We start from the raw sequence: 57,671 nt of genomic DNA on the forward strand, positions 1-57,671 counted from the left end.
ACGCTGCGCTGTGTGGCCACCGACGGCCACCGTCTGGCGCTGTGTGAAACCGCGCTGGAAAACAGCAATGGCGCCAAGCGCCAGATCATCGTGCCGCGCAAAGGCGTGACCGAACTGCAGCGCCTGCTGGAAGGCGGCGAACGCGAAGTGGAGCTGGAAGTCGGCCGCAGCCACGTACGCGTGAAGCGTGACGATGTCACTTTCACTTCCAAGCTGATCGACGGCCGCTTCCCTGATTACGAAGCGGTGATTCCGATCGGCGCCGATCGCGAAGTGAAGGTGGAACGTGAAAGCCTGCGTGCCTCGTTGCAGCGGGCGGCGATCCTGTCCAACGAGAAATACCGTGGCGTGCGCGTGGAAGTGAGTCCGGGGCAGCTGAAAATCAGCGCGCACAATCCGGAGCAGGAAGAGGCGCAGGAAGAAATCGAGGCCGATACCCAGGTCAGCGATCTGGCCATCGGCTTCAACGTCAACTACCTGCTGGATGCCCTGTCTGCATTGCGCGAAGAGCATGTGGTCATCCAGCTGCGCGACTCCAACTCCTCTGCACTGGTGCGCGAAGCCGGCAGCGAGAAATCGCGTCATGTGGTGATGCCGCTGCGCCTGTAACCCACGTTCCACGTGGAACACACCGAGCCCGGCCGTTGCCGGGCTTTTTGTTTTCCGGGTTCTGGGGTTCCACGTGAAACCTGAAACAGGATCCGTTCGGCGCACCCGCATCCTGACCTGCGGATCTCCGGGAGCGTTTGCGGCATCAACAGAATTCCGGAGGGGTCCCGGCCAACGCTACAACAGCTGAAGCTGCAAACGAGCCTGAGTGGAGACCTGCTTTGCAGGATGCAGGCTCACATTCGTACCGGAGCATGAGGCTGTTTACTTCATCGCGGTGCACAGACCTGAAGCAGGCGTCCCCGGTTGAATCATAACGCCCCCACTGTGTCGCAGACCTCCGCAGCCAGGATGTATTCAACGGCGCCGAGAACCCGAGTGATACGGCAGCTGAACTGCTGCTTTTGAAATTCCGGATTTCCGGTCACCACGCTGAAAAAGTTCACGCAATCTCCCTTGCCTGATTTTCTAGTCTCGGTTTCCTTCGCTCTATGCTTTAAATCTGAGAATAAATCTAAAGCTAGGTGGTGATGGTAGAGGCAGATTTCATGTAGAACTCCACTATGTTATTGAATTTAAATGGATTTTATATTGCGAAAGGCGGGGTAAAAGTAGTCCTGGAGGCTGTGGATAAGAGTGGATAAGTAAATTCCGGCTTTGATCTGCGTTTTTATCCACAGACTGCGTTACTTATACACAGGGCTTGTCCCCCACTTTGTTCCTTCCGGTTCCGGGGCGGATTTCTTGAAATCTGTCGGAGTTTCGTGAGGGATGTTCCCCGGATCTGGAGAAATGCCACCGCCTGCTGTCGTAGGAAAACGGGAGCACGGGCTGGCCGTCGGCATCACGGGGATGCTTTAAGCTGCTCGCCTGTCAGCCGCGAAACGCGCAGCTGCTCCGTGTCTTCCTCCGAGCGTCAATGCATATCGTCCGTGTAGCCCTGAACCGTGTCCGCCGGTTTGATTCGGTGGAGTTCTCCCCTCGCCCGGGTATCAATCTGATCACCGGTGACAACGGTGCAGGCAAGACCAGCATCCTTGAGGCACTGCACCTGATGGCCTACGCGCGCAGCTTTCGGGGCCGTGTGCGTGATGGGCTGGTACAGAAAGGGGCCGATGGGCTGGATGTCTTTGTGGAGTGGGAGGAGCAGGCGGCACCCGGCGGTGGCGCGGGCGTGCGGCGACGCGCGGGATTGGCCCATAACGGGCAGAGCTGGCGCGGGCGGCTGGATGGCGAGGATGTTTCCCAGCTGGGGGTGCTGTGTGCGGCCCTGGCGGTTGTTACCTTTGAGCCGGGCAGCCATGCACTGGTCAGTGGGAGCAGTGAATCGCGGCGACGCTTCCTCGATTGGGGGTTGTTCCACGTGGAACCGGATTTTCTTTCCCTGTGGCGGCGCTACAGCCGGGCGTTGAAGCAGCGCAATGCCCTGCTCAAGAGTGGTGCCGGCGGTGGATTGCTGGATCCGTGGGACCATGAGCTCGCCGAAACCGGCACGGCGCTGACATCCCATCGCCAGCACTACCTGGACCGCCTGCAGGAGCGGGCCGGACAGATCGCCTGCGAGATCGCGCCGTCACTGGAATTGCAGGCGTTGGAGCTGCAACCGGGTTGGCGACGTCAGGAAATGGGCCTGGCCGATGCGCTGCTGCTGGCGCGCGAGCGGGATCGCCTCGCAGGCCACACCTCCGTAGGCCCCCATCGGGCCGACTGGAACGTGCAATTTGCACAGATTCCCGGGCGCGAGGGGCTTTCCAGGGGACAGGCCAAGCTGACGGCGCTGGCGTGTCTGTTGGCGCAGGCGGGCGATCATGCGGCCGAACGTGGTGATTGGCCGGTGATCGCGCTGGATGATCTGGCCTCGGAGCTGGACCGTCCCCATCAGCAGCGTGTGCTGGAGCATCTGCAGCGGACGCCGGCCCAGGTGTTCATTACCGCGACCGAACCGCCGGCGCTGCTGGAGGAATGGGGCAGCACCTACACCAGGTTCCACGTGGAACATGCGGCGATCCAGCTGCTGGAGTGAGCGATTCCGGCGGCTCAAGGCCCGGCTGGTATAATTTCGCCGCAATCCCCTATTTCCCGTGCCCGGCGCCCACTGCCGGCACGACCTGCGGAGCCTATGGCAAGCGCAATGAGCGAAGAACAGAACACCCCGGCCAGCAATGGCAACTACGACGCCAACAGCATCACCGCCCTGGAAGGTCTGGAGGCGGTCCGCAAGCGTCCCGGCATGTACATCGGTGACGTCAATGACGGCACCGGTCTGCACCACATGGTGTTCGAGGTCGTTGACAACTCCATTGACGAAGCCCTCGCCGGCCACGCCGACAATGTCTCGGTGACGATCCACGCCGATGGCTCGGTGTCGGTCTCGGACAACGGTCGCGGCATCCCGGTTGGCAAGCACGAACAGATGAGCCAGAAGCTCGGCCGCGAGGTATCGGCGGCCGAGGTGGTGATGACGGTGCTGCACGCTGGCGGCAAGTTCGACGACAACAGCTACAAGGTTTCCGGCGGCCTGCACGGCGTCGGTGTCAGCGTGGTCAATGCCCTGTCGGAAAAGCTGCTGCTGGACATCTACCAGGGCGGCATCCACTACCAGCAGGAGTTCGGCGATGGCGCGGCCAAGGGCCCGCTGCAGAAGCTGGAGCCCACCACGCGGCGCGGCACTTCCCTGCGCTTCTGGCCGTCGGCGAAGGCCTTCAACGACAACATCGAGTTCCACTACGAGATCCTGGCCCGCCGCCTGCGTGAGCTCTCCTTCCTCAACTCGGGCGTCAAGATTTCCCTGAATGATGAGCGTGGTGAGGGCCGCCGCGACGATTACCACTACGAAGGCGGCATCAAGAGCTTCGTCGAGCATCTGGCGCAGTTGAAGACCCCGCTGCATCCGAACGTGATCTCGGTGGTTGGCGAACACAACGGCATCGTGGTCGACGTGGCGCTGCAGTGGACCGATTCCTACCAGGAAACGATGTACTGCTTCACCAACAACATCCCGCAGAAGGATGGCGGCACCCACCTGGCCGGTTTCCGCGGCGCGCTGACCCGTGTGCTGAGCAATTACATCGAGCAGAACGGCATCGCCAAGCAGGCCAAGATCAGCCTGACCGGCGATGACATGCGCGAAGGCATGATCGCGGTGCTGTCGGTGAAGGTGCCCGACCCGAGCTTCTCCAGCCAGACCAAGGAAAAGCTGGTCAGCTCGGACGTGCGCCCGGCAGTGGAAAACGCCTTCGGCCAGCGTCTGGAAGCCTTCCTGCAGGAGAACCCGAACGAGGCCAAGGCCATCGCCGGCAAGATCGTCGATGCCGCCCGCGCCCGCGAGGCCGCGCGCAAGGCCCGCGACCTGACCCGCCGCAAGGGCGCGCTGGATATCGCCGGCCTGCCGGGCAAGCTGGCCGACTGCCAGGAAAAAGACCCGGCGCTGTCGGAACTGTTCATCGTCGAGGGTGACTCGGCCGGTGGCTCGGCCAAGCAGGGCCGCAATCGCAAGAACCAGGCGGTGCTGCCGTTGCGTGGCAAAATCCTCAACGTGGAACGTGCGCGCTTCGACCGCATGCTGGCCTCCGATCAGGTCGGTACGCTGATCACCGCGCTGGGTACCGGCATCGGCCGCGACGAATACAACCCGGACAAGCTGCGTTACCACAAGATCATCATCATGACCGACGCCGACGTCGACGGCGCACACATCCGCACGCTGCTGCTGACGTTCTTCTACCGGCAGATGCCGGAACTGATCGAGCGTGGTTACGTCTACATCGGCCTGCCGCCGCTGTACAAGATCAAGCAGGGCAAGTCCGAGCTGTACCTGAAGGACGATCCGGCCCTGGACGCCTATCTGGCCAACAACGCGGTGGAAAACGCCGCACTGATCCCGGCCAACGGCGAGCCGCCGATCGAAGGCGTGGCGCTGGAAAGCCTGTTGATGGCCTACGCCGCCGCGCAGGACGCGATCGAGCGCAATGCTCACCGTTACGACCGCAGCCTGCTGGAGGCACTGGTCGATTTCACCCCGATGGATCTGGAACACCTGCGCAATCCGGCCGACGGCGAAGGGCTGGATGCGCTGGCCGCCCGCCTGAACCAGGGCAGCATCGGTACCCCGCGCTACACACTGGAGTTGCAGGAGCCGACCGAACAGCGTCCGGCCGCGGTGCTGGTCACCCGCCGCCACATGGGCGAAGAGCTGATCCAGGTGCTGCCGCTGGCCGCATTTGAATCCGGCGAGCTGCGGGCACTGCACAAGGCCTCGCAACTGCTGCACGGGCTGGTGCGCGAAGGTGCCACCATCAACCGGGGCAACCGCAGCAGCCAGATCACCGGTTTCGCCCAGGCCCAGGCCTGGTTGATGGAAGAAGCCAGGAAGGGCCGCCAGATCCAGCGCTTCAAGGGCCTGGGTGAAATGAATCCTGAACAGCTGTGGGATACCACGGTGAACCCGGATACACGCCGGCTGTTGCAGGTGCGCATCGAGGATGCGGTGGAAGCCGACCAGATCTTCAGCACCCTGATGGGGGACGTGGTCGAGCCGCGCCGCGATTTCATCGAGGACAACGCGCTGAAGGCGATGAACCTGGATATCTGATCCAGCGCATGTGACTGCGGGCGCGCATGGTTGCGTCGCCCGCCTTCCTGCCCGGCAAAGGAACGAGATGTCCGCCCTGCCCCCGCTTCCCTCCTCTCCCGATGCGTCTTCCACCGGTCCACAGAGGGGATCGCCGGTCGGGGGTTTCTTCCTTGACCTGCTGATCGGCGCGGCCACCCTGCTGGGACTGAGCCTGCTGTGCAGCCTGGCGTGGGGCCTGTGGCGCGCATTCCATATGGGCCTTGACGCCGCCCGTACGGGTGCCGCGCCACCGGCGGCGGCCGACATGGCGCACTTGCTGGGACAACCCGGCGCCTTGACCCAGCTGCTGATCGCGCTGGTTTCCACCGGCGGTGCCGCCCTGCTGCTGTACTTCTGGCGGCGCCCGGCCAACGCGCTGGAAAGAACGAGTTCGCTGCAGGCACTGCGGCGCGCAAGCACCTGGGGATGGACGTTGCTGGTAGCGGCCTGCGTCTTTGCCGGAACCAGCCTGATCGGCTGGGCGGCCCGGCAGCTCGGGATCGAACCGCTGCCGACCAACCTGCCGTTGATGGAACAGGCGCTGGCGAATTTCCCGGTGTTCCTGGTGGTATTCGCGGTGGTGCTGGCGCCGGCCTATGAGGAGCTGCTGTTCCGCCGGGTGCTGTTCGGACGCCTCAGCGCCGCCGGCCGGCCCGTGCTGGGCCTTGTTCTGAGCAGCGCCGCCTTCGCGTTGATGCATGAGATTCCCGGTAGCAGCGCCAACGGCCCGGCGGAAATCCTCCAGCTATGGTTGATCTATGGCGGTATGGGGGCCGCATTCGCGTGGCTCTACCGCCGCACCGGCACGTTGTGGGCCGCCATTGCCGCGCACGGCATCAACAACGCCATCGCGCTGACAGCCCTGGTGCTGTCCGGCACGCCGTAGTCCAGCGACGGATTGACGGAAAATTAAGTCTTATGGCCGCACACTGCGCCCATGAACCAAGGGGGACTGCCGTGAAGCCGCTCATCGCCACCATTGTTATTGCCGCATTGCTCAGCGCCTGTGCGACCACCACGTCGCCGACCGGGCGGCGCCAGGTCGTCGGCGGTGTCTCCCAGCAGCAGCTGGACCAGCTCGGTGCGCAGGCGTTTGCAGAAATCAAGGGCAAGCAGCCACTCAGCCGTGACAGTGTCCAGAACAGCTACGTGCAATGTGTGGTCAATGCGCTGGTCGCCCAGCTTCCCCAACAGTACCGTGGCGTACGTTGGGAGGCGGCGTTGTTTGTGGACAAGGAGCCCAATGCGTTCGCGTTGCCGGGCGGCAAGGTCGGCGTCAACACCGGCATCTTCAGCGTGGCGAAAAACCAGGACCAGTTGGCGGCGGTAATCGGCCATGAGATCGGCCATGTGATCTCGCGCCACCACGAAGAGCGCCTGACCCGCCAGCAGAACACCCAGCTCGGCCTCGGCATTCTCGGCGCGCTTGCCGGTGCCGCCTACGGCGAAGGCGCGGCCAGCACGGTCAACCAGATCGGCGGCATGGGCGCGCAGGGGCTGATCCTGCTGCCGGGTTCGCGCACCCAGGAAAGTGAAGCGGACGTGGTGGGCCAGCGGCTGATGGCCGAGGCCGGCTTCGATCCGGCGCAGGCGGCGAACCTGTGGCAGAACATGATGGCTGCCAGTGGCAACCGTTCACCGGAGTGGCTGTCCACCCACCCCGACCCGGCCAACCGCATCAGCGAACTGCAGCGCGATGTGCCCGCACTGCAGCCTGTTTTCCAGCAGGCCCGGCAAGCCGGACGGACCCCGCGTTGCGGCTGAGCGATGGCATCCCGGCGACTGCGGGCCACCGGATTGATGCGCTACAGCATCGGAAGTGATTTCTCCGCCAATTCTTTTCTGGTACGTTTGCCGGCTCTGCATTTTTTCAACGCGTCTGTTTCCAGTACCGCCGCGGCGGTTTCATCGAGGTAAACCATGATTTCCCACAACCCCAAGAAAGCGCTGCTTTCCGTTCTGGTTGCCACCGTGCTCGGTGGCGTGGTGGTTGCCGATGCTTTCGCCCAGGCGCGTTCTTCCGATCGCAACGAGCGTCGCGGCAAGAGCAGTGCGAAGGCCGAGGTGCTGTTCCCGGAGGCCACCCGTACCGAACCCGGCGGCAAGCCGTCCTCGAAGATGGGCAGCAAGCTGCAGAAGCTGTTCGCCGCCTACAACAAGGACGACTACGAGCAGACCCGTGCGCTGGCCGATGAGATCATCGCCGCCGACAACGCCAACGATTACGACAAGGCCGTGGCCAACCAGCTGGCCTCGCAGGCGGCCTACAACCTGGATGACAACGCCGCCGCCAAGCAGTACCTGCAGCAGGCGGTCGCGCTGAACCAGCTGGACAACAACGGCCACTACCAGGCGTTGCTGATGCTGGCCCAGCTGCAGCTGCAGGACGACCAGTACGCCGAAGGCCTGTCCAACATCGACAAGTACTTCGCCGAGTCCAAGTCGAACAAGCCCGAGGAACTGATCATCAAGGGCCAGGCCCTGTACCAGTCCGAGAAGTACGCCGAGGCGATCCCGGTGCTGAAGGCGGCCATCGCCGCCTCGCCCGAGCCGAAGGACAACTGGAATCAGTTGCTGATGGCCGCTTACGCCGAGGCCGGCCAGACCGGCGAGGCGGTGAAGGAAGCCGAGGCGCTGGCTGCCCGCAATCCGGATGACAAGAAGACCCAACTGAATCTGGCCAGCATGTACATGCAGGCCGACGACATGGACAAGGCTGCCGCGGTGATGGACAAACTGCGTGCGGCTGGATTGCTCACCGAAGAGCGCGAGTACAAGCAGCTGTACTCGATCTATGCCAACACCGATAACAAGGAACAGGACGTCATTGCGGTGATCAACGAGGGCCTGTCCAAGGGCATCCTCAAGCCGGACTATCAGGTTTACCTGGCACTGGCGCAGTCCTACTACTACACCGAGCAGGTGTCGCAGGCGATCGACGCATGGAAGAAGGCCGCCCCGCTGTCACCCAACGGTGAGACGTATCTGAATCTGGCACGTGTGCTGCATGGCGAGGGGCGTATCCCCGAAGCGAAACAGGCCGCCCGTGACGCCTTGGCCAAGGGGGTGAAAAACCCCGCCGATGCAAACAGAATCATCAATCTGAAGTAAGTAGGAATAACGCCTGAACGGCTGCACATCTGATGCGCAGCCGGTCAGGATTGGTATAAGCTTGGAGGTTCCTGCGGTGTCATGCACCGCTGAATCAGGGCGGGCAGATCAACGCCTTCCCGACCCCACTACAGAGCTCTTGGCGCATGACGGAACAACTGGTCTTCCACCACAGGTATGACGACGAGAAAGAGAAGGGTCTGAGCTGGCCCCGCATCGTCGGTATCGCATTTGTAATCGCCCTCCACCTTGCAGCCCTGATGATGCTTCTGATTCCTGCCGTGGCCCCGAAGGCCGCTGCGGAAAAAGAACGCAACGTCATGGTGACGCTGGTCGACGCCCCGCCGCCACCGCCGCCGCCACCGCCGCCGCCGCCGCCGCAGGACATCCCGCCGCCGCCGGTCAAGAACCTGGCTCCGCCGAAGCCGTCGCCGCTGCCGCCGCCGCCGGAAGCCCCGGTGGTCGACGTGCCGGAACCGCGTCCCAATGACGTGGTGACGCCGCCGGCTCCGCCAGCGCCGCCGGCTCCGCCGGTCGACATCCAGGCCAGCGTGGACATCTCGTCCAAGAACATGAACCCGCCGCGTTACCCGCCGGCCGCTTTCCGTGCCGGTATCCAGGGCGAGGTCATCCTGATCATTGATGTCGATGCCAACGGCAACGTCACCAATGTGTCCGTCGAGAAGTCCAGTCGCAACCGCGATCTCGACCGAGCTGCAATGGAAGCGGCGCGCAAGTGGAAGTTCAATCCCGCCCAGAGCGGTGGAACGAAGGCAGCTGGTCGCGTCCGCGTCCCGGTCAACTTTGCGCTGAGCTGATCCATGTGGCGGCCGGCGCGGCCGCCACCGGAACAGGTCACTTTAGCTACACCCTTTAACACCACACACAACAAAGGTAAGCGTCATGCTGCAGGAAATTTTCATCGCCGCTGCTGCCGGGGGCAACGCAAACAACGCCCTCTCGCAAATGGGTTTCGAGCACTTGCTCCACGAAATGACTTCCCAGCCGGGTGAGTTCGCCGTTTCGTGGGTGGTGCTGCTGACCCTGGTGTTCATGTCGGCCATGTCCTGGTACTGGACCGTCATCAACATCTTCCGCAGCACCCGTCTGAAGTCCGCCGCCGCACGTGTGCCGGGCCTGTTCTGGGATGCACCGAACGCACAGGACGCCATCCGTGCGATGGAAGAACAGCCGGCTTCCGAGCCGTTCTCCAAGATCGCCCTGGATGCTGCCCAGGCGGCCGCCCACCACCAGCAGGCCGGTACTTCCGAAACGCTGAGCCGCTCGGAGTTCGTTGATCGTGCCCTGCGTCAGGCGGTGACCCGTGAATCCAACAACCTGCAGGGTGGCATGATCCTGCTGGCCACCGTCGGTGCGACCGCCCCGTTCGTGGGTCTGCTGGGTACCGTGTGGGGCATCTACGGCGCGCTGATCAAGATCGGTGCCACCGGTTCGGCCTCGATCGACGCCGTTGCCGGCCCGGTGGGTGAAGCCCTGATCATGACCGCGATCGGTCTGTTCGTGGCTATCCCGGCCGTGTTCGCCTTCAACTTCTTCAGCAAGATCAACAGCGCGACCGTCAGCAAGTTCGACACCTTCGCGCACGATCTGCACGACTTCTTCGCCACCGGTTCGCGCGTTCGCTGATCCGGCAAGCCAAGCAGTCCTCGCAACGATATAGACGGAGCCCGTTATGGCTTTCAGTAGTGACAACAGCAGCGGCCCGATGGCCGACATCAACGTCACCCCCCTCGTGGACGTGATGCTGGTACTGCTGATCATCTTCATCATCACGGCTCCCCTGATGTCCCACAAGGTCCAGGTCGAGCTGCCGCAGGCCAATCTGAATATCAATTCAGAGGATGCCGAGAAGCGTTCGAGCCCGATCACGGTAGCAGTCAAGGAAGACGGCTCGATCTACTGGAACGATGAAGAGGTCTCCAAGGAGACCTTGGAATCGCGCTTCGCGACCGCGGCACAGCAGACGCCGCAGCCGCCGCTCAACTTGCGTGGTGACAGGACCACCAAGATGAAAGTGATCAACGAAGTGACCAAGATCGCGCAGGGCCAGGGCATGCTGGACGTCGGTTTCGTTGCCACCAAAGAAAAGGGGCAATAAGCCATGTCTTTCAGTAGTGGTGGAAACAAGGGCCCCATGGCCGACATCAACGTCACGCCCCTCGTGGACGTGATGCTGGTGCTGCTGATCATCTTCATCGTGACCGCGCCGATCATGACGTATCCGATCGCCGTGGACCTGCCGCAGCGGGTCATCAACCCGCCGCCGCAGCTGAAGGAACCGCCGCCGCCGATCGACCTGCGGGTGGACGCGAGCAACCAAGTCTACTGGAACAACAGTCCGGTAAACGTGTCCGAGCTGCAGCAGCGGATGGAAGAGGAAGTGCAGAAGGATCCGACCAACCAGCCGGAGCTTCGTATCGACGCCAATCCGGATTCGGAGTACGAGGTCATGGCCAAGATTCTGGCCCAGGCCAAGAACGCCCGGATGATCAAGATCGGTTTCGTGCAGTGACGTAACGCTCAAGTCATGACGCGACTGGAAAACGCCCCTGAGCAATCGGGGGCGTTTTTTTTTATGTGGACAAAGACGTCCGTCGATTCGCGTCGACGGCGCGGGCGGAGCCGCTGTCCGGAGCAGGATCGATCAGGCTTCGGTTGCAGCGGGGATCAGCGCTACCTGTGGATCACATGCCGCTGCTTCAGGCGTCGTGCGGCCGCGCTGCGGCGATCGTGGCCAGATAGCCGCCGATCGTGTCTTCCAGGCCTTCGTACAGCGCTTCGCTGATCAGCGCGTGGCCGATGGAGACCTCCAGCACATCCGGCACCGCGTCGAGGAAGGTGCCCAGATTGTCCTGGGACAGGTCATGGCCGGCGTTGACCCCCAGACCGGCGGCCTGGGCGCGGCGTGCGGCATCACTGAACAGCGCCAGCGTCGCCGGCAGGTCACCTTCGACAAAGGCTTCGGCATAGGGGCCGGTATAGAGCTCGACACGGTCGGCGCCCAGCGCCGCGGCCTGCGCGATCTCCGGATTGCCGGCATCCACGAACAGGCTCACCCGACAGCCGTACTGCTTGAGGGTGGCGATCAGCGGTCGCAGGCGTTCGCCATCGCGGCTGAAATCGATGCCGTGATCGGACGTCAGCTGGCCGTCGCCGTCCGGCACCAGCGTGGCCTGCGCGGGACGGGTCTGCTCGCACAGCGCCAGCAATCCGGGATAGCCGGGCCGGGGCGGCGCGAACGGGTTGCCTTCAATATTGAATTCGACGCCGTGCTGGCGGGTCAGTTCGGACAGGGCATAGACATCATCGGCGCGGATGTGGCGCTGGTCCGGACGCGGATGCACGGTGATGCCGTGCGCACCGGCGCGTAGGCAGGTCATGGCCGCGCGCACCACATCCGGATCACCGCCACCGCGGGAGTTGCGCAGCACGGCGATCTTGTTGACGTTGACACTGAGCTGGGTCATGACGGCGACTGCTCCCGGGAATGGTCCGGAGCCGCTGCGGCGCCGGTACGGTACTTCTCGCGCAGTGCCTGCAGCTCGGCCGGATACAGGGCGCGCGGAGTGTCGGAGATGACGCCGCCGACGCGGGCGATGTACAGGCCCCGCACCCACAACAGCATGAACACCAGCGCCGCCAGCAGCGCCAGCGCAAGCAGCCAGGTCTGCGTGGTGGAAATGGCGAGCAGGAACGCCATCAGCGCGAGCAGCAGGAACAACCAGTACATGATGACCTCCCCATCCAGCAGTGAAGTGTAACGGCGTCGGCGGCCGGGGTTCCACGTCGGCCGCCGACGCTTCAAAGCAACGGCGAGGCCAGCCGTGCAAAGGCTTCCGGAAGGCGGTGGCGCCACAGTGAGCGCACCCGGTCCGGTTTCACCTCGGTCGCCCGTTCGAACTCGGCACGAAGGATGGCATCCAGCTGCCGTGTCAGTGTGAGATCGGTATACATCATCGACAGCTCGAAGTTCAGCCGGAAACTTCGGTGGTCGAAATTGGCGGTGCCGACGATGCAGGTGTCGTCATCGGCGATGAAAGCCTTGCTGTGCAGCATGCGCGGACCGTATTCGTAGATGCGTACCCCCGCTTCCAACAGCTCGTTGAAGTAGGAGCGCGCGGCCAGGGTGACCAGCCACGAGTCACTCTGCCGGGGCACCAGCAGGCGCGTGTCCAGCCCGCCCAGGGCCGCCGAGGTCAGCGCCATCCGCGCGGCCTCGCCGGGGACGAAGTACGGGGTGACCAGCCAGACCCGCTGTCGGGCCTCGTGGATGGCACCCACGTGCAGACGGTGGATGGGCTCCCATGCCGAGTCAGGCCCGGAGATCAGGACCTGCGCATTGATGCTCCCCTCGGCGCGCGCCGGCACGCTGGTGGGGAACAGGTCGGCCTGTTCGAAACGCGTATTGTCCTGGCCGGTGGCATAGATCCAGTCTTCCAGGAACACCAGTTGCAGGTTGCGCACCACGTGGCCGCGGATACGCATGTGCAGGTCGCGGTAGGCATCGGCATTGCGGCTTTCGTCTTCGGCATCGGTGATATTGATGCCACCGGTGAAGGCGATTTCGCCATCGACGATGACCAGCTTGCGGTGCGTGCGCAGGTTCAGCCAGGGGCGTTTGAACGGCTTGAGCAGTTGCTGGGGATGGAACCACGCGACCTCGCCGCCGGCGTCCAGCAACGGCTGCAGGAATCGCCGCTTGATCTTCGATGAACCTACCGCGTCGAGCAGCAGCCGTACCTTGATCCCGTCACGGGCGCGCGCGACCAGCGCATCACGCAACGCGGTGCCGGCATGGTCGGGTTCGAAGATGTAGTACTCCAGGTTCACATGGCGCCGGGCAGCGGCGATGGCTGCCAGGATCGCCGCATAGGTGGCCGCGCCGTCCACCAGCCAGTCCACCCCGGTTGCAGTGCTGGGTGCCAGGCCAGTGGTGGCCTGCCCTACCCGGGTCAGCTCGTCGCAGTGCCCGTCCGCCGGGCACACGAGGCTGTAGGTGCTCATGCCTTCACGTGAACGGCCGCGGCGCAGACGCTGGCGGGTGATCTTCTGCGGGCCGAACAGGTAGAACACCAGCAGGCCGATGTACGGCAGCGCGGCCAGCGACAGCAGCCAGCTCAGCGTCGCCACCGGCTCGCGTTTCTGCAGCACGATGTAGCAGGCCAGCAGCAGCAGGTAGACCACGTAGGTGATCACCAGTGCTTCGGTCAGCCAGACCATGGAGGACAGGGACGTCCACAGGGAATCGAGGGTGTCGCGCATGGGGCGATTCTAGCCACGCTCCAGGCACGGGGTGTGCCGGGTGCGCTTTGTCACCTTGCTGAATCACCCGATCGCGACAGATGCGACGGCAGCGCGCTAGCGTAGGCGCATGCACACACCGCCCCCGATCAAAGGCCGCGGCAGCAGCAGCCACCTGCCCGGCCGTTTCGAAACCCTGACCACCGAAGCGGTCGATGACGGCTGGGCGGAGGACGCGAGCGAGGAGTTCGCCGCACCACGCCTGCGTACCGACGTGCGTGCGGAAACCGCGCGCAGCATCATCAGCCGCAACAGTTCGCCGGATGTGGGTTTCAACCAGTCGGTCAACCCTTACCGGGGCTGCGAGCACGGGTGTTCCTACTGCTTTGCCCGACCCACCCACGCCTATCTCAACCTGTCACCGGGTCTGGATTTCGAAACCAGGATTTTCGCCAAGACCAATGCTGCCGAGCTGCTGCGCAAGGAACTGGCCCGGCCCGGCTACGTGCCGCAGCCGATCGCGCTGGGCATCAATACCGATGCCTACCAGCCGATCGAGCGCAAGCTGGGGATTACCCGCCAGTTGATCGAAGTGATGGCCGAAACCCGGCATCCGTTCTCGCTGATCACCAAGAACGCACTGGTCGAACGCGACCTCGACCTGCTGGCGCCACTGGCCGCGCAGCAGCTGGTGAGCGTGCACTTCTCGGTGACCTCGCTGGATCCGCATCTGTCGGCCAAACTCGAACCGCGCGCCTCGGCCCCACACGCACGATTGCGGGCGATGCGACGGCTGGCCGAGGCCGGCATTCCGGTAGGGGTGATGGTGGCGCCGGTGATTCCATGGATCAACGACGCCGAACTGGAATCGGTGCTGGAAGCCGCGCGCGAGGCCGGCGCGAGCAGCGCCGGCTATGTGCTGCTGCGGCTGCCATATGAAGTGGCGCCACTGTTCCGCGACTGGTTGCACGCACACCATCCACAGCGTGCCGAGCATGTGATGAGCACCGTCAACCAGCTGCGCGGCGGCAAGGACTACGACAGCCGCTTCGGCAAGCGCATGCGCGGCGAAGGGGCCTATGCCGACCTGCTGGCCAACCGTTTCAAACTCGCCAGCAAACGGCTGGGTTTCAATGCCTCGCGCCAGCAGTGGCCATGGCTGGATTGCAGCAAGTTCATCGCCCCCCTGCCGCCGAAGAAGCCGTCGCCGCAGGGGGAACTGTTCTGATCCATGGCGCTTTTTCCAGGGCGGGCTTGGCTGTCACCCAGATAATCCGGAGGTGGCGCTCAATTGCACCACTGGGTCTCGCAGGGGACACCATCACCATCGCCATCCATCTGGGTGGACGGGCAATTCCGGATGAACCAGGTAGCCTCCGCGCATGAGGTCATCTGCGAGCAATGGGTGCGCCCATCACAGCGATAGCGGGGCGTGGATTGCGGGGAGGGACGGGCGTTGTCCGTGCTGTCCGTTGCTGTCATTGCAGATGTCGCCGACAGCAAGGGGGTCAGGCGTGGCAGCAGTAGAGTGACGGCGATGATGACAACCAGTGCGCCAGCCATCCAAGACAGGATCGGAAATAAGCGCTTGGGCTGCCTGGAACGGGCCGTCCCGGATGTGGCCTTGGGTTGCAGTGCCGCCGTGCGCTGCACGTTGATGCCTCGAGGCTTCTCGGCGGAGGTGTCGATCTCGAACGAAATCAACTCACCGACGCAGGGGGCCGGTCCGCCGCGTGGAAATGCCGAGATATGGATGAACAATTCGGAATCTTTGCCGGCAGGACGGACAAAGCCGAAGCCGCGCGCTTCGTTCCAGCGTACGACCGTACCATGAGTGCGCATTGGACGTGTCCCTGTCATTGCGGTTGATGTGGCTGCACGCGGTGGGCGCATGTCGACGCCATTCTATCCATGCACACGCAGTCCGCATGCGGGAGATGGCCCGCATGCGGATGACAGCCCTGGCTGGAGCCTGCTTCAGGCGCTCTTGGCGTCGAATTCGCTGTGGTAGCGGGTGGCTTCGGCCACTTCGTTGCGGCTGCCGAGGAACACCGGCACGCGCTGGTGCAGCTGCTCCGGGGCGATGTCGAGGATGCGCTGGCGGCCATTGGTGGCGGCACCGCCGGCCTGCTCGACCAGCATCGCCATCGGGTTGGCCTCGTACATCAGGCGCAGCTTGCCGGCCTTGGACGGGTCCTTCCTGTCCCACGGGTAGATGAAGATGCCGCCGCGGGTGAGCAGGCGGTGCACGTCGGCCACCATCGAGGCGATCCAGCGCATATTGAAGTTCTTGCCGCGGCTGCCTTCCTTGCCGGCCAGCAGGTCGGCCACGTACTCCTGCATCGGCGCTTCCCAGTGGCGCTGGTTGGACATGTTGATGGCGAACTCCTGGGTATCGGCCGGGATCTGCATGTCGCGCCGGGTCAGCACGAACTCGCCGGTCTCCCGGTCCAAGGTGAAGGCATGGGTGCCATGGCCCAGGGTCAGCACCAGCATGGTGCTCGGTCCGTAGATGCAGTAGCCGGCGGCGACCTGCTCGGTGCCGGCCTGCAGGAAGTGCTCATCCCCAGGCTTATCCACACCCTTGGGCGCGCGCAGCACCGAGAAAATGGTGCCGACGGAGACGTTCACATCGATGTTGGAGCTGCCATCGAGCGGATCGAACAGCAGCAGGAAATCACCGTGGGGATATTCGGCCGGCATCGGCTGGCTGTGGTCCATTTCCTCCGAGGCGCAGGCCGCCAGATGGCCGCCCCAGGCGTTGGCTTCAAGCAGGATGTCGTTGGAAATCACGTCCAGCTTCTTCTGCGCCTCGCCCTGCACGTTGCCGGTGCCGGCATCTCCGAGCACGCCGCCCAGCGCGCCCTTGCTCACCGCGATCGAGATGCTGGTGCAGGCCCGTGCCACCACCGCCACCAGCTGGCGCAGGTTGGCGCTGATGCGCTGGGCATGCTGTTCTTCGATCAGGAAGCGGGTCAACGATGTACGGGACATGGACGGCAACTGCCTTGGGGGAAAATGGGACCGCTATTGTCATGGCTGGGCCGGTTTTTTTCGAGCCTCGGTCAAATTCTGACGTTGGCAGGACAAGGGGGACAGCGCGCCACCCTCGCCTCTCGCCTGCAACGCCGGCTGCGGATAACGATGCAGGGCCGGCGCCGCGGGCATTGGCTTTATCCACAGGCTCCGTACCATGCAGGACCTTGCCGGGAGATCACGATGGATTGGAACCAGGTCACGCACGGTCTGTTGACCGCCTTGGGCATCGGCCTGCTGGTCGGCGCGGTGCGCGAGCGCCAGCACGGTGGGCAGCACAGTCTGCAGGCGGGCGTGCGCACCCACACGCTGACGGCGTTGCTGGGCGCTGCGGCGCTGCTGCTGGGTCAGGCGGTGTTCGTGGCGGCGCTGCTGGCGGTGGCGGTACTGGCGTGGACCAGCTACCGCATCACCGCCCGCCAGGACCCGGGTCTGACCGGCGAGATCGCGCTGTTGACCACGGTGCTGCTGGGCGGTCTGTCCTTGCAGCAACCGGCATTGGCCGCGGCGCTGGGCGTGGTGGTGGCGATCCTGTTGTGGGCCAAGGCGCCGCTGGCACGGCTGAGCCGTGAATGGATCAGCGACGGGGAAATGCGCGATGCGCTGCTGCTGGCCGCCTGTGCGCTGGTGGTGCTGCCCCTGTTGCCGGATACCGCGGTGGATCCGTGGGGCGTGCTGGTGCCGTCCAAGCTGTGGCAGATCGTGGTGCTGGTGATGGCCGTGGGCATGCTCGGGCATGTCGCGCTGCGGGCAGTGGGCGCGCGCCGGGGATTGCCGGTGGCCGGTTTCTTCTCCGGTTTCGCCTCCTCCACCGCGGCGGTGGCCGGCTTCGGCCGCAGCAGCCGTGCCGCGCCGGCGCTGGTGCTGCCGTCGGTGGCCGCGGCGCTGCTGGCCAATCTGGCGTCGTTGCTGCTGTTTGCGGCGGTCATCGGCACCAGTTCGATCGAGCTGCTGCGCGCCACCGCCTGGCCACTGCTGGCGGCGGCGCTGGCACTGCTGGCCGGTTCGGCGCTGGGCCTGCGGCATGTGGCCGATGAAACGGTACCGCAGGGGCCGGCGCGCAGCGCCTTCCAGCTGCGTCATGCGCTGATGATCGCGCTGGCCATTGCGGTTGTGCTGCTGCTGTCGGAGGGATTGCGGCAACTGTTCGGGCAGGCCGGCGCACTCACCGGCGCCACCCTTGCCGCGTTGGCCGAGCTGCACGCGGCGGCGGCCAGTATCGCCGCGCTCACCGCCTCAGGCGGGCTGGAGCTGGAGCAGGCACGCTGGGGCGTGGTGGCGTTGCTGGCTTCGGCATCACTGTCCAAGTCGGTGCTTGCCTTCGCCAGTGGCGGGGCGCGTTACGGCGCGGGGGTCGCCATCGGCCTGGCGGCGATGGTGCTGTCCGCGGTGCTGGTGACCTGGGGCGTGACCGTCTGACGGGTGCGTCTTCCGTAGCGGCCACAAAAAAGCCCGGGCAGGCCCGGGCTATTCCATGCAACAGCTGGCGTCGATCAGCTGCGGCTGACCGCGCACACCGCCTTGGCCACGTAGTCCAGGTTCTTCTGGCTCAGCGCGGCCACGCAGATGCGGCCGGTGCCGACGGCGTAGATGCCGTACTCGTCACGCAGCGTATCCACCTGGGCGCGGCTCAGGCCGGAATAGGAGAACATGCCGGCCTGCTGCTGGATGAAGCGGTATTGCGGCGCACCCTTCTCGGCCAGCTTGGCCACCAGCTCGGCGCGCAGGCGGTGGATGCGGTTGCGCATCTGGCCCAGCTCTTCTTCCCACATCGCGCGCAGCTCGGTGCTGCCGAGCACGCCGGCGACCAGTGCGGCACCGTGGGTGGACGGGCTGGAATAGATGGTGCGGATGATGCGCTTGATGTGCGACTGCACCGCCTTGGTCTGCCCGGCGGTGGCGGCCACCACCGACAACCCGCCTACGCGCTCGCCATACAGCGAGAACGACTTGGAGTAGGAGTTGGCGACGATGAAGCTGTCGATGCCGGCCTCGGCGACGATGCGCACGGCCACGCCGTCCTCGGCGATGCCCTTGTCGAAGCCCTGGTAGGCCATGTCGATGAACGGGAACAGCTGGCGTTCCTTCAGCAGCGCGGCGACCTGCTTCCACTGCGCTTCGGTCAGGTCCGCACCGGTCGGGTTGTGGCAGCAGGCGTGCAGCAGGACGGTGGTGCCCGGCTCCAGCTTGGCCAGGTCGGCGAGCATGCCGTCGAAATCCAGGCCGTGGCTGGCGGCGTCGAAATAGGTGTAGTCGACGACCTTGAAACCGGCGGCGGTGAACACCGCTCGGTGGTTTTCCCAGCTCGGGTTGGAGATGGCCACGGTGGCGTGCGGCAGGGTGTGGGCCAGCAGCTCGGCGCCCACGCGCAGTGCGCCGGAACCGCCCACGGTCTGGGTGGTAGCGACGCGGCCGGCAGCGACCAGTTCCGACTCCTTGCCGAACACCAGCTCGCGGGTGGCGCTGGTGTAGGTGGCCAGGCCGTCGATGGGCAGGTAGCCGCGCGGCTTGGCGTCGGCGGCCAGCTGCTGCTCGATCTGTTTGACGGCGCGCAGCAGCGGGATACGGCCTTCTTCGTCGTAGTAGATGCCCACCCCAAGGTTGACCTTGGTCGGACGGTTGTCAGCGTTGTATGCCTCGGTCAGACCCAGAATCGGGTCGCCTGGAACCTGTTCCACGTTTGCAAAGAAGGACACGGCGATACTCGTATCAAGTGGTGGGAGGGGATGCCTGGCGCGAACGTTCGCGGCGCACAGAACCGCATCATCCTAACAGGGCGGGAAGCCTGTGGCCGCAGGCGTTTCAGCTGGAACTTCGGGGCCGGACCGCTGCCGTTGCCACGCGGTATCGGCGATCATTGCGCGATGACAGCATATAAGCGGTTTTTCGTGCTGCCCGCGCTGCTGCTGGCCTTGCCCGGCACGCTGCAGGCGGCCTCGCCGCAGACCCTGGACCGGGTGCAGGTGGAAGCGGCGCGGGTCCACGCGGTGGAGGCGTTCGACCTGCCCGCGTCGTTGACCACGGTGACGGCGCTGGAAGACGCCAATGGCCGCGGCGCGTTGGTGTCCGAGGTGCTGGCCGGCGTGCCGGGTCTGCTGCTGCGCGAGCGGCAGAACTTCGCCCAGGACACGCAGCTGTCGATCCGCGGCTTCGGCGCGCGCTCCACCTTCGGTGTGCGCGGCGTGCGCCTGCTGGTGGACGGGGTGCCGGCGACGATGCCCGACGGTCAGGGCCAGCTGGCGCATTTCAACCTGCTCGGCGCCGAACGCATCGAGGTGCTGCGCGGGCCGTTCTCGGCGCTGCACGGCAACTCTTCCGGCGGCGTGCTGCAGCTGTGGAGTGGCGACGGCCAGGCCGGTGATCCGTGGCGGCTGCGCAGCAGCGTCGGCAGCCATGCCAGTTCCAGCACCGGTGTGCAGCTCAAGGGCCAGGCCGCGGCGATGCGCTACAACGTGGCCGCCAACCACTTCCGTACCGCGGGCTGGCGTGAGCACAGCGCCGCCCGGCGCGAATCGCTCAACGCCCGGCTGGGATTCGATCTGGCCGCCGGGCAGCGGCTGGATCTGTTGTTCAACGTTTTCGACGCACCGCAGGCACAGGACCCGCTGGGCCTGGATCGCGAGCAGGTCCGCCGCAACCCGCGTCAGGCCACGGCCGTGGCACGGCAGTACAACACCCGCAAATCGGTGGCGCAGCAGCAGGCCGGCGCGGTCTACACACTCCAGCGCGAGCAGCAGACCTGGCGGCTGATGGGCTATGCCGGGCAGCGCGCCGTCGAGCAGTTCCTGGCGATCCCGCCGGGGCCGCAGAACAGCCCGCTGCACTCGGGCGGGGTGATCGATCTGGACAGCGGCTACGGCGGCGTGGACGCGCGCTGGGCCTGGCACGGCACACTGGCCGGGCAACCGCTGGAACTGGTGTTCGGTGCCAATGCCGACCGCCAGCGCCAGCATCGCAGCGGTTATGAGAACTTCGTCGGCAGCACGCTGGGGATCAAGGGCCGGTTGCGCCGCGACCAGCGGGACCGGGTCGAAAACATCGACCGGTTCGCGCAGGCCTGGTGGCAGTTCAGCCCACGCGCCTCGGTGCTGCTGGGTGCGCGCCACAGCCAAGTGCGGTTCCGCTCCGAGGATCGCTACGTCACCGCTGCCAATCCCGATGACAGCGGCCGTCGCGACTACGCGGCGACCACGCCGGTGGCCGGGCTGGTGTTCCATGCCAATGACAACCTGCGGCTGTACGCCTCGGCCGGGCGCGGTTTCGAGACGCCGACCTTCAACGAGCTCGGCTACCGTGCCGATGGCGGTGCCGGGCTGGCGCTGGATCTGGCTGCGGCCACCAGCCGCAATTACGAGTTCGGCGGCAAGTGGCGATCACAGAGCGGTGCGCGGTTGGAGCTGGCGCTGTTCCGCGCCGACAGCGACAACGAGCTGGCGGTGGTGGTGAATGCCGGGGGCCGCAGCAGCTATCGCAATATCGGCGCCACCCGCCGCCAGGGCGTGGAGCTGGAGTGGCGGCAGCCCATCGGTGCCGCGCAGGAGCTGCAGCTGGCCTGGACCTGGTTGCAGGCCACGGTGCGCGAAGGTTATCTGACCTGCACCGGGCTGCCCGCCCCCTGCCTGCGACCGGGCAATCCGGTGGCGGCGGGCACGCGCCTGCCGGGCGTGCCGCAGCAGCAGGGGTTCGCGCGCTGGCAATGGCAGCCGGGGCCTTGGCAGTGGGCGGCCGAAGCGGTGGCCGCCAGCGCGGTCGGGGTCAACGATCTGGGCGATGCCCGGGCGCCCGGCTATGCCCTGTTGAACCTGGAACTGGCGCGGCACTGGAACACCGCCCGCGGCCAGCTGCGCGCGTTCGCACGGCTGGACAATGTGCTGGACCGGCGTTACATCGGCTCGGTGATCGTCAACGACGGCAACCGCCGTTACTGCGAGCCCGGCCCGGACCGCAGCGTTACCCTGGGCCTGCAGTGGCAATGGGCCCGCTGAACCGGCCGCCGATCCCGCGTACGGCCAGTCGCATGGATTGCGCGGCGGGCGCGTAGAGTCGCTTTCTTCTTCGGTTGCAGGGTTGCGGTGGTGGAATTACAGCAGGGGTTCGTCCTGACCCGGCATTGGCGCGATACCCCGGCCGGCACCGAGGTCAGCTTCTGGCTGGCCACCGATGACGGCCCGCGGCAGATCCGCCTGCCGCCGCAGGCCTCGGTGCTGTTCATTCCCGAAGCGCAGCGACTGGCGGCCACGGCGCTGTTGAAGAACGAGCGCGGCATCGAACTGCGCCCGTTGCCACTGCGCGATTTCCAGCATCGGCCGGTGCTGGGGCTTTACACCCGCCAGCACCGGCAGTTGATGGCGCTGGAAAAGCGCCTGCGCAAGGCCGGCATCGATGTCTACGAAGCCGATATCCGCCCGCCCGAGCGCTACCTGATGGAGCGCTTCATCACCGCTCCGGTGTGGTTTGGCGGTACCCCGGACGCGGACGGCGGCTTGCGCCAGGCGCGGATGAAGCCCGCCCCGGACTATCGCCCGACACTGAAGCTGGCATCGCTGGATATCGAGACCACCGCCACCGGCGAGCTGTACTCCATTGCCCTGGAAGGTTGCGGCCAGCGGCAGGTGTACATGCTCGGCCCGCCCAACCGCAGCGCGGAGGTCGACTTCAACCTCGACTACTGCAATACCCGCGCGCAGCTGCTGGAAGCGCTCAACCAGTGGCTGGCACGGCATGACCCCGATGCGATCATCGGCTGGAACCTGGTGCAGTTCGACCTGCGCGTGCTGCATGAGCAGGCGCGCCGGCTGGGTGTGCCGCTGCGGCTGGGGCGCGGCGGCGATGTGATGGGCTGGCGCGAACATGGCAGCCGCAACCACTACTTCGCCGAGGCGGCGGGGCGGCTGATCATCGACGGTATCGAGGCGCTGCGCTCGGCCACGTGGAGCTTTGAATCCTTCAGTCTGGAAAGCGTGGCGCAGAGCCTGCTTGGCGAGGGCAAGGACATCACCACGCCGTACCAGCGCATGGACGAGATCAACCGCATGTTCGCCGAGGACAAACCGGCGCTGGCGCGCTACAACCTGCGCGACTGCGAACTGGTCACGCGCATCTTCGCCAAGACCGGATTGCTGGACTTCCTGCTGGAACGGGCCAGCGTCACCGGCCTGCCGACCGATCGCAGCGGCGGCTCTGTGGCCGCGTTCACCCATCTGTACCTGCCGCCGATGCACCGGCTGGGGTTTGTCGCGCCCAATCTCGGCGACAGGCCGCCCGAAGCCAGCCCCGGCGGTTTCGTCATGGATTCCCGTCCGGGCCTGTACGAATCGGTGCTGGTGCTGGACTACAAGAGCCTGTATCCGTCGATCATCCGCAGTTTCCTGATCGACCCGGTGGGCCTGATCGAAGGCCTGCGCCAGCCCGATGACAGCCAGTCGGTGGAAGGCTTTCGTGGCGCGCGTTTCTCCCGCAGCCGGCACTACCTGCCGGCCATCGTCGCGCGCATTTCCGAGAACCGCGAGGCGGCCAAGCGCGCGCGCAACGCGGCGTTGTCGCAGGCGCTGAAAATCATCATGAACGCCTTCTACGGCGTGCTCGGCTCCAGCGGCTGCCGCTTCTTCGACACGCGGCTGGCGTCGTCGATCACGCTGCGCGGGCACCAGATCATGCGCCAGACCCGTGAGCTGGTCGAAGCCACGGGCTATGCGGTGATCTATGGCGATACCGACTCCACCTTCGTCTGGCTCGGCGGTGCCCACAGCCGCGAGCAGGCCGATCGCATCGGCCAGGAACTGGTGCGGCACGTCAACGACTGGTGGCGCACGCATCTGCGCGACCACTTCGGCCTGCACAGCGCGCTGGAGCTGCAGTACGAAACCCACTTCAGCCGCTTCCTGATGCCGACCATCCGCGGCACCGAGGAAGGCAGCAAGAAGCGCTATGCCGGGCTGGCGATACGCGCCGACGGCAGCGAGGAGATGGTCTACAAGGGGCTGGAAACCGTGCGCAGCGACTGGTCGCCGCTGGCCCGGCAGTTCCAGCAGGGGCTGTACCAGCGCATCTTCCGGCGCCAGCCGCACCGCGACTATGTGCGCGACTACGTGCGCCGCACCCTCGGCGGCGAGCTGGACGAGCTGCTGGTCTACCGCAAGCGCCTGCGCCGGCAACTGCACGACTACCAGCGCAACGTGCCACCGCATGTGCGCGCCGCGCGTCTGGCCGACGACTACAACGACCGCATGGGCCGCCCGCGCCAGTACCAGCGCGGCGGCTGGATCAGCTACGTGATCACCGTCAACGGCCCGGAGCCGCTGGAAGTGCGGCAGTCACCACTCGACTACGAGCACTACCTCAGCCGCCAGCTGCAGCCGGTCGCCGATGCGATCCTGCCATTCGTGCAGGACGATTTCGGCACGCTGGTCGAGCGCCAGCCCGGGCTGTTCTGACGTGGAGCGTGCAGATTCCTGCCGCGTCCGCGTCACCGGAAGCGCCCAGCGGCGATCCGGCGGGAAATCGATGCCGGTTGCCACGTACGCGTCCCGTGGCGGGAAGGTTGAAGGCGACGTGGCGATGCCGGCAACCACGCAGTCACGCAAAGCTATGAAGGCGGCATCAGCCCGGGGCGTTCAGGGATGATCCACCGGCCAGTCCGCTCGTACCGGTGACGCACCCGGCGATGCGCCTGCCATCCCACCGCACATCGTCTGGTGGAGCGGGCGATCTCCCGCCCCACCGCATCGTGGGCCTCAGCCTGCCAGCACCGCCGCTTCCCGCGCCAGCTGTTCGATCCGGGCCCAGTCACGCGTGCGCAGCAGCTCGCCGGTGGTCAGCCACGAACCACCCACGCACAGCACATTGGGCAGGTGCAGGAACTGCGGTGCAGTCTGCGCGCTGATGCCGCCGGTCGGGCAGAAGCGCACATCGCCGAACGGCCCGTTCCAGGCCGACAGCATCGCCGCGCCGCCGGCCTGTACCGCCGGGAAGAATTTGAAGGTGTCCAGGCCGTGCTCCAGCCCGCGCATCAGCTCCGAGGACGTGGCCACGCCGGGCAGGAACGGCAGGTCGACATCGCGCGCGGCCGCATACAGCCGCTCGGTGGCGCCGGGCGAGACCGCAAAGCGCCCGCCCACGGCCTTGAGCTGCTGCAGCTGTGTTGCATCGAGCACGGTGCCGGCACCGATCACCGCGTCCGGCACGGCCTCGACCATCGCCTTGATCGCTTCCATCGCGCGCGGCGTGCGCAGCGTCACTTCGATCACTGGCAGGCCGCCGCGGAACAGAGCGTTGGCCACCTGCACCGCGTCGTCGATGTCGTCAGGGGTGAACACCGGGATCACCGGGGCCAGTTTCAGGACTGCGCGCACGCGCGGATCAGCGCCGGACATCGAACTTTCCTTCGCCCACCAGGGCCATCACGTCGGCCACGCCGACCGGGTTGAAATCACCGGGAATGGAGTGCTTCAGGCAACCGGCGGCCAGGCCGAAGCGGATCGTGGCCTCGCTGTCGAAGCCTTCGATCAGGCCGTGCAGCACGCCGGCAGCGAACGCGTCACCGCCGCCGATGCGGTCGACGATGCCGGTCAGCTCCTCTTCCGGTGCCACCGCGCGGGTGCCATCGCGGCCGAGCAGCATCGCCCCCAGCGCATGCCGGTCGACACTGTGCGCGGTGCGCTGGGTGCAGGCCATGTACTGCAGGCGCGGGAAGGCGGCAAACGCCATCGCCGCGGCCGCGTCCACGCGCGCCTGCGCGTCGGCCTGCGGGAACTCGCCGCCCAGCACCACGCCGATGTCGCGGTAGTCGGCGAACACGATATGCGCGCAGTCGAACAGGTCGCGCAGGATCGCCTGGGCGTCGCCCCCCCAGCGTTCCCACAGCTTGGGCCGGAAGTTGCCGTCGAAGGACACCTTGATGCCCAGCGCCACCGCCGCGCGCGCGGCGTCCAGCGTGGCCTGGGCGGCCTCCGGGCCAAGCGCCGGGCTGACCCCGGACAGGTGCAGCCATTGCGCGCCGTGCAGCAGCGCCGGCCAGTCGTAGCTGTCGGCAGTGGCATTGGCGAAGGCCGAATCGGCACGGTCGTAGACCACTTCACTGGGCCGGTGGCCGGCGCCGGTGGTCAGGAAATACAGGCCCATGCGGCCGTCGCTGCGGCGCACGCGCGCGGTGTCCACGCCATGGCGGCGGAGCTCGCCGGTTACCGCCGCGCCCAGCGGGTTGTCGGCGACCACGCCGACCATCGCCACCTGGTGGCCGAAATGCGCCAGCGACACGCCGACATTGGCCTCGGCACCGCCGCAATGCACGTCCAGGGTGGGGCTCTGCAGCAGCAGCTGGTTGCCGGGGGCGCCGAGCCGCAACAGCAGCTCGCCAAAGCAGACAACACGGGGGAAACTCATCAGGTACTCCTGCACGGGTCGGTGTACGAATGATGGCATGGATATTTGACCATCGGTGTCATATGGGATTCTGTCCCGCCTGTCCTGTCCCCGACTGCCTGCCCGGTTGCCTGCGGACAGCTGTTTTTCCCGTGGAAAGCCCCTGTTGCAGTGCAAGATGCCCCGCTTACACGCAGCTGCTACTTTCCGTCCTGACCAGCGGTGTCATAACCCGGAGCAGACCGGACGCACTGCATCTCATGTAAACCTTGGAGAGAGGGGAATCACATGGATCCACGTACTACGAAGAAAAAGACACCGGTTACCTTGCTCGCATTGGGCATCAGCCTGGTCCTGCATTCAGGCGCCGCACTGGCCCAGGACGCCGCCGGCAGCGCCGCGACCGAGCTGGATACCGTCACCGTCACCGGCTACCGCGCCAGTGTCGAGAAGGCGCTGGACATCAAGCGCGGCGAGAGCGGCGTGGTCGATGCGATCGTCGCCGAGGACATCGGCAAGTTCCCCGACAGCAACCTGGCCGAATCGCTGCAGCGCATTCCCGGCGTGGTGATCACCCGTGATGGCGGCGAAGGCCGCAACATCTCGGTGCGTGGCCTGGGCCCGGATTTCACCCGCGTGCGCATCAACGGTCTGGAAGCCTTGAGCACCGTCGGCAGCAGTGACGGCCAGGGCGGCACCAACCGCGGCCGCGGCTTCGACTTCAACGTGTTCGCCGCCGACCTGTTCTCGCAGCTGATCGCGCGCAAGACCGCCTCGGCCGACGTCGAGGAAGGCTCGCTCGGCGCCACCGTCGATCTGCGTACCGCCCGTCCGTTCGACTATGACGGCCTGACCATCGTCGGCAACGTGCAGGCCGGTTACAACGATGCCTCGCAGTCGGCGATGCCGCGCTTTGCCGGCCTGATCGCCAACAGCTGGGCAGATGGCAAGTTCGGTGCGCTGCTGTCGGTGGCCTACTCCGAGCGCGAGACCGTCGAGGAAGGCACCGGCACCGTGCGCTGGGCCGGTGGCGACAAGAATGGCGGCTTCAACACGGCCTCGCCGTTCACCGATGCGCTGCGCCCGGACGTGTACGCACCGCGCTTCCCGCGCTACACGTTGATGGAGCATGACCAGAAGCGCCTGGGCGTGACCGGTGCACTGCAGTTCAAGCCGTCCGACCGCACCACCTTCAGCCTGGATGCGCTGTACTCCAAGATCGACGCCAAGCGCGATGAGAAGTACATCGAAGCCAACGGCCTGAGCAAGTCGTCCAACGACGGCAAGAAGGAAATCCTGGTCACCGACGGCGAGGTGCGCAACGGCGCGCTGGTCTACGCCAAGATGGACAACGTCGATATCCGTGCCGAGAACCGCCACGACGAGTGGAGCACGGACTTCTACCAGATCAGCCTGGACGGCGAGCACCGCCTGACCGACAACTTCACCCTCACCGGCAAGATCGGCACCTCGCGCTCCAAGCACGACAACCCGGTGCAGGCCACGGTGATGATGGACAAGCTCAATGTCCAGGGCTACAGCTACGACTACCGCGGCAACGTCAACAAGCCGGTGTTCAACTACGGCGTGGATCCGACCGATCCCAACGGCTGGACCCTGTCCACCATCCGTCTGCGCCAGAACTACGTGACCAACGAGTTCGACAACGGCCAGATGGAGTTCTCGTGGGTGATCGGGCCCTCGCTCACGCTGGAAGGCGGCGTGCAGGCCAAGAACTTCGGCTTCGAGTCGATGGAACGCCGTCGCGTCGGTAACGAAACCGCGGTGCCGACATTCAACGGCTCCAAGATCGTGCCGGTCAACATGACCCAGCTGGCCGCGCTGCAGGGCATGTCCGGCGCGCCGGGCACCTGGGTGGTGCCGAACTTCAACGGCATCGCCAACGAGTTCGACATCCTCAGCGGTGAGGGCATCTACGCGCTGGTCGACTACAACGCCAGCATCCGCAGCGTGCAGGAGCAGGATCGCGGCGCGTGGTTGATGGGCAAGTTCGGTTTCGATATCGGCGCGGTGCCGGTCTCGGGCAACCTCGGCGCGCGTTACGTCAAGACCAAGCAGACCTCCACCGGTGTGGCCTCGGCCAGCGGTACGCCGGTAACCACCACGGTGTCGCGCGAGTACAACGACTTCCTGCCGTCGCTGAACCTGGTGGCCGAGATCACCCCGGATTTCCTGATCCGCTTCGGTGCGGCCAAGGTGATGTCGCGTCCGGGCCTGGGCAGCCTGACACCGGGCGTGAACGTCAGCGTCAGCGGCAGTGCCAAGACGGTCAGTGGCGGCAACCCGCTGCTGGATCCGGTGCGTGCCAAGACCGCCGACCTGGGCTTCGAGTGGTATTTCAATGAAGGCGCGATGGTCGGTGTGGGCCTGTTCTACAAGGACATCGAGAGCTTCATCCAGAACACCCGCGAAACCCGTCCGTTCTCGAGCAGCGGCCTGCCGGCCAGCCTGCTGGAGAACCTCAACGCTGCCGTCACCGACGACTTCGTGTTCAGCACCCCGGTCAACACCCCCGGCGGCGACCTGACCGGCGTGGAGTTCAACTACACCCAGCCGTTCCACTTCCTGCCGGGCAAGTGGTCCAACCTCGGTACGCAGCTGAACTACACCTACGTGGATTCCAAGATCCAGTATGTGACCTCCAGCGGCGTGATGGCGCAGAAGGCCAACCTGACCGGCCTGTCGAAGAACGCGTGGAACGCCACCCTGTTCTACGAAGGCGAGAAGTGGTCCAGCCGCGTCTCGGCTACCAACCGCGACGACTACCTGATCCAGGTGCCGGGTACCGAGAAGGGCTTCGACAGTGACGGCCTGGGCGTGCATGGCCAGAGCGGCACCACCTTCGTCGATGCCTCGATCCACTACCGCATCAGCGACCAGCTGGAGATCAGCCTGGAAGGCGCCAACCTGACCAACGAGGCGCAGGAATCCTGGGTCGCCAACCCGTCGGTGTCGCTGCCGCTGGAATACAGCGAAACCGGCCGCCAGTACACGCTGGGCCTGCGTTACAAGTTCTAAGCGGTCCAACAAAGCGTCAGGGGCCGGGTTGATCACATCACCCGGCCCCGCTTTCCTGCCGCGTTGCCGGCGGGCAAGTCGCGCGGCTTGCCCGGCAAAATGCCGGGCCTGTCCCGATCGCGATCATCATCGATGCCCTACCGATGCGGTCGCCGCCGTCCCTGTTTCTCTGACACGTTGACCCAATCCCTGCGGGGAGGAGCCCATTACATGGATCGTCGTATGCGCCAGATTAAAAAGACACCGGTTACCTTGCTGGCCCTCGCCATCACCACGGCCCTGGCCAGTCCGGCCGCGCTGGCACAGCAGGCCGCCGCGCCGACCAGCCCGACCGACCTGGACACGGTGACGGTCACCGGCTACCGCCAGAGCTTGCAGAAGTCGCTGGACGAAAAGCGCTACTCGACCGAACAGGTCGATGCGATCTACGCCGAGGACATCGGCAAGTTCCCCGACCAGAACCTGGCCGAGTCGTTGCAGCGCATCGCCGGTGTGTCGATCGATCGCGAGGGCGGTGAAGGCCAGCGCATCTCGATCCGCGGCCTGGGCTCGGATTTCACCCGCGTGCGCCTGAACGGGCTGGAAGCACTGGCCACCGCCGGCAACGGCAGCAGTGGCGTCAACCGCAGCCGCGGTTTCGATTTCAACACCTTCGCCTCGGAGCTGTTCTCGCAGGTCAAGGTCAACAAGACCCAGTCGGCGCAGATGGACGAAGGCTCGCTGGGCTCGACGGTGGACCTGCGCGGTTCGCGTCCATTCGATTTCGACGGTTTCCAGGCCTCGGCCAGCGCCCAGGCCGGCTACAGCGAGCTGGCCAAGGACTACGACCCGCGCGTGTCGGCGCTGGTCAGCAACACCTGGGCCGATGACCGTTTCGGCGCGCTGCTGTCGGCGTCCTACAGCAAGCGCAACGTCTACGAGGAAGGCTACAACCCGGTGCGCTGGGAGCATGGCAACCACCGCAATTCCAACCAGTCCAACGCCAACAACAACGGCACCTACGGCTTCTGTTCGCCGGCCGGCTATGACCCGCAGACACCGCGCAACCCGCTGGCCAACGAGACCCCGGCCGGCACCGGCAGCCAGTCCAACCAGGACCGCAACAACGGCTGGGGCAGCTACGGCATCAGCGCCACCCATTGCGGTACCGGCATCGAGCGCCCGGCGGCCACCGCGGGGAACATCGCCGCCTACGAGACCGCCACCAACGCCTGGATCCCGCGTTATCCGCGCTACATCCGCACCGCGCACGAGATCGAGCGGCTGGGCGTGACCGGCGCGCTGCAGTTCAGGATCTCCGACGACACTCTGCTCAGCTTCGATGCGATGTACTCGCAGCTGGACAAGGACCAGCGCGAGGATTCACTCGGCGCCAACCTGCACCGCGCCGCCAACCTCGGCGGCAAGACCCAGATCGTGGTGCGCGAGGCCGAGGTGGACGCGCAGAACCGCCTGGTCTATGGCGTGTTCGACAACGTCGATTTCCGTACCGAGTCCAGCCAGATCCAGGAGTCGACGAAATTCCAGCAGTACAGCCTGAACCTGGACCACCACTTCAACGATGCGGTGAAGCTGGAAGCGCAGGTCGGCCACTCCAGCTCGGATTACGAGCGTCCGGTGTTCTCGCTGGTCAGTTTCGACAACAGCAACGTCGACGGCTTCGTGATGGACATGCGCAACGGCGGCGACATGCCGGACATGACCTTCCCGTTCGCGCTCAATGATCCGGCGGCATGGTCGTGGCTGGGCTATGGCGCGGTGCCGGTCAACAGTAACGGCACCGCACGCGGCAGCAACATCAGTGAAGTGCGTCTGAATCCGAGTTACGTCAGCAACGCCTTCGACACCGCCAAGCTTGACCTGACCTTCAACCTCAACCCGACCTTCAGCCTGCGTACCGGCCTTGCCTACAAGGACTACGACATGGAGTCGGAGGAGTACCGCCACATCAGCTACGGCCGCCTGGCGCAGGCGCTGCCGGCCGGTGTGAGCATCGCCGACCTGAGCACCACGCTCAGCGGCTTCGGCAAGAACCTGTCGGGCAATGTGCCCGGCGGCTGGCTGGTGCCGGACTTCGGCAAGGTCGCCGAGCTGCTGGACATCAACTGCAACTGCGACACCGGCGTGCAGGGCGGCGATTACCGTCTGGCCGGCGTCGGCCACTTCGGCTCGTCCAACAACAACTTCCAGGTCAACGAGCAGAGCCTGGCCGGCTACCTGCAGCTGGATTTCAATACCGAACTGCTGGATCGCGCGTTCCGCGGCAACCTCGGTGTGCGCGTGGTCGATACCCAGATCAGCGCCTCGGGCTGGGCGCCGTGCAACGCCGCCAGTGCGGCCAACAACTCGGCCAACTGCGAGTCGTTCTTCGGTGTGGCCAGCGCCACCGCCGCGGCCGGCGAGCGTTCGCTGGTGCGTTCGGTAGTCAACCACAGCTACCAGGACGTGCTGCCGTCGCTGAACCTGGCCTGGGACGTGGCCGAGAACGTGGTGCTGCGTTTCGGCGCGGCCAAGACCATGGCGCGGCCGACCCTGGCCTACCTCTCGCCCAGCGTCAGCGGTGGCCCCACCGGCTACTTCGACGATGGCCGCGTGTTTTCCATCAACCTCGGCAACCCCAAGCTCGATCCGTTCCGTTCCACCAACTACGACCTGAGCGCGGAGTGGTACTTCGCCGAAGGCGGCCTGCTGTCGGCGGCGCTGTTCTACAAGGACATCGAAAGCTATGTGCAGCGCACCCGCCTGCTGACCACCTGGGGCGACATGGGCTACTCGCTGGACCTGCTGCCGGCCGGCTTCAGCGCCGACACGCTGTTCAACGTGCAGAGCTACTACAACACCCCGGGCGGCCCGCTGAAGGGCTACGAGCTGACCTACCAGCAGCCGTTCACCTTCCTGCCGGGCATCTGGAGCAAGTTCGGCATTCAGCTGAACTACACCCATGTCGAGTCGAGCATCAAGTACATGTTCAGCACGGCGGCCAACAGCAACACCAGCGTCACCACCACCTTCACCGACAACGACCTGGTCAACCTGTCGCCGAACTCGTACAACGCCACCCTGTACTACGACGACGGCAGCTTCAGCGCGCGTGTCTCCACCAGCTACCGCGACGGCTACATCGGCGAGATCCTCAGCCGCGAGAACGTGTGGGACCTGGACGGCAACCAGCTGACCACCGCCGACGTGACTGGCAAGCACAGCGTGCGCAACGTCGACTTCAACATGTCCTACCGGCTGAGCAAGAAGCTGTCGCTGACCTTCGAGGCGATCAACCTGCTCGACACGCCGGACCGCCGCTATGTCGATTCGTCGCTGCAGCTGGCCGACCGCTACACCGTCACCGGCCGCCAGTACTACCTCGGTGCCCGCTACAAGTTCTGACGTGGCAGCGACCCCGCATCGCAGCAGACGGCGCCTCGGCGGTCTGCTGCGATCGCGGTGGTGGCGCTTGCTGGGACTGCTCGGTGCGCTGGTGCTCGCGCTACCGGCCACGGCCACGGTGTTGTCGGTGGCCGCGGACGGGTCGGCGCAGTATCACAACGTGCAGGCGGCGGTGGATGCCGCCGTCGCACGCGCGCTGCCGGCCACCATCGTCATCGCACCGGGTACCTACCGCGAGGTGGTGGACATCCCGGTGGGTGCGCCGCCGATCGCGTTGCGGGGCCTCGATGCAGCGACCACCACGATCGTGTTCGACAACCACGCCGCGCGCATCTCGCCGGCCAGCGGCCAGCCCTTCGGCACCTCTGGTTCGGCCACGCTGTTCGTGCGCAGCAACGACTTCAGCGCCCGCCATCTGACCTTCGCCAATGACGCCGGTCCGGTCGGGCAGGCGGTGGCGGTGCGCATCAGCGGCACCCGCGCCGCGTTCGAGAATGTGCGTTTCCTCGGCCACCAGGACACGCTGTACCTGCAGGGGCAGGACACCGTGGCCTGGTTTGGCGATTGCCATATCGAAGGCACCGTCGACTTCATCTTCGGCGCCGGCACCGCGCTGTTCGAGAACTGTCGCATCCATTCGCTGGCCGACGGCTATGTCACCGCCGCAGCCACCCCGCAGGGGCGCCGCTTCGGCTACGTGTTCCGTGATTGCACGCTGACCGCCGCGGCAGGTGTCGAGCAGGTCTATCTGGGCCGGCCGTGGCGAGACCATGCCAAGGTAGCGGTGATCGACAGCACGCTGGGCGCGCACATCGTCGCCGCCGGTTGGCACGACTGGGACCAGTCGCACCGGCAGACCACCACCGACTATGCCGAGTACCGCAACCAGGGCGCCGGTGCCGGGCGCGACGGACGGGTGGGCTGGTCACGCACGCTGACCGCCGAGGAAGCCGCCGGTTACACCCCGGAGCAGATCCTCGGTGACTGGAGGGCTTACCGATGAGTGCAGTGCGTCGCTTCCCCCGCGTTCTCCTGCTGCTGGTGGCGCTGCTGCCGGCGGCGACACTGCAGGCGGCCACCGCCACCGATCCGCAGGCCGAGAACATGCTGCTGCTGCAGACCGCCTCCGGTGGCTGGTCCAAGCACTACCGCGACAAGGCGGTGGACTACCGTCGTCCGCTCGATGCGGCCGAACGTGCCGCGCTGCGGGCGCACGGACGCACGGACGACGCCACCATCGACAACAAGGCCACCACCTCGGAAATCCGCTACCTGCTGCAGGCCCATGCGCGTACCGGCAACCCCGCCTACCTGCAGGCCGCCGGTCGTGGCGTGGCCTATCTGCTGGCCGCGCAGTATCCCAACGGCGGCTGGCCGCAGTATTACCCGGACCGTTCGTTCTACCGCCACCAGATCACCTTCAACGACGATGCGATGACCCGGGTGCTGGAGCTGCTGCAGGACATCGTCGAATCACGCGATGAGCTGGCACTGCTGGCACCACAGTTCGGTAGCGAGGCACAAGCTGCGCTGGAGCGTGGGCTGGACTGCGTGCTCGCCACCCAGGTGCATATCGACGCAACCGCGACCATCTGGGCGGCGCAGTACGACGAGGTCACGCTGCTGCCGGCCAAGGCGCGTTCCTACGAGCTGCCGTCGCTGGCGGTGTCCGAATCGGTCGGCGTGCTGCGGCTGCTGATGCGCCAGCGCGCTCCCACGCCTGCCCAGGTGGCCGCGATCGAGGCGGGCATCGCCTGGCTGCAGGCGCACCGGCTGCCGGACCTGGCGATGGAGAAGATCGACGATCCAATGCAGGAGACCGGGCGCGATGTGCGCATCGTGGCCCGGCCCGGCGCATCGCTGTGGGCGCGCTTCTACGATCTGCAGCGCCAGCAGCCGATGTTCGTCAATCGTGACGGCGTGCAGGTTGCGCAGTTCGCGGACATTCCCAACGAGCGCCGTGTCGGTTATGCGTGGTATGGAGTGTGGCCGGAGAAACTGCTGCGCAGCGAATGGCCGGCCTGGCGCGCGCGCCAGGGCATGCCGGCAGATGACACCCCGCCGCAGGCACGGCACTGAAGGCAGTGAAGAAACATGCGTGGAAAGAGTGAGCTGATGAACCCGAAGACTTGTTTGCGTCCCACCCTTCTGGCCTGCGCGCTGGGCGTGCTGCTGCAGGCGCCGGCGGCACTGGCGGCCCCGGCGAAGCTGCTGTTCCAGGTATCCGCCGAGCAGGGCTTTGTCGCCGATCACGCCGAAGGCGAGGCGCAACCCAATTTCCAGGACCGGGTGAAGATCGTCGCCGACGGTGCCCGTGGCCAGGCGATCGAATGGGCCGATGACGGTGTGCTGTCGTGGAATGCGCCGGGCAACATCCAGGCCCAGCGCGGCACGCTGTCGTTCTTCTGGCGTTCGCGCTACGCGGTGGGCGAAGCGCCATTCGTGATCTTCCGCGTCGGCTATGCCGACCACAGCAGCTGGGACATGGCGTGGCTGCGCATCGACTGGAACGGCCACGGCTTCGATGCGTTCGTCACCGATGCCAACCTGGCGCGCACCCGCGTCTCCTTCAAGCTGGACAGCCATCCTTCACCGCAGCAGTGGCAGCACCTCGCCTTCGGCTGGGATGAGGACCACGGCGTAAAGCTCTTCGTCGATGGCAAGGAAGTGGCGCGCGCTGAAACCACCGGCGACTACGATGCCGCACTGGACCAGCTCGGTCTGGCCGGGCGGGTGATGGCGCCCTACCAGGTGCAGAGCCGCTACAACTTCCTGCGTGGCAGCGACTTCGACGAGATCCGCGTCTATGACCGCATGCTCGATGCCGCAGGTGTGGCCGCCCTCGCCCGTCATGCCGAACCGCGCAGCGCCGACGCTGCCGCGCCCTCGCAACGCAGCTGGTGGCATCGCCACGGCTGGGACGGCGCCGCGCCGCCGGTGCTGGAGTCGGCAACCACGACGATCCGCAAGGTCGAGTTCGCCGACGTCAAGGACCTCAAGCAGTGGATGTGGAAAGGTACCGACGGCATCGCCGAGACCACCTGGCCGGGCGTCTACAACCGCTCGCGGCTGGCCGGCCGTGACGACTATTTCCAGCTGCCCGACTGGAACACCTATGTCGAGGGCGGCCAGCAGCTGGACCTGACCATTCCCGACGGTGAAACCATCAACCGGGTGGAGATCCGCGGCGCCGCGTTCGGCACGCTGGCCGGCACCGCCGGAACCCTGTTCACCCGCCCCGAAGGCGTGGTGCGCAGTGTCGACAGCTTCGCCGCGCAGCGCGGTGGTCAGCTGCATTTCCGCAACACCGAGCAGGAAACGCCGATCCAGGAGATCTGGGGTTACCACGTCAGCGATGCGGCCGAGCCGGCAGGCTCTGTCAAGCAGCGCTACCTGATCGACAGCAGCGTGCTGCCGGACTACACCAACATCACCGGCCTGCGTGCGTACATCGACGGGCGCTATCCACAGGCCGAGCGCAGCACGGTGATGGCGTTGCCCAAGGGCGCCGGTGCGCGCAAACGCGACGCCGATACCTTGCCGGCCGAACCGTTGCCGATCGTGCATGTGCTGATCCCTTCCGGCGTCGGCGATGCGCCGGCCGCGCAGCCGCTGATCCGCAGCTGGGCCTACAGCTGGGAAAACATGTACGACGGCCTGGATGGGGTGGCCATCGATATTCCCGCGCTGGACCTGCCGGCCACGCATGACGGGCTCATCCCGCTGAACATCCGCATCAAGGATCCGATCTGGCCGGCGCGCGACATGATCGACGTGTCGGTGTCGGTCAAGCCCGGTGAGAAGCGCACCCTGTGGCTGGACCTGCGCGACCGCATCCTCACCGCCGACAGCCTGTGGATCTCGATCGCCTCGGCCGCGCCGGGCTTCAACGCCACCTCGCTGGACGGTGCCGAGGTGCGGCTGGTGTTCAAGGACCGCGAGCAGGCCAAGCAGGAACACATTGCCGACCGCTTCAACCAGGTGCGCGACAACTGGGGCTTCCTGGTCGAGGAACACACCACCTCCAAGCGCCAGCGCCTGTACGCGCGCGTCTACGCCGACCTGAGCGATCTGCTGCGGGTGGACCCGGACCACGAACTGGGCCGTCTGTACTGGAACTACATCAGCTACAACAGCCAGGGCAAACCGCCATTCGAACAGCCGCAAGCGCCCAAGGGCGTGCCGTTGTGGGCGTTCCGGCAGACCGAAGACCTCAAGTACGTGCGCCGCTTCATCGACTGGTGGATCGACCACCGGCAGGTCGCCTACGGCGATTTCGGTGGCGGCCTGTCCGACGACTCGGACCTGGTGCAGCAGTGGCCGGGGCTGGCGTTGATGGGCGTGCAGCCGGACAAGCTCAACGCCTCGCTGACCGCGCTGTCCGATGCGATCTACCGCAACGGCATGTTCGCCAACGGGCTGAGCACCATCGAAACCGACGAGCTGCATTCCTACGAGGAAGGCATCAACGCCAACAGCGCGATGCTCTACCTCAATTGGGGTGATCCGCTGACCGTCGAACGGCTGATGGAGACGGTCAAGGCGTTCGATGAGCGCATCATCCTGCCCAATCCGCAGGGCCACCTGCTGTTTTCCAGCAACTGGTTCGGCGGCAACAAGGTCTACCGCGAGCCGAACTGGCAGTGGCAGAAGCCCTATTCGTTCCCGGCGCTGCACCCGGCCTTCCTGATCGGCGAGTACAACGCCGATCCGACCGGCCGCAAGCTGGTCACCGGCCTGGCCGACAGCTGGCTGGCGCACACCTATACCGACGACAAGGGCCGCTTCACCCTGCCCAACGAGATCAACTGGGCGACCGGGCAGACCCGCGGCGGGGAATTGAACCAGGGTTCGGGCAGCGGCGATGTGATGCACCTGTTCTGGGCGGCATGGCGCTGGAGCGGCGATGACAAGTACCTGCAGGCGCTGGACTACCGCGTCGCACGCGGCGGCCCGGGCGCACTGGCCAACCTGGGCGAGAACTTCGTGCAGGCGCTGGGCCGTGAGCAGGACTGGGGCAAGCAGCTGATCGCCGAGGCGGACAAGGGCGGCGGCAGCGGCTTTGCCAACGTCATCGCATGGCAGCAGACCGCCGACAAGAAGTACCTCGAACAGATGCACGCCGAGGGTATCCAGGCCAAGGCGCAGCGCGAGTACATGAACACCGAAGGTCACTGGTGGTCGGACCGGGTCGAGGCGCCGAGCGAATTCCTGCAGCGCACGCGGCTGGGCGGCATCGCCCTGAAGCGCAACCAGAGCTGGCCCGGGCATACGGTGAGCTGGCGCTTTGCCGACGATGCCGCGGCCGAGCAGGTCGCGCTGCTGGTGGATGCGCCTTCGCCCGAGCGCTTCACCGTGACCGCCTACAACTTCAGTGGCCGCAAACAGGCCGTACAGATGACCGGCTGGAACGTGGCCGCTGGCCTGTGGCAGGTGCGCAGCGGCATCGACGCCGATGGCAATGGCCGCATCGATGGGCGCCCGCAGCGGCGCGAGATCACCTTCGAAAAAAGCATGGCCACGCCGCTGGAGTTCGTACCTGGCAAGACCCTGCTGTTCGAGTTTGAACGGATCCAGGCGGGCACGCCGGTCAGCGAACGTGCCGATCTGGGTATCGGCCGCGGCGACCTGCGCATCGACGGCGACACGCTGCATCTGATCGTGCACAGCCTCGGCCATGTCGCCACCACCACCGGTGTTGCCGTGGTACGCGATGCGCGTGGCCGGGAAGTGGCGCGGACGGCCATTCCGGCGCTGCCGGCGCCCAGCGACCTGCTGCCCAAGACTGTGACCGTACAGTTGGCCCTGCCGGCCGGTTTCGTGCGTGCCGGTGCCCGTGTGCAGGTGATGCAGGACGGTGAGGCGGAGGAAGTAACCGCGCTGAACAACACACTGCCGCTGGACTGACGGTGTGCGAAGTGTCGTCCGCACCCGGCTGGTGCGGGCGGCGCTGCTTATCCGCCGATCACTGCCGTGCTGCTGCGTGCCGGCGTCGGGCCGTCGTCGGTCTGCAGGTCGCGGATTTCGCGCCGGTACCAGTGCGGATGTTGCGGGTCGGGCAGGAACACCGTGCAGCGCTGCATCACCCGCTGGTAGACGTGCACCGACACCGCGATCTGGTCGGGACTCGGATTGCAGATGGTGTGGTACTCGTGCGGGGGGATCAGGCAACCGGCGCTGCCGGGTCCGGCCAGCAGCCCGCGCCCGGCACGGAACTGGAAACGCTCGCCGGCCTGCGCCTGCAACGCGTACTGGGTGATCTGCAGAGTGCCGCTCCACACCCCTTCCACGCACCACAGTCCGCTGTGGTCATGCAGCGGCGTGGCCTGCCCCGGCCCCCAGGTCATCGCCACCACGCTGTAGCCATGCACGGGGCTGTGATACAGCTCGCGGCGGGCGTAGTGATCGGCAACCGGTTCATGCACGCAGGCCGGCAACGCGATCTGCGCGTCGGCGATCGCCTCGCGCAGCACCTGCTGCAGGGTATGGGTGATCAAAGTGATGTCTGGCTGCTGGACGGCATGGTCCAGCGCGGCCAGCAGGCGCTCGCGGCCCGGGAATGGCGGATAGCGGTCGAGGTCTTCGTGCATCGGCCGATTTTAAGCGAGAGCGGTTAACGCAATGTTCCGGGGCCCGCATCGGGTGGAGCATGGACGCTACCCGGGAGTTCTCAGGGAATCAGGTTGCGGCGCAGCGCCGGCACCTGCTGCGCCAGCTCGTCGGCCACCATCGCCGCGAAGAAGCTGGCCCCTTCCGCGCCGAGGTGGGTGTAGTCGAAGGCGATCTTGGCCTGGCCCATCGGCTCGATGGCGTTGGCATCGACCACGGCTGGCGTGGGCGTGCCGGCTGCCGGTGGTGCGCCGATGGTGGTGCCGGCCTGCGCCGCGCTGACCTGGGCCGGCAAGGCCGGCGCCTGGGCGAAACGCATCGCCTGCACCGGACCCATCGCCTGCACCGCGGCGGTGCTGCGCGCGTGCAGGTCCACCAGCGGCACGTCCAGTTCGGCGGCGACGCGGCGGGTGGCTTCGGCCCACGGCGCCAGATCGTCGCCCAGCACGCCGTCGCGGAACTGGCGGCGGGTCAGTGGCGTCAGCAGCACCGGTACCGCGCCGGCGGCACGGACCTCGCGCACGTAGCGGCGCAGGTTGTCGGGGAATTCGTGCTGCAGGTCGGTCGAGCGTCCCGGCTTGCCGGGCTGGTCGTTGTGGCCGAACTGGATCAGCACGTGCACCTCGCGATAGGCGCCGGGCCGCATCTCCTGCAGGGCGATGTCCCACGAACCCTCGGCGCGGTAGTTGTAGCTGCTGCGACCACCGCGGGCCAGGTTCACGCAGCTCAGGAACGAGCTGACGTGGCGCGCGCAGAACGCCGGGCCCCAGCCGCCCTGCACCGCGGTGGTGGAATCGCCGACCAGCACGATCTTGCTGGCACGGATCGGTGTCGGCGGCGGGCGGTCGCTGATCGAGGGATCGGGCGCGGCGCTGGCCAGCGCGGGCACCATCGCCAGACACAGGGAAAGCAGCAAGGGACGTGGGGTCATCATCGGGCTCAGAAGGTACCGCGCTGGATAAAGGGTGCCTGCTGGTAGAGCTGGCGTTCGCCGCCGCGCGGGTCGTCGGCCTGGCGGCTGTCGGCGGCGAACAGCATCGTCTGGCGGCGTTCCAGTCCGTAGACGTCCCACGCCGGCAGGCTGGCATGGTTGGGGTTGCCGCTGCGGGCGAAGGCCAGCAGCGCGCCGCTCATCTGCGCGGCCACCTGCTGCGCCTGCGCGCTGGTGCCGGTACGTGCGCCGGGCTGGCTGACGTTGTCGAACACCAGCGGAATATCCAGGGTGTGGAAGGCGCGCAGTGCAGCGGCCTCGCCGTCGCGGTCGTACCAGTCCAGCTGGTAGGCCCAGGTCGGCGCGCTCTGTCGCGCGCGGGCTTCCAGCTCCTCGACCGCTCCGCGCCACGAACGCCCGGCGGTGGTGGCGGCGAAGAACACCTCCGACGGCGTGTAGTGCGGATACAGCCGCCGGTATTCGGCGATCACCACCGAAGGCAGCAGGTCGACGTATTGCTGGGTTTCCAGCCGGGCTGGCAGGTCTTCCCAGCTGAGCGTGAAATTCTTCGCGTCGTTGCCGAGGAAGGCGCGGGTTTCGTCACGGGTGTTGCCGATCACCATCGGAATGGAAGCCGACTGTGCGGGCGCCTGCGGCCAGAAGGGATGCACCGGCAGGTTGCGGGCATCGAGTACCGGACCCAGGTACAACCCGGTGTTCTCCACCCGCGAGGGATCACGCAGCTTCACCGCCTGCAGCAGCTGCGCCGTCGGCATGCGCCGCAGCGCCTCGGCATCGGCGTTGAAGTGGTCGAGCACCCGTTGCGCGCGCTGGCTGGCCGCGCGTGGCCCGGCCGCGGTGACCTGCTGCCCGCTCATCGTCCAGGCCTTGTGGAACAGGCCCTTGGCGGCCGGCATCGCCATCAGCGTGGCGATCTTGGCGCCGCCGCCGGACTGGCCGAATACGGTGATATTGCCGGCATCGCCGCCGAACTCGTCGGCATGTTGCTGCACCCATTGCAGCGCCTGGATCAGGTCGAGCTGGCCGACGTTGCCGGAGTCGGCAAACCGTTCGTCGCCCAGCTGCGCCAGGTACAGATAGCCGAACAGGTTGAGGCGGTGGTTGACGGTGACCACCACCACATCGCCGCGCCGGCACAGGTTGCCGCCGTCGTACAGCGGATCGCTGCCGGAGCCGTTGTTGTAGGCGCCGCCGTGGATATAGAACAGGATCGGCCGCTTGCCGCCATCGCGCAGCGCCGGGGTCCAGACATTGAGGTACAGGCAGTCCTCGCTGCCCGGACCTTCGCCCCCGCCCTGCGGCGCGGCCGCACCGTACTCGAGCGCCTCGCGCACGCCGCGCCAGGGTGCTTCCAGCAGTGCCGGCTGGAACCGGCGCGGGGCAGTATCGCCGCCATAGGGAATGCCACGGAACACGTGCACACCCTGCACGGTCTGACCGGCGATCTTGCCGCTGCGTGTTCGTGCGATCGGGCGGGAACCGGCCCTTGACGTGGCAGCCGCGGTGCCGGCGATACCGGCGGCGAGGCCCAGCAACGCGCTGTGGCGCAGGAAATCACGCCGGGCCGGCGCCTGTGGACACGTGCTCATCGGCTCGCCTCCCGGGTCTGTGCGGCGATCCACGCCAATGCCAGCTGCGGCCACACCGCGGTGGTCAGGCCGGTGGTGCCGCGGGTGCCGAAACCGTGCCCGCCATGTGGGAACAGATGCATTTCGCTGACGATACCCGCCTGTTGCAGGCCGTTGTAGAACAGCAGGCTGTTGCCGACCGGCACCACATCGTCATCGGCGGCGTGCAGCAGGAAGGTTGGCGGGGTGCCGGTGCCGATCCGGTGCTGCATCGAATAGTGCCGCCGCAGCGCCGGGCTGTCGGCGGCTCCGAGCAGGCGTTCGCGCGAGCCGGCGTGGCTGTCCGGCCCTTGCATGTCGATCACCGGATAGACCAGCAGCTGGAAGTCCGGGCGCGCGCTGGCCGTGTCGATCGCATCGGTGGCCGGATACACCGGCGTGTCGAAGCCGGTGCCCAGCCGCGCGGTCAGGTGGCCACCGGCGGAAAAGCCCATCACTCCGATCCTGTGCGGGTCGATGCCCCAGTCGCCGGCGCGGTGGCGGATCAGCCGCAGCGCGCGCTGCGCATCGGCCAGGGCCGCCTCACGGTCGGTGCGGCCTTCGCCGGGCAGCCGGTAGCGAAGCACAAACAGGCTCACCCCGCCCTGCTCCACGAACGCCGGCACCAGCGCGGTGCCTTCCTTGTCCAGCACCACCCGCTGGTAGCCGCCACCGGGGATCACCAGCAGCGCGCTGCCGTTGGGATTGGCCGGCCGGTAGGCCACCAGATAGGGTTCGCTGACGTGGTCGATATAACGGTCCGGCAGCGCCGGATCGGTGCTGCGCTCGACGATGCGTGGCGGCTGCGGGAGTGCATTGTCTCCCGGTGCCAATCCAGCGGGCCACAGCGCGATCCGGTCGCTTGATCCGGGGTCAGGCTCGATGGCAGCGGCCACTGCCGGAAGTGCCCATAGAAGTACGAGCAGGCGCACAAGACACTTTGACAGCAAGGGGTTGGAAAGATTCCGGTTGGGCATCGCGGGTCGTTGGCAGAAATGGACGGAAGGACTCTGGTGCACTGCACATTGCAAGATGACACCGGTTTACCATATACAGCTGTTCACGGCACTGTCGATGCGCGGTGCAGCAAAGCCATCAGGAGAATCACTTGAGCAACGACCAGGACAGCCAGGACCCGCAGACCGCAGGGCTGGACGCTATTGCCCGCCGCTTCGTCGATGCCCGCCAGCGCGGCGCCTCGCTTCCCGACTTCCCCGGCGAGATTCCGGAGGACCTGGTCACCGCCTACCGCGTGCAGGACCTGGCCATCGCCCGCTGGGACGACACCGTGGTGGGCTGGAAGGTGGGCTACATCGCCGCCGAGCGCCGCGACGCATCCGGCGACGAGCGCCTGCTGGGTCCGGTGTTTTCGCGTCATCTCTGGAATGCTACCGGTGCCATCACCGATATTCCGGTGTTTTCCGGCGCCGGCGGCTTTGCCGCGGTGGAAGCCGAATACGTGCTGCAGCTGCAGGCAGATGCCCCGGCCGACAAGCTGGACTGGACCCCGGAAGAGGCCGAAGCCCTGCCCGCGCGGCTGTTTATCGGCGTGGAAGTGGCCAGCAGCCCGCTGGCGACGATCAATATCCTCGGCCCGCGCGTGGTGGTGTCCGATTTCGGCAACAACAACGGTCTGGTGCTGTCGTCCGAGATCGCCGACTGGACCGCGCTGGACGAATCGCAGCTGCGCGTGCAGACCGAAATCGACGGCACGGTTGTCGGCACCGGCGGGGCGGGTAATCTGCCCGGTGGCCTGCGCGCGGCCTATGCGTTCGCGCTGTCGCGCTCGGCCAGGCGCGGGCGGCCGCTGAAGAAGGGCGAGCTGATCGCCACCGGCAATGCCACCGGCATCCATGACATCGCGGTGGGCCAGCAGGCGGTGATCCGCTTCGAGGGCCATGGCGACATTTCCTGCAAGGCTGTGGCGGCCGGCTGATCGGTCCGTGCAGCGGGTACGCGCGGAGGGCGCAATGATCACTCGCAGAAGTTTCCTCACCACCAGCCTGGGCGCGCTGGCCGCGCCGCTGCTGGGGGCGTGTTCGGCCGGCGGCGGCAATGCCGGCGGCAGCGGCCAGCTGCTGACCGCCACCGACGTGCACGTAGCCGACTATCCGACTGTCACCGCGGTCAAATGGATCGGGCAGCAGCTCGAGCAGCAGACCGGCGGCCGGCTGCGCCTTAACCAGTACCACTCCGGCCAGCTTGGCCGCGAATCGGAAGCCATCGACATGGCCCGCTTCGGTGCGATCGACATTACCCGCGTCTATTCCGGCGCGCTGAACAATGCCTTCCCGCTGACCCAGGCGCTGTGCCTGCCGTACGTGTTCGATTCGGTCGCGCACATGCGCCACGCGCTGGACAGCGGTATCGCCGAGGACGTGCTCCGCGGCTTCGAGAGCCGCGATCTGGTCGGGCTGGCGATCTACGACTGCGGCGCGCGCTGCTTCTACAACACCAAGCATCCGATCGTGGAGCCGAACGACCTGCACGGGCTGAAGCTGCGTGTGGCCAGCTCGGACATCTTCCTGCAGCTGATGCGCCTGTTCGGTGCCAACCCGACGCCGATGTCGCTGGGCGACACGTTCTCCGGCATGGAGACGCACATGATCGACGGTGCCGAGAACAACATGCGCAGCTTCCATTCCAGTCGCCATTTCGAGGCGGCCCGTTACTGGTCGCAGAGCGAGCATTCCTATGCGCCGGACATCCTGCTGATGTCACGCCGCAGCCTGGAGGCACTGCGCCCGGCCGACCGGCAACTGCTGCTGGAGCTGGCGCGGCAGTCGGTGCAGCAGATGCGCAGCGCCTGGGACGCCTCCGAGGACAAGGCCCGGCAGGCGGTGCTGGCCTCGGGAGTGAAGGCCAACGCGGTGGACATGGCCGCCTTCCGTGCGGCCGCCGAACCGCTGTTGCGCCAGTACCTGCAGCAGCCGGAGATCGCCGCCCTCCACCGCCGCATCCGTGATTTCGCCTGAGGCCCGTGTCGATGTCCGATTCCAATGTAAGTCCGGCCTTGAACGGCCCGCAGAAACTGCTGGAACAACTGGCCAGTGTGGTCATCCATGTCGCCGCGATCGCCCTGCTCGGGCTGGTGGTGGTGCAGGGCTGGCAGGTGTTCGCCCGTTATGTGATCAACGATTCGCCCAGCTGGACCGAGCCGGTGACGTTGCTGCTGCTGAGCACGGCGATGAGTCTGGGAGCCGCCGCCGGCGTGCATACCAACCGCCACTTCGGCTTCTACCTGCTGGCCGAGCACATGAACCCGCTGCTCAAGCGCCTGGTCGACGCGCTGGTGCCGCTGATCATCGCCACCATCGGCGGCTTTATCGCTGTCTGGGGCTGGGTGCTGTGGATGGACGGGCTGCACATCAAGACCGCCGGCGCCAGCCTGCCGCAGAGCGTGAACTACCTGCCGCTGAGCATCGGCGGTGCGCTGATGGTGGTTTTCGCCTTGAACCGGCTGGTGCTGTCGCTGTATCCGGCCGCCATTGAAAAGGGACGTTGAGCATGGGCATTGCAATCCTCTTCGCCGTGTTCGGCGTACTGCTGTTGATCGGTGTGCCGGTGGCCTATGCGCTGGCCGCCGCGGCACTGGCCACGCTGCTGTACCTGGACCTGCCCAGCATCGTGCTGGTGCAGCAGATCTCCGCCGGCACCGGCTCGGCGTCGCTGATCGCCATTCCGCTGTTCATCTTCGCCGGTGAAATCATGATGCGTGGCGGCATCTCCGAGCGCCTGATCTCGCTGGCGTCCTCGCTGGTCGGGCGCCTGCGCGGCGGCCTGGGCCAGGTCTCGATCCTGTCCTCGCTGTTCTTCGGCGGCGTGTCCGGTTCAGCGATTGCCGACGTCTCGGCGGTTGGCGGCACGATGATCCCGCAGATGGTCAAGCGCGGTTACGACCGCGACTTCGCGGTCAACGTCAGCATCACCGCGGCGCTGGTGGCACTGCTGGTGCCGCCCTCGCACAACCTGATCCTGTTTTCGGCGGCGGCAGGCGGCGGTCTCTCCATCGCCGACCTGTTCGCCGCCGGTATTGTTCCGGCGCTGTTGATGACCGTGGTGCTGATGGTCACCGGCTATGCGGTGGCGCGTCGCCGCGGCTACGGCGTGGAGCCGTTCCCGGGCCTGCGCGCGGTGCTGACGCGGCTGGTCGCGGCGCTGCCGGGGCTGGGGCTGGTCGCGCTGATCTTCGTCGGTATCCGTGCCGGCATCTTCACCGCGGTGGAATCGGCGGCGATCGCGGTGGTCTACGCGCTGCTGGTGACCATCGTGCTGTACCGCCAGCTGCGGGTGAAGGAGTTCCTGGAAACCGTGGTGCATGCCGCGCGCAGCACCGGCGTGATCCTGTTCGTGATCGCCACCGCGGCGGTATTCGGCTGGCTGCTGGCCTACCTGCAGGTGCCGGCGGCAGCGGTCGATTTCCTGCAGTCGTTCGCCCACAGCAAGCACATGGTGCTGGTGATGATCGTGCTGATGCTGCTGTTGCTGGGCACCTTCATGGACCTGGCGCCGCTGATCCTGATCTGCACGCCGATCTTCCTGCCGGTGGCACGCGCCTATGGCATCGATCCGATCCACTTCGGTCTGGTGCTGGTGCTGGCCGGCGGCCTGGGCCTGGTCACGCCACCGGTGGGCTCGGTGCTGTTCATCGGTACCGCCATCGGCAAGATCAGCGTCGGCGAAAGCATGAAGACCATCTGGCCGTTCTGGCTGGCCGGACTGGCGGTGCTGCTGCTGGTGGCGCTGTTCCCGGAGATGTCGCTGTGGCTGCCGGCGTTGCTGCGCAGTTGATGCAAACCCGGTGCGGACGTGCCTGCGTCCGCGCCGGTCGGCTTGTGTGACGACCGGCGGGGCTGTCCCCGCCTTCCCTGTGGAGATGTAATGAACGTGACCCGTACCCTGGCCGCGCTGGCCGTCAGTTGCCTGCTGGCTGCCACCCCGGCACTGGCCAAGGACGCGCCGTCGGCCTGGAAACGTGGCATCGAGCACCAGCGCCAGGCCGATCTGGGCGATGGCCGCTTCCTCAACCCGGTGCTGGCCGGCGACCGCCCGGACCCGTCGGTGCTCAAGGACGGCGAGGACTACTACCTCACCCTGTCCTCGTTCGACGCCTACCCCGGCCTGCCGATCTGGCATTCGAAGGACCTGATCAACTGGCGGCCGCTGGGCCATGCCATCACCAAAAACGTCGGTTCGATCTGGGCGCCGGACATCGTCAAGCACAACGGCCGCTACTTCATCTATTTCCCGGCGCGGGTGGGCGGTACCGAAGGCAACCTGCGCAGCAACTGGATGGTGTGGGCCGATGACATCAACGGGCCGTGGAGCGAGCCGGTTGATATCGGCCTGGGCAAGTACATCGACCCGGGCCACGCGGTGGGCGAGGACGGCAAGCGCTACCTGTTCCTGTCGGCCGGCGCCTACGTGCAGCTGGCCGACGACGGCCTGAGCGTGGTCGGCACGCCGAAGCACGTCTACGACGGCTGGCGCTATCCGGAAAGCTGGGACGTGGAAGCCTACGCCCAGGAAGGCCCGAAGATCAGCTTCCGCGACGGCTGGTACTACATGACCACCGCCGTGGGCGGCACCGCCGGCCCGCCGACCGGGCACATGGTGATCAGTGCGCGCTCGCGCTCGATCCACGGGCCGTGGGAGAACGCGCCGCACAACCCGATCATGCGCACCGTCAGCCGCGACGAGCCGTGGTGGTCGCGCGGCCACGCCACGATTGTCGAAGGCACCGACGGCCGTGACTGGATGGTCTACCACGGCTACGAGAACGGCTACTGGACGCTGGGCCGGCAGATGCTGCTGGAGCCGATCGAATGGACGAAGGACGGCTGGTTCGTGGCCACCGGCGGTGACCTCGGCACGCCGCTGGCCAAGCCGGCCGGCCAGCCGCAGGCGCATGGCATGGCGCTGTCGGACGACTTCAGGGGTGCCACGCTCGGCGCCCAGTGGTCGTTCTTCAATCCGGCCCCGGACGAGTACCGGCGCCTGGGCTTCGGCAAGGACGGCCTGACGGTGCAGGGCAAGGGCAGCACCCCGCGCGACGCCTCGCCGCTGACCGCCATCGCCGGTGACGTGGCCTACCAGTTCGAGGTGGAAATGGAGATCGAGCCGGGTGCCTTCGGCGGTGCGCTGCTGTTCTACAGTGACCGCCTGTATGCCGGGGTGGGCAGCAATGGCGAGGATTTCATCCTGCACCGTTATGGCGATGAGCGTCCGCTCAGGCCCAAGGCCAGTGCAAAGGGGGGCAGGCTGTGGCTGCGGGTCACCAACAACCGGCATATCCTCACCGTGCACACCTCCCGCGACGGCAGCCACTGGCAGAAGTACCCGGTGCAGATGGAAGTCTCCGGCTACCACCACAATGTCGCCGGCGGCTTCCTGGCGCTGAAGCCGGCCATCTACGCGGCAGGCGAGGGCAAGGTGCGCTTCCGCCAGTTCCGCTACCGCGCTCTTGATTGATCGCGGACCGATAGAATGCCTGCATTGAACGGTTTCAAGGACATCGCCTTGCGCAAGAAAGCCGACCCAGACACGACCACCCGCCCGGTGGGCCGCCCCGCCACGATCAACGACATCGCGCGGCTGTCGGGGGTTTCCAAGAAGACCGTGTCGCGGATCATCAACAACTCGCCGCTGGTGCGCAAAGACACCCGCGAGAAGGTCGAGGCGCTGATGCGCGAGGTCGGTTACGCGCCCGATCCGCTGGCCCGTGGGCTGGCGTTCCGGCGCTCGTTCCTGATCGGCATGGTCTACGACAATCCGACCGCGCAGTACCTGGTGGACATGCAGTACGGTGCACTGGACGCGCTGCGCGGCTCCAGCTTCGAGCTGGTGGTGCATCCGTGCGACACCCGCAGCCCCGGCTACATCGAGGGGGTGAAGCGTTTCGTGCAGCAGCAGAAGCTGCACGGGGTGATCCTGGTGCCGCGCGCCTCGGAAGACCAGGCGCTGGCGGACATGCTCGAGGAGATCGGCTGCCGCTTCACCCGCATCGCCTCGCTGCCGCTGGATGACACCTCGCAGATGGTGATCACCCACGACCGCGACGGCGCCGCCGAAGCGGCCGACTACCTGCTCTCGCTCGGCCACCAGGACATCGCCCTGATCACCGGTCCCAGCGCCTACCGCTCGGCGCACGAGCGCACCGACGGCTTCATCGAGGCACTGCGCAACCGCGGCATCGAACTGCCGCCGGCGCGCGTCATCGAGGCCGGTTACACCTTCGAGTCGGGCGTGGCCGCGGCCGAGAAGCTGCTGCTCGGCAAGCAGCGGCCGACCGCGATCTTCACCGGCAACGACGAGATGGCGGCCGGCGTCTACAAGGTCGCCATGCGCGAGGGCATCAACATTCCGCGTGAACTGTCGGTGGTCGGCTACGACGACAGTCCGCTGGCCTCGCGGCTGTGGCCGCCACTGACCTCGGTGCGTCGCAACACCCGTGACACCGGGAGAACAGCGGCCGCGATGCTGATCCAGCCGGAAGGCCACACGCCGTTGCCGGTGGCCAGCGTGCGCCCGCACCTGATCGTGCGCGATTCCTGCCAACCGCCCCAGGATTGAGCTCCAGGCTGTTGTTCTGAAAAGGGAACCCGGTATTCCGCAATGCAAAATGACACCGGTTTCCTTTATGGCTAGAATGGCCTCCAACGGACCCGGGACCCCCACCCCGGGCTCCGGCTTGCACCGCTCCGGCGGCGGCAGTGCCGCTATATCCCCTCCGGCGATCGCGCCGGCATCAACGAACCACCGCTTCAGGGAGAGGAACACCATGACGAATCCATTCAGTCTCGAAGGCAAGGTCGCTCTGGTAACCGGTGCCAATACCGGTCTGGGCCAGGGCATCGCGCTGGCACTGGCCGCCGCCGGTGCCGATATCGCCGGCGCCGGCATCGTGCCGGCCGATGAAACCGCCGAGAAGGTGCGTGCGCTGGGCCGCCGCTTCCTCAACATCGACGCCAACCTGATCAGCATCGAGCCGGTCGAGCGCGTGGTCGCCGAGACCATCGCGGGGCTGGGCCGCATCGACATCCTGGTCAACAACGCCGGGCTGATCCGTCGCGCCGACGCGGTCGAGTTCAGCGAGAAGGACTGGGACGACGTGATGAACGTGAACATCAAGTCGGCGTTCTTCATGAGCCAGGCCGCCGGCAAGCAGTTCATCGCCCAGGGCAGCGGCAAGATCATCAACATCGCCTCGATGCTGTCCTTCCAGGGCGGCATCCGCGTGCCGTCCTACACCGCTTCCAAGAGCGGCATCGCCGGCATCACCCGGCTGCTGGCCAACGAGTGGGCCGGCAAGGGCGTGACCATCAACGCCATCGCCCCGGGCTACATGGCCACCGACAACACCGCGCAGCTGCGTGCCGACGAGGACCGCAACCAGGCGATCCTGGACCGCATCCCGGCCGGCCGCTGGGGCAAGCCGGAAGACCTGGGCGGCACCGCCGTGTTCCTGGCCTCCAGCGCCTCGGACTACGTCAACGGCGCCATCATCCCGGTCGACGGCGGCTGGCTGGCGCGCTGATCCCGTTTCCCGCGTGCGCGCCGCTGCCGCGCACGCTTCATGCAATCCCGTACTGAATAGAGAGTTTCGCCATGAAAATCGCATTGATGCAGGAGTTCAGCCAGGCCGCCAAGAATCCGGTGGTGCTGGAACAGCTCAACACCGTCGCCGCCGCACAGGGCCACACCGTGTTCAACGTCGGCATGGACGGTGACAACGATCACCGCCTGACCTACATCCACCTGGGCATCTGCGCATCGCTGCTGCTGAACTCCAAGGCGGTGGATTTCGTGGTCGCCGGCTGCGGCACCGGGCAGGGCGCGATGATGTCGCTCAACGCATGGCCGGGCGTGTTCTGCGGCTACTGCATCGAGCCGACCGACGCGTTCCTGTTCGCCCAGGTCAACAGCGGCAACGCGCTGGCGCTGCCGTTCGCCAAGGGCTTCGGCTGGGGTGCGGAAATCAATATCCGCTACATCTTCGAGAAGGCGTTCGCCGGTGAGCGTGGCCAGGGTTACCCGGCCGAGCGCAAGGAATCGCAGATGACCAACGCCGGCATCCTGGCGCAGGTCAAGCAGGGCGCTTCCAAGGACTTCATCGAAGGCCTGAAGGCGATCGATCCGGAGCTGGTGAAGCAGGCCGTCGGTGGCGAGCGCTTCCAGAGGGCGTTCTTCGACAACGCCCAGGACGCCGACATCGTCGCCTACGTGAAGGGTGTGCTGGGCAAGTAAGCCCGGTCGCATCGTTGCCTTGCCCTCACGGGCAGACAAGGGCGCCTGCGGGCGCCCTTGTTGTTTGCGCTGCTGCCGCCCGTGGCAACCCCGGCCGGCGATTCCCCAACCGTTCCCGGAGTCCTGATGAAACCTTCCGCCCTCTGCCTGTTGGCCCTGTTCCTGGTTGCCGGCGTTGCCGTTGCGGCCGAACCCGCGCAGCGGGTCTTCATCGCCGCCGATTCCACCGCCGCCACCTATGGTCCGGAACGGGCACCGCAGGCCGGCTGGGGCCAGGCGCTGCAGAGCTGGCTGGATCCGGCGCAGTGGCAGGTGCGCAACCACGCCATCGGCGGACGCAGCACCCGCAGCTTCATCAACGAAGGACGTCTGGACCAGATCGCCGGCGAGCTGCGCCGCGGCGACGTGCTGCTGATCCAGTTCGGCCACAACGATGCCAAGTTCGAGGACGCCACCCGCTACACCGATCCGGACAGCGATTACCCGGCATTCCTGTCGCGTTACATCGCCACCGCACGCGCCAAGGGCGCCACGCCGGTGCTGGTCACCCCGGTGGCGCGGCTGCTGTACGACTTCGGCGCGCTGCTCGATACCCACGGCCGCTACACCCAGGCGATGAAGCGGGTGGCGCAGGAGCAGGACGTGGCGCTGATCGACCTTAACGCCAGTTCGATGGCCTGGATCCGCGCGCTGGGCGAGCAGGGTGCGCAGCCGTACTTCATGTTCGTGCCCGAGCAGGGCAAGGCCGACGGCACCCATTTCAGCGTGGCCGGCGCTACCGCGGTGGCCTGTCTGGTGATGCGCGGCTGGGTGGACGTGCAGCCGCAACTGCGGGCCGGGCTGCAGCGCGATATCGACTGCGGCGCGATCAGCGCGCCGCCGCTGCCGGCGGTCGCAACAGCTGCGCCATCGGCGGCGGCACCAGTGAAGCCCACCGGCGCCAATCCGCATGGCTCGCAGGTGATCGAAGAGCAGGACATCGGCCGCGAGCAACCCGGTCCGCACGGTGGCGCCGGCCCGACCACCGCCTACTCGTTCTTCGCCGAGGTGGCCGATCTGCCGTTCGTACTTCGCAAGCGGGTGCTGCACAAGGGCGCCGGCATCGGCCTGCACCCGCAGCACAAGGACGAGATCTACTACATCGTCAGCGGCCGCGGCCACTATGTGCTCGATGGCACGGCCTACGACGTCGGCCCGGGCCACGCGCTGCTGACCCGCGCCGGCAGCACGCACGCCTTGCAGCAGCACGGCGAGGAGGATCTGGTGCTGCTGCTGGCCTATCCGGCGGTGGCGCCGCGGTAGGGCGCTATCGCGCGCGGACGCGCTGCAGGCAGCGCTGCGCGGTGATCGCATCGGCCCAGGCTCCGCGCCGGTACAGCACGAAACAGTGGCGGCCACCGTCGCGGGTTTCCACCGCCAGTGAATTGGGAAAGACCGGAACCAGATTGAGCAGCCGGGTCCAGCACGGCCGGACCTGGACGATGTCCGCCAGCGTGATGCTGGTCGAGCCGTTCTGCACGTTGAATCCGTGCGAGGTGAACAGCAGTCGCCGGTCGGTCAAACGCAGCCGCCCGCCCACGGTCTCCACGCCACGCTGCAGATTGGCCGCGCCCTCGCGCAGCAGGGTTTCATCAGGGTCCAAGGAAAAATCCATGGCAGCACTCCTTGCAGGGACAGGTGCCAACGATAGCGGTCGACGCGGCGCCGGCGGGAGACGGTTGCCGCTGCAAATACGCTGCCGAATCGCGGGCACTCCTGCCGCAAACGGCAATGATCCGTTTCCGTCGGGCGCGTTTGTCGCTCACGCGGGCGCGCCTAGACTGCGGTCATCCAATTCCGTGGTCCACAGGAGCCCGCCATGATCGAACGTCGCCCGTTTTCCAGCCTCGGTGGAGCCAATCATGGTTGGCTCGATGCCAAGCACCATTTCTCCTTCGCCGGGTACCAGGACCCGGCGCGCATGCACTGGGGCGCGCTGCGGGTGTGGAACGACGACACCATCGCTGCCGGCGCCGGCTTCCCGCCTCATCCGCACGCGGGCATGGAAATCATCACCTATGTGCGCGAAGGTGCGATCAGCCACCAGGACGACCAGGGCAACCGTGGCCGCACCGTGGCCGGCGATGTGCAGGTGATGAGTGCCGGCAGCGGCATCCGCCACGCCGAGTACAACCAGGAGCCGGGCGTCACCCGCATCTTCCAGATCTGGATCTTTCCGGAGCAGCGCGGCGGCACCCCGGCGTGGGGCGCGAAGCCGTTCCCGCGCGGCGAGCGTTCCGGGCGCTTCGTCGCACTGGCCAGTGGCATGCCAGGCGATGACGAGGCGCTGCCGATCCGCGCCAACGCGCGCGTGTCCGGGGCCACGCTCAAGGCCGGGGAGAGCACCGAGTACCGTTTCAGCGATGCCAGCCGCTACGGCTATCTGGTGCCGAGCACCGGCAGGGTCGAGGTCGACGGTGTGCTGATCGAGGCCCGTGACGGTGCCGCCATCAGCGGCGTGGAGAAGATCGTGGTGCGCGCGCTGGAGGATGCCGAGCTGGTGCTGGTGGATACCGCCGCCTGAGCACCGCACATATCCCAGGGCATCGGAACAACCGCGCCGTCTGTGTGCCAGCCGCCGCAGGCCCGCACGCGTGCGTCAGGATGCCGGTCCGTCCGTGATCTGATCGGCCGCCGCTGCCGGCGACTTGCGCCGCCGTGGCGCGGCTGTGCGCGAGGTCTTGCGGGCGGCGCTGCGGCCCGGCTCCGTCCCCGCTGCATTGCCGCCGGCCTGCAGCTGCTCCAGCCACGACAGCGCATCGCTGTAGGCGAGGAAATGCTGCAGGTAGGCCGGGGAGATGTCGCGCATCAGCTTCATCGCCCGGTGCAGCAGCACGCTGGAATGCAGCGGGCCGGCGTCCTCGGAGATCGCCTCCTGCGATTGCCGCAGCAGGCTGTCGATGCGGATCCGGCTCCACAGCTGCTGGAACTCGTCCAGCGTGGCCTGCGCTTCCACCACCGGCAGCGGAGCGGGGTGGAGCGGAGCGGTATCCGTGGTCATGGTTGCCGACGGGGGTGTGACCGGCGTGGACGTTGTTGCGGGCGTACAGGTACCTGCCTGCGCGATATGCGCCAGCAGCGTCCGTAGCGGACTGACGCCTGCGGCGACCGTGGCTGGCGGAACAGCGGCGGTCGCAGTGGCCAGCGTGCGGGCGTAGTCGTCGGCCAGCTGCTGCACGCGCTGCTGCAGGCGTTGTGCGACCGCGCCGTCGTGGCGCTGCGCACGCCGCGCCAGCGCGGCCAGGCGGCTGAATGCGACCGGATCGACGCGGTCGGCACCCTGCGCGCGCCAGCGTTCCAGCCGGTCAGCGGTGCTGCCCGGATCAGCCGCCATCGGCCTGCCCGTCGACCTTGGGGCGCGGAATCGGCGCGATCTCCACGCGCCGGTTGCGGGCGCGGCCGGCCTCGTCGTCGTTGGAGCTGACCGGCTGTTCGGCACCGAAGGCGGCGGCGAACACGGAAGCCGACGGCACACCATCGGCGATCAGCGTACGGGTCACGGTCAGCGCGCGTGCGGCCGACAGCTCCCAGTTGTCGGCGAAGCGGGCGTTGGCCACCCGCACCGGCTGGTTGTCGGTGAAGCCGCTGACCATCAGCACCTCCTCGCGCGCACCCAGATAGTCGCGCAGCGGTGCGGCGATGCTCTGCAGCAGCTCGCGGCCTTCCGGTTGCAACTGGTCGGAGTTCAGCGCGAACAGCACGTTGCCGCTGATGCCGATGCGGCCGTTGATCACGGTGACGCGGCCGGCCGCCAGCGGTGCGGCCAACGCCTGCTCCAGCGTCTTGAGCTTGGCCGCCTCGACCTGGCGCTGCCGGACCTCCTCGTCCAGCTGCCGCGACAGCTGCAGCTGGATGCCGATCACGCCGGCCAGGATCAGCACGAAGGCGCCCAGCAGCACCGACATCAGGTCGCCGAACGCGGCCCAGGTGGTGGCGGTGGACTCGCTGTCCAGTTCGATCTCGTCGCTCATCCGGCCATGGCCCCGGCCGGCGTACGGCGTTCGGCCAGCTGCTGCAGTTCGCCGATGATCTGCTTCTGCGAGGCCATGCTCAGGTCGATCACCTCGCGCGCCTGTGCCACGTAATAGGCCAGCTGCTCGTCACTGCGGGTGAGCGATTTCTCCAGTGCCGACTCGATCCCCTGCAGGCGCTGGTTCAACGCATCGGTGGAAGTGCCGAACAGCTGCACCGCGGTGGCGAAGGCCTCGCCGAGGCTGGCCACTTCCTCGGCACTGCCGGTGACGTGCGCGGCAGCGCTGTCGAGCCGGCCGGTCTGTGCTTCGACCTCGGTGGTGAAGCGGTTGCCGACGCGCTCGAGCAGGTCGGCCGAGGTGCTGACCAGCGCGTCGATCGCGCTGCGCTGTTCGGTGGAGGCGTGGTTGACCGCACCGAGCAGGGTTTCCAGGGTCGCCAGCAGGCGGCTGCGCTCCTCCAGCATGGCGGTGTCGCGGACCATGCTGTCAGACAGCTTCTGGCGCAGCTCGGCCACCACTTCGGCCGCCGCCCGCGGAGCTTCGGAGGCGCTCTGCACCAGTTGCGAGATCTCGGCGATGGTGTCGCGGGCGTGCGCCTGCGACTGCTCGGTCATCGCGTTGGCGGTACGTGCCAGCGTGTCGCAGATTTCCTGCTGGCGGCTGGCGACATGCTCGCTGCTGTGCTGCCAGTGGCTGCTCAATGTCTGGCTGATGGACGACAGCGTTTCGGACCACTGCGCCAGCCGTTGCTCGTCGCGCGCTTCCAGCGTGGCCTGCAGCTGGCCATGCGACTGCTGCAGGCCATCGAGCAGGGTGCCGGTGCGCGCATCGAAGCGCTCGGCGGCGCCCACCAGCCCCTGCGCCTGGCGCGAGAGCTCGGCCAGGCTGTCGCCGGCGTGCTGCTGCAGCTGCGTGGACATCTCGCCGGCGGTCTGCGCCAGGGTGTCGCAGATTTCCTGCTGGCGGCTGGCGATCTGCTCGCCGCTGCGCTGCCACTGCTGGTCCAGCGCGACGGTCAGCGCGCCGAAGCGCTCGGCCCACTGTTCCAGGCGCTGCTGGTCGCGTGCTTCCAGCGCGGCCTGCAGGTCGGCATGTGAGCGTTGCATTGCGTCCAGCAGGGTGCCGGTGCGTTGCTGGAAGTCCTGTGCGGCACCGCTGAACGCCTCCTCGCTGCGCGTGGCCAGCTGCTGGTTGATGTCCTGCTGCTGCGCCAGCGCCGCGTTCCAGGCCCGGCTGGTGGCATCGGTACTGGCGTCGATGCGGGTCGATACCGATTCCAGCAGCCCGTCGGCGCGCTGCGCGAAGGCGTCGTTGAACCGCTGCAGGCTCTCGTCCAGGCGTTGCGCCAGCGCCTCGTTGCTCTGCTGCTGCTGCACGGTGGCCACGTTCCAGCTGTCGGCGGCGGCGCGGGTGGTGGCCTGCAGGTTGCCGGCCAGGCCATCGAGCTGCTGCTGCACGGCGGCGCTCACCGTGGCCTGCATCGCCACGGTCTCGCGGCTGAGGCCGGCCAGCGTGCTCTCCACCACTGGCTGCAGTGCGCTGCCCACGGTCCGGGCGCTTTCAGCCATGCCAGTGGTCAATGATTGCTGCAGCGAGGTGGCCAGCTGCAGGTGGCTGGCTTCGGCGCGGCGGTGGAATTCCTGCTGGCTCCCGGCCAGCCGTTCGGCGGCAGCGAGGTTGTGCTGCTCCAGCGTGGTCATCATCGTCTGCAGACGCTCGATCAGCGCCGGCATCAGCCCGGTCTGCTGCTGCAACAGGGCGAACGCCTGCTCGCGCTGGTGCACGTGCGAATAGGGGCGCAGAGTGGTGGCCAGTTGCAGGTCCAACTGCTGCACCACCAGCGCGCGCTCGCGCCGGCACAGCGCCGACAGCAGGCCGAGCATGGCCGAGCCGGCAACGCCGGCGATCGAGGTGCCGAAGGCGAACGCCAGGCCCTTGACCGGCGCGCCGAGTGAGCCGCGGATTGCCTCCAGGTTGGTCGCGCTCTCCAGCGCCAGGCCGGTGCCGCGCAGCGTCGCCATCATGCCCAGCAAGGTGCCGAGCATGCCCAGCAGCACCAGCAGGCCGACCAGGTACGGCGTCAGTGCCGGTGCCGGCAGGGCGATGCGTTCGCCTTCCACGCGCAGCCGCACGGCGTTGCGCAGGCCCGGGTGCAGGCGGCCCAGCCAGGCGCCCAGATCGCTCTGCGCCGCGGCGACATCGGCCACGGCCTGTTCCAGCGAGGTGGTGGCCTGGCGGTAGCGGTGCAGCTCCAGCGCTCCGGCCAGATAGCAGGCGGCGATCACCGCGGTCACCACCAGCCCGAGCAGGTTGCTGGTGACATAACCGGCCGCGATCCAGCCGATGGCGAGCAGACCGACAGCGAACACGACGAAGCGAAGCGGATTCTTGGACATGGGGTGCGGTTTACCGGATACGGAGCGCTGCAAGCAGGCCTTCAATGGGGTGGAAACGGACATCCAGCTCGGCCAGCAGCGCACTGCGCAGGTCCTGTTCGAACATGGCCAGCCACGGGCTGGCGGATGCCGGTGCGGTGTCGTCGGTGTCATCGCCAGCCGCCGGCGCTGCCGGAACGGGTGCCTGGCTGTCCTGCAGCGCGATGAAGCGCAGGCCGAGCAGGGCGGGGACGGTCGCCAGCAGGCCGTGTTCGCGCGGGCTCAGCGTGGCTTCCATCACCGCGTCCACTTCGGCCAGCCGCGCCTTGGCGGGGGATTGCCGGGCCAGCATGTCGCGCAGGCGGCCGCGCAGGGTGCCGGTGCTGACCTGCATCGCCCGCTGCACGGCCAGGCAATGCTGGCGGTAGGGGGCGTAGCCGCCATGTGCCTCGCGCT

Annotated in this window: 46 protein-coding genes (2 of these 46 cut by a window edge); 29 read left to right on the forward strand and 17 right to left on the reverse strand. The window is 66.7% G+C overall.

Annotated elements, in window-relative coordinates; genetic code table 11:
* The 10 genes from dnaN to ACSBPQ_RS15670 all read left to right on the forward strand — a co-directional run.
* A protein-coding gene (gene dnaN / locus ACSBPQ_RS15625) for a DNA polymerase III subunit beta (RefSeq protein WP_442682979.1) crosses the window boundary here: on the forward strand, positions 1-609 show its 3' portion. The gene continues 492 nt to the left of window position 1, outside the view; 609 of the gene's 1,101 nt are visible here — the last part of the coding sequence; its start codon lies beyond the left edge, outside the window; its stop codon occupies positions 607-609.
* Positions 610-1,528: 919 nt separating this feature from the next.
* The gene (gene recF, locus ACSBPQ_RS15630; protein WP_442682980.1) at positions 1,529-2,632 is read left to right on the forward strand and encodes a DNA replication/repair protein RecF; all 1,104 of its coding nucleotides are present in this window, start codon (positions 1,529-1,531) and stop codon (positions 2,630-2,632) included.
* Between the two features lie 108 nt (positions 2,633-2,740).
* On the forward strand, positions 2,741-5,200 hold the full coding sequence (gyrB, locus tag ACSBPQ_RS15635; RefSeq protein WP_442682981.1) for a DNA topoisomerase (ATP-hydrolyzing) subunit B: 2,460 nt from the start codon (positions 2,741-2,743) through the stop codon (positions 5,198-5,200).
* Between the two features lie 67 nt (positions 5,201-5,267).
* On the forward strand, positions 5,268-6,107 hold the full coding sequence (locus ACSBPQ_RS15640; RefSeq protein ID WP_442682982.1) for a CPBP family intramembrane glutamic endopeptidase: 840 nt from the start codon (positions 5,268-5,270) through the stop codon (positions 6,105-6,107).
* A 71-nt stretch (positions 6,108-6,178) separates the two neighbouring features.
* Complete coding sequence (locus tag ACSBPQ_RS15645) at positions 6,179-6,985, forward strand: M48 family metallopeptidase (RefSeq protein ID WP_442682983.1); 807 nt, start codon at positions 6,179-6,181, stop codon at positions 6,983-6,985.
* Between the two features lie 156 nt (positions 6,986-7,141).
* Positions 7,142-8,332: a tetratricopeptide repeat protein gene (locus ACSBPQ_RS15650; protein WP_442682984.1), complete on the forward strand. Its 1,191-nt coding sequence runs from the start codon at positions 7,142-7,144 to the stop codon at positions 8,330-8,332.
* Between the two features lie 146 nt (positions 8,333-8,478).
* Complete coding sequence (locus ACSBPQ_RS15655; protein ID WP_442682985.1) at positions 8,479-9,150, forward strand: energy transducer TonB; 672 nt, start codon at positions 8,479-8,481, stop codon at positions 9,148-9,150.
* A gap of 85 nt (positions 9,151-9,235) precedes the next feature.
* Positions 9,236-9,979, forward strand: a complete 744-nt coding sequence (exbB, locus tag ACSBPQ_RS15660; protein ID WP_442682986.1) for a TonB-system energizer ExbB — start codon at positions 9,236-9,238, stop codon at positions 9,977-9,979.
* A gap of 46 nt (positions 9,980-10,025) precedes the next feature.
* On the forward strand, positions 10,026-10,451 hold the full coding sequence (locus ACSBPQ_RS15665) for an ExbD/TolR family protein (protein ID WP_442682987.1): 426 nt from the start codon (positions 10,026-10,028) through the stop codon (positions 10,449-10,451).
* A 3-nt stretch (positions 10,452-10,454) separates the two neighbouring features.
* Positions 10,455-10,865, forward strand: a complete 411-nt coding sequence (locus ACSBPQ_RS15670) for an ExbD/TolR family protein (RefSeq protein ID WP_442682988.1) — start codon at positions 10,455-10,457, stop codon at positions 10,863-10,865.
* A 187-nt stretch (positions 10,866-11,052) separates the two neighbouring features.
* Here ACSBPQ_RS15670 and ACSBPQ_RS15675 read toward each other — a convergent pair whose 3' ends face one another.
* From ACSBPQ_RS15675 to cls, 3 genes are all read right to left on the reverse strand, one after another.
* Positions 11,053-11,820 (reverse strand): pyridoxine 5'-phosphate synthase, encoded by a 768-nt coding sequence (locus tag ACSBPQ_RS15675; protein ID WP_442682989.1) that lies wholly within the window; start codon positions 11,818-11,820, stop codon positions 11,053-11,055.
* Complete coding sequence (locus ACSBPQ_RS15680; protein ID WP_442682990.1) at positions 11,817-12,083, reverse strand: hypothetical protein; 267 nt, start codon at positions 12,081-12,083, stop codon at positions 11,817-11,819. The genes ACSBPQ_RS15675 and ACSBPQ_RS15680 overlap by 4 nt, the downstream gene beginning before the upstream one ends.
* A gap of 71 nt (positions 12,084-12,154) precedes the next feature.
* A complete protein-coding gene (cls, locus tag ACSBPQ_RS15685; protein ID WP_442682991.1) occupies positions 12,155-13,615 on the reverse strand; it encodes a cardiolipin synthase in 1,461 nt (486 codons plus the stop codon).
* 109 nt (positions 13,616-13,724) lie between these two features.
* On the opposite strand from cls, the gene ACSBPQ_RS15690 reads away from it, so the two are divergent.
* Positions 13,725-14,822: a PA0069 family radical SAM protein gene (locus ACSBPQ_RS15690; protein ID WP_442682992.1), complete on the forward strand. Its 1,098-nt coding sequence runs from the start codon at positions 13,725-13,727 to the stop codon at positions 14,820-14,822.
* A gap of 59 nt (positions 14,823-14,881) precedes the next feature.
* Here the strand turns inward: ACSBPQ_RS15690 and ACSBPQ_RS15695 are convergent, their stop codons facing one another.
* Positions 14,882-15,436, reverse strand: a complete 555-nt coding sequence (locus tag ACSBPQ_RS15695; protein ID WP_442682993.1) for an excalibur calcium-binding domain-containing protein — start codon at positions 15,434-15,436, stop codon at positions 14,882-14,884.
* 135 nt (positions 15,437-15,571) lie between these two features.
* Positions 15,572-16,588 carry a class 1 fructose-bisphosphatase gene (locus tag ACSBPQ_RS15700; RefSeq protein ID WP_442682994.1) on the reverse strand — a complete coding sequence of 339 codons (1,017 nt, stop codon included), beginning with the start codon at positions 16,586-16,588 and terminating at the stop codon, positions 15,572-15,574.
* Positions 16,589-16,813: 225 nt separating this feature from the next.
* On the opposite strand from ACSBPQ_RS15700, the gene ACSBPQ_RS15705 reads away from it, so the two are divergent.
* The gene (locus ACSBPQ_RS15705; RefSeq protein ID WP_442682995.1) at positions 16,814-18,049 is read left to right on the forward strand and encodes a DUF4010 domain-containing protein; all 1,236 of its coding nucleotides are present in this window, start codon (positions 16,814-16,816) and stop codon (positions 18,047-18,049) included.
* A gap of 74 nt (positions 18,050-18,123) precedes the next feature.
* Here ACSBPQ_RS15705 and ACSBPQ_RS15710 read toward each other — a convergent pair whose 3' ends face one another.
* A complete protein-coding gene (locus ACSBPQ_RS15710; RefSeq protein ID WP_442682996.1) occupies positions 18,124-19,326 on the reverse strand; it encodes an amino acid aminotransferase in 1,203 nt (400 codons plus the stop codon).
* Positions 19,327-19,494: 168 nt separating this feature from the next.
* Here ACSBPQ_RS15710 and ACSBPQ_RS15715 point away from each other — a divergent pair, with 168 nt between their 5' ends.
* Both ACSBPQ_RS15715 and ACSBPQ_RS15720 read left to right on the forward strand, forming a co-directional pair.
* Positions 19,495-21,615, forward strand: coding sequence for a TonB-dependent receptor family protein (locus tag ACSBPQ_RS15715; RefSeq protein ID WP_442682997.1), 2,121 nt, complete (start codon positions 19,495-19,497; stop codon positions 21,613-21,615).
* Between the two features lie 90 nt (positions 21,616-21,705).
* Positions 21,706-24,063, forward strand: coding sequence for a DNA polymerase II (locus tag ACSBPQ_RS15720; protein WP_442682998.1), 2,358 nt, complete (start codon positions 21,706-21,708; stop codon positions 24,061-24,063).
* Between the two features lie 300 nt (positions 24,064-24,363).
* On the opposite strand, the gene eda is transcribed toward ACSBPQ_RS15720, so the two are convergent.
* Together eda and ACSBPQ_RS15730 are read right to left on the reverse strand one after the other, a co-directional pair.
* Positions 24,364-25,002 carry a bifunctional 4-hydroxy-2-oxoglutarate aldolase/2-dehydro-3-deoxy-phosphogluconate aldolase gene (gene eda / locus ACSBPQ_RS15725; protein ID WP_442682999.1) on the reverse strand — a complete coding sequence of 213 codons (639 nt, stop codon included), beginning with the start codon at positions 25,000-25,002 and terminating at the stop codon, positions 24,364-24,366.
* A complete protein-coding gene (locus ACSBPQ_RS15730) occupies positions 24,989-26,011 on the reverse strand; it encodes a sugar kinase (protein ID WP_442683000.1) in 1,023 nt (340 codons plus the stop codon). Before ACSBPQ_RS15730 ends, eda begins: the two co-directional genes overlap by 14 nt.
* Positions 26,012-26,278: 267 nt before the next feature.
* On the opposite strand from ACSBPQ_RS15730, the gene ACSBPQ_RS15735 reads away from it, so the two are divergent.
* The 5 genes from ACSBPQ_RS15735 (at position 26,279) to ACSBPQ_RS15755 (ending at position 38,320) form a co-directional block, all read left to right on the forward strand.
* Positions 26,279-29,029, forward strand: coding sequence for a TonB-dependent receptor (locus tag ACSBPQ_RS15735; protein WP_442683001.1), 2,751 nt, complete (start codon positions 26,279-26,281; stop codon positions 29,027-29,029).
* A gap of 222 nt (positions 29,030-29,251) precedes the next feature.
* Positions 29,252-32,413, forward strand: coding sequence for a TonB-dependent receptor (locus ACSBPQ_RS15740; protein ID WP_442683002.1), 3,162 nt, complete (start codon positions 29,252-29,254; stop codon positions 32,411-32,413).
* Between the two features lie 67 nt (positions 32,414-32,480).
* Entirely contained in the window at positions 32,481-33,416 is a 936-nt protein-coding gene (locus tag ACSBPQ_RS15745) for a pectinesterase family protein (protein ID WP_442683003.1), read from the forward strand.
* The gene (gene pelA / locus ACSBPQ_RS15750) at positions 33,413-34,492 is read left to right on the forward strand and encodes a pectate lyase (RefSeq protein WP_442683004.1); all 1,080 of its coding nucleotides are present in this window, start codon (positions 33,413-33,415) and stop codon (positions 34,490-34,492) included. Before ACSBPQ_RS15745 ends, pelA begins: the two co-directional genes overlap by 4 nt.
* 36 nt (positions 34,493-34,528) lie before the next feature.
* A complete protein-coding gene (locus ACSBPQ_RS15755) occupies positions 34,529-38,320 on the forward strand; it encodes a LamG-like jellyroll fold domain-containing protein (protein WP_442683005.1) in 3,792 nt (1,263 codons plus the stop codon).
* 47 nt (positions 38,321-38,367) lie between these two features.
* Here ACSBPQ_RS15755 and ACSBPQ_RS15760 read toward each other — a convergent pair whose 3' ends face one another.
* The 4 genes from ACSBPQ_RS15760 to ACSBPQ_RS15775 all read right to left on the reverse strand — a co-directional run bounded on the left by ACSBPQ_RS15760 (position 38,368) and on the right by ACSBPQ_RS15775 (position 42,558).
* Positions 38,368-39,003: a cysteine dioxygenase gene (locus tag ACSBPQ_RS15760; RefSeq protein WP_442683006.1), complete on the reverse strand. Its 636-nt coding sequence runs from the start codon at positions 39,001-39,003 to the stop codon at positions 38,368-38,370.
* 80 nt (positions 39,004-39,083) lie between these two features.
* A complete protein-coding gene (locus tag ACSBPQ_RS15765) occupies positions 39,084-39,953 on the reverse strand; it encodes a rhamnogalacturonan acetylesterase (protein WP_442683007.1) in 870 nt (289 codons plus the stop codon).
* An 8-nt stretch (positions 39,954-39,961) separates the two neighbouring features.
* Entirely contained in the window at positions 39,962-41,563 is a 1,602-nt protein-coding gene (locus ACSBPQ_RS15770) for a carboxylesterase/lipase family protein (protein WP_442683008.1), read from the reverse strand.
* A complete protein-coding gene (locus tag ACSBPQ_RS15775) occupies positions 41,560-42,558 on the reverse strand; it encodes an alpha/beta hydrolase (RefSeq protein WP_442683009.1) in 999 nt (332 codons plus the stop codon). The genes ACSBPQ_RS15770 and ACSBPQ_RS15775 overlap by 4 nt, the downstream gene beginning before the upstream one ends.
* Before the next feature lie 131 nt (positions 42,559-42,689).
* On the opposite strand from ACSBPQ_RS15775, the gene ACSBPQ_RS15780 reads away from it, so the two are divergent.
* The 9 genes from ACSBPQ_RS15780 (at position 42,690) to ACSBPQ_RS15820 (ending at position 52,129) form a co-directional block, all read left to right on the forward strand.
* Entirely contained in the window at positions 42,690-43,517 is an 828-nt protein-coding gene (locus ACSBPQ_RS15780) for a 2-keto-4-pentenoate hydratase (RefSeq protein WP_442683010.1), read from the forward strand.
* A gap of 34 nt (positions 43,518-43,551) precedes the next feature.
* Entirely contained in the window at positions 43,552-44,556 is a 1,005-nt protein-coding gene (locus tag ACSBPQ_RS15785) for a TRAP transporter substrate-binding protein (protein ID WP_442683011.1), read from the forward strand.
* A gap of 11 nt (positions 44,557-44,567) precedes the next feature.
* Positions 44,568-45,086 carry a TRAP transporter small permease gene (locus tag ACSBPQ_RS15790; protein WP_442683012.1) on the forward strand — a complete coding sequence of 173 codons (519 nt, stop codon included), beginning with the start codon at positions 44,568-44,570 and terminating at the stop codon, positions 45,084-45,086.
* Positions 45,087-45,088: 2 nt separating this feature from the next.
* On the forward strand, positions 45,089-46,372 hold the full coding sequence (locus ACSBPQ_RS15795) for a TRAP transporter large permease (RefSeq protein ID WP_442683013.1): 1,284 nt from the start codon (positions 45,089-45,091) through the stop codon (positions 46,370-46,372).
* Between the two features lie 90 nt (positions 46,373-46,462).
* Complete coding sequence (locus tag ACSBPQ_RS15800; protein WP_442683014.1) at positions 46,463-48,052, forward strand: family 43 glycosylhydrolase; 1,590 nt, start codon at positions 46,463-46,465, stop codon at positions 48,050-48,052.
* A 15-nt stretch (positions 48,053-48,067) separates the two neighbouring features.
* Entirely contained in the window at positions 48,068-49,153 is a 1,086-nt protein-coding gene (locus ACSBPQ_RS15805; RefSeq protein WP_442683015.1) for a LacI family DNA-binding transcriptional regulator, read from the forward strand.
* A gap of 208 nt (positions 49,154-49,361) precedes the next feature.
* On the forward strand, positions 49,362-50,117 hold the full coding sequence (gene kduD, locus ACSBPQ_RS15810; protein ID WP_442683016.1) for a 2-dehydro-3-deoxy-D-gluconate 5-dehydrogenase KduD: 756 nt from the start codon (positions 49,362-49,364) through the stop codon (positions 50,115-50,117).
* A gap of 71 nt (positions 50,118-50,188) precedes the next feature.
* Positions 50,189-50,827, forward strand: a complete 639-nt coding sequence (locus ACSBPQ_RS15815) for an RpiB/LacA/LacB family sugar-phosphate isomerase (protein ID WP_442683017.1) — start codon at positions 50,189-50,191, stop codon at positions 50,825-50,827.
* A gap of 126 nt (positions 50,828-50,953) precedes the next feature.
* The gene (locus ACSBPQ_RS15820; protein WP_442683018.1) at positions 50,954-52,129 is read left to right on the forward strand and encodes a GDSL-type esterase/lipase family protein; all 1,176 of its coding nucleotides are present in this window, start codon (positions 50,954-50,956) and stop codon (positions 52,127-52,129) included.
* Positions 52,130-52,133: 4 nt separating this feature from the next.
* Here ACSBPQ_RS15820 and ACSBPQ_RS15825 read toward each other — a convergent pair whose 3' ends face one another.
* Positions 52,134-52,481 carry a GRAM domain-containing protein gene (locus ACSBPQ_RS15825; RefSeq protein ID WP_442683019.1) on the reverse strand — a complete coding sequence of 116 codons (348 nt, stop codon included), beginning with the start codon at positions 52,479-52,481 and terminating at the stop codon, positions 52,134-52,136.
* A gap of 204 nt (positions 52,482-52,685) precedes the next feature.
* Here ACSBPQ_RS15825 and ACSBPQ_RS15830 point away from each other — a divergent pair, with 204 nt between their 5' ends.
* Positions 52,686-53,390: a pirin family protein gene (locus tag ACSBPQ_RS15830; RefSeq protein WP_442683020.1), complete on the forward strand. Its 705-nt coding sequence runs from the start codon at positions 52,686-52,688 to the stop codon at positions 53,388-53,390.
* A 75-nt stretch (positions 53,391-53,465) separates the two neighbouring features.
* On the opposite strand, the gene ACSBPQ_RS15835 is transcribed toward ACSBPQ_RS15830, so the two are convergent.
* The 4 genes in view from ACSBPQ_RS15835 to ACSBPQ_RS15850 are tightly spaced (at most 10 nt apart) and all read right to left on the reverse strand, a layout consistent with a single transcriptional unit that may run on beyond the window.
* Entirely contained in the window at positions 53,466-54,200 is a 735-nt protein-coding gene (locus tag ACSBPQ_RS15835) for a DUF2894 domain-containing protein (protein WP_442683021.1), read from the reverse strand.
* On the reverse strand, positions 54,190-54,837 hold the full coding sequence (locus ACSBPQ_RS15840) for an OmpA family protein (protein ID WP_442683022.1): 648 nt from the start codon (positions 54,835-54,837) through the stop codon (positions 54,190-54,192). Before ACSBPQ_RS15840 ends, ACSBPQ_RS15835 begins: the two co-directional genes overlap by 11 nt.
* Positions 54,834-57,236 (reverse strand): DUF802 domain-containing protein, encoded by a 2,403-nt coding sequence (locus ACSBPQ_RS15845; protein ID WP_442683023.1) that lies wholly within the window; start codon positions 57,234-57,236, stop codon positions 54,834-54,836. The genes ACSBPQ_RS15840 and ACSBPQ_RS15845 overlap by 4 nt, the downstream gene beginning before the upstream one ends.
* 10 nt (positions 57,237-57,246) lie before the next feature.
* Positions 57,247-57,671, reverse strand: partial view of a DUF3348 domain-containing protein gene (locus ACSBPQ_RS15850; protein WP_442683024.1) — the 3' portion only. Its footprint extends 304 nt past the window's final position; only the last 425 of its 729 coding nucleotides appear in the window; its start codon lies off the right edge, out of view — the gene reads right to left on this strand; its stop codon occupies positions 57,247-57,249.

This window comes from Stenotrophomonas sp. JC08 (genome assembly GCF_052180205.1).
Taxonomy (GTDB): domain Bacteria; phylum Pseudomonadota; class Gammaproteobacteria; order Xanthomonadales; family Xanthomonadaceae; genus Stenotrophomonas.

Coding starts and splice junctions, on each gene's coding strand:
- exbB (WP_442682986.1), top strand. CDS start 9,236: ATGCTGCAGGAAATTTTCATCGCCGCTGCTGCCGGGGGCAACGCAAAC.
- ACSBPQ_RS15730 (WP_442683000.1), bottom strand. CDS start 26,011: ATGAGTTTCCCCCGTGTTGTCTGCTTTGGCGAGCTGCTGTTGCGGCTC.
- pelA (WP_442683004.1), top strand. CDS start 33,413: ATGAGTGCAGTGCGTCGCTTCCCCCGCGTTCTCCTGCTGCTGGTGGCG.
- ACSBPQ_RS15715 (WP_442682997.1), top strand. CDS start 19,495: ATGACAGCATATAAGCGGTTTTTCGTGCTGCCCGCGCTGCTGCTGGCC.
- ACSBPQ_RS15665 (WP_442682987.1), top strand. CDS start 10,026: ATGGCTTTCAGTAGTGACAACAGCAGCGGCCCGATGGCCGACATCAAC.
- ACSBPQ_RS15670 (WP_442682988.1), top strand. CDS start 10,455: ATGTCTTTCAGTAGTGGTGGAAACAAGGGCCCCATGGCCGACATCAAC.
- kduD (WP_442683016.1), top strand. CDS start 49,362: ATGACGAATCCATTCAGTCTCGAAGGCAAGGTCGCTCTGGTAACCGGT.
- ACSBPQ_RS15825 (WP_442683019.1), bottom strand. CDS start 52,481: ATGGATTTTTCCTTGGACCCTGATGAAACCCTGCTGCGCGAGGGCGCG.
- ACSBPQ_RS15705 (WP_442682995.1), top strand. CDS start 16,814: ATGGATTGGAACCAGGTCACGCACGGTCTGTTGACCGCCTTGGGCATC.
- ACSBPQ_RS15640 (WP_442682982.1), top strand. CDS start 5,268: ATGTCCGCCCTGCCCCCGCTTCCCTCCTCTCCCGATGCGTCTTCCACC.
- gyrB (WP_442682981.1), top strand. CDS start 2,741: ATGAGCGAAGAACAGAACACCCCGGCCAGCAATGGCAACTACGACGCC.
- ACSBPQ_RS15675 (WP_442682989.1), bottom strand. CDS start 11,820: ATGACCCAGCTCAGTGTCAACGTCAACAAGATCGCCGTGCTGCGCAAC.
- ACSBPQ_RS15775 (WP_442683009.1), bottom strand. CDS start 42,558: ATGCCCAACCGGAATCTTTCCAACCCCTTGCTGTCAAAGTGTCTTGTG.
- ACSBPQ_RS15655 (WP_442682985.1), top strand. CDS start 8,479: ATGACGGAACAACTGGTCTTCCACCACAGGTATGACGACGAGAAAGAG.
- cls (WP_442682991.1), bottom strand. CDS start 13,615: ATGCGCGACACCCTCGATTCCCTGTGGACGTCCCTGTCCTCCATGGTC.
- ACSBPQ_RS15790 (WP_442683012.1), top strand. CDS start 44,568: ATGTCCGATTCCAATGTAAGTCCGGCCTTGAACGGCCCGCAGAAACTG.
- ACSBPQ_RS15830 (WP_442683020.1), top strand. CDS start 52,686: ATGATCGAACGTCGCCCGTTTTCCAGCCTCGGTGGAGCCAATCATGGT.
- ACSBPQ_RS15760 (WP_442683006.1), bottom strand. CDS start 39,003: ATGCACGAAGACCTCGACCGCTATCCGCCATTCCCGGGCCGCGAGCGC.
- ACSBPQ_RS15740 (WP_442683002.1), top strand. CDS start 29,252: ATGCGCCAGATTAAAAAGACACCGGTTACCTTGCTGGCCCTCGCCATC.
- eda (WP_442682999.1), bottom strand. CDS start 25,002: ATGTCCGGCGCTGATCCGCGCGTGCGCGCAGTCCTGAAACTGGCCCCG.
- ACSBPQ_RS15840 (WP_442683022.1), bottom strand. CDS start 54,837: ATGAGCGACGAGATCGAACTGGACAGCGAGTCCACCGCCACCACCTGG.
- ACSBPQ_RS15815 (WP_442683017.1), top strand. CDS start 50,189: ATGAAAATCGCATTGATGCAGGAGTTCAGCCAGGCCGCCAAGAATCCG.
- ACSBPQ_RS15690 (WP_442682992.1), top strand. CDS start 13,725: ATGCACACACCGCCCCCGATCAAAGGCCGCGGCAGCAGCAGCCACCTG.
- ACSBPQ_RS15680 (WP_442682990.1), bottom strand. CDS start 12,083: ATGTACTGGTTGTTCCTGCTGCTCGCGCTGATGGCGTTCCTGCTCGCC.
- ACSBPQ_RS15735 (WP_442683001.1), top strand. CDS start 26,279: ATGGATCCACGTACTACGAAGAAAAAGACACCGGTTACCTTGCTCGCA.
- ACSBPQ_RS15820 (WP_442683018.1), top strand. CDS start 50,954: ATGAAACCTTCCGCCCTCTGCCTGTTGGCCCTGTTCCTGGTTGCCGGC.
- ACSBPQ_RS15755 (WP_442683005.1), top strand. CDS start 34,529: ATGAACCCGAAGACTTGTTTGCGTCCCACCCTTCTGGCCTGCGCGCTG.
- ACSBPQ_RS15785 (WP_442683011.1), top strand. CDS start 43,552: ATGATCACTCGCAGAAGTTTCCTCACCACCAGCCTGGGCGCGCTGGCC.
- ACSBPQ_RS15795 (WP_442683013.1), top strand. CDS start 45,089: ATGGGCATTGCAATCCTCTTCGCCGTGTTCGGCGTACTGCTGTTGATC.
- ACSBPQ_RS15765 (WP_442683007.1), bottom strand. CDS start 39,953: ATGACCCCACGTCCCTTGCTGCTTTCCCTGTGTCTGGCGATGGTGCCC.
- ACSBPQ_RS15770 (WP_442683008.1), bottom strand. CDS start 41,563: ATGAGCACGTGTCCACAGGCGCCGGCCCGGCGTGATTTCCTGCGCCAC.
- ACSBPQ_RS15695 (WP_442682993.1), bottom strand. CDS start 15,436: ATGCGCACTCATGGTACGGTCGTACGCTGGAACGAAGCGCGCGGCTTC.
- ACSBPQ_RS15845 (WP_442683023.1), bottom strand. CDS start 57,236: ATGTCCAAGAATCCGCTTCGCTTCGTCGTGTTCGCTGTCGGTCTGCTC.
- ACSBPQ_RS15805 (WP_442683015.1), top strand. CDS start 48,068: ATGCCTGCATTGAACGGTTTCAAGGACATCGCCTTGCGCAAGAAAGCC.
- ACSBPQ_RS15835 (WP_442683021.1), bottom strand. CDS start 54,200: ATGGCGGCTGATCCGGGCAGCACCGCTGACCGGCTGGAACGCTGGCGC.
- recF (WP_442682980.1), top strand. CDS start 1,529: ATGCATATCGTCCGTGTAGCCCTGAACCGTGTCCGCCGGTTTGATTCG.
- ACSBPQ_RS15650 (WP_442682984.1), top strand. CDS start 7,142: ATGATTTCCCACAACCCCAAGAAAGCGCTGCTTTCCGTTCTGGTTGCC.
- ACSBPQ_RS15700 (WP_442682994.1), bottom strand. CDS start 16,588: ATGTCCCGTACATCGTTGACCCGCTTCCTGATCGAAGAACAGCATGCC.
- ACSBPQ_RS15800 (WP_442683014.1), top strand. CDS start 46,463: ATGAACGTGACCCGTACCCTGGCCGCGCTGGCCGTCAGTTGCCTGCTG.